Here is a 54494-nt window from a genome sequence, read left to right as displayed (position 1 = left end):
AGCCGATTGATGATGGGGTGTTGGAGCGGTTGTTGTTGAGTTTTGACCAAGCAAACGATTTGGTGTTGCTGCAAGAATTGTGCGCGGTGGTGGTTAAGGTATTGGCGCAGATGAATGCGATTAAAAACAGCCATGAACTGCGCTTGCCCCAGCTTTATTTTTATGAGCTGACGGATTATTTGATGCGGATTGATGTGTTGATTCGGGCGGCAAAAACGGCGGCGCGGCGTTTAGGGGTTGAGCCTGCGCAGCCTAGGGTGAATCGGGATTTTATTGAACGTGTTTTGCAATCGGAAAGGATTAGAGATGAGCTTGGGAAGCGAACCAAACGGCAGCCTGCAAAGGTATGCTAGTAAGCAGCGCGATAAGATTTTGAATCTTGTGAGCTATGGTGGTTTTGAAGTAGAGGCGACGGCGTTGTTTCATAAGTTGGAGGGTGTGCGAGCGGCGGCGTTTTTGTTGGGGGATGAGGAGACGGCTGAGTTTATTAAAGGGATTCTGGAAGAGTTGGAGCGGTTGGATGGTGTGCAGCGGCTAGGGGTGTGTTGATGGCTGATTGGAAATTGGATTTTTATCGTTTTATGGCGGATGAATGGCGGGAGACGGCGCGGGCGGCAAAGTTGGATGGCAATGATGACTTGCTGCGCCATGCTTTAAACGAGATGCGGAATTACACGCGAGCGTTGCCTGTTGAGGAGCAGGGAAATTATGAATTGGGTTAAGGGTGTGTTTTTTGTGTTGGGTGCATTGGGATTGGGGTGGTGGTTGCCATTGGACGATGCGAGTGGCGCGGGAAAGGTGGCGGATGCGGTGGCATATCGCATTGGGGATAAAGCGAAGTGGGATAAGGGAGCGTGGCGGCAATGGGCGGAAGATAGGCGGTCTAGGGAAGTGGAAGCGGCTTATCAGAAAGCGTGGGCGCAGGATGTGATGGCGGGGGTGGTGTTGGAAGATTAGGTTTTGATTTTTGGGTGTTGGTTATGAGTGATTTTGGTGCGCCTTTAACGGCGGTGGTGGGCAAGAGTGAGAGCATTATTGCGAGGTTGCCTGCGGATTTGCGGGAGTTGGCCACGAAAAAGTGGTTGGCTTTGGCGAATGTGAAGCCCAAGCGTTGGGATGATTCTCCACTTTGGCAACGCCAGTTTTATGATGTTGAGAAAGCCGATAATGCGTTGCGGTCGTGGGTTGCGCCTTTTTTTGCTTGTGCCGATGCTTTGCCTTTAGATGTGGAAGCGACGGATGAGGAGATTCGCGATTTTGCAAAACAAACTGGAGATTTGTTTCGTTCGGGGATTTATCAGTTTGGTTGGGATTGGGCTTATTTGCGCAAACGGGCGGTGGCGTTGGGTCTGGATTGGGATGTGGTGTTTGATGGGAAAAGTGAAGTGGGGATTTTGGGGCGGTTGCAGGATGGGGCTTTTTGGAATCGGCAGTTGGGGAAGTTGATTCGCCGTTCACGCGAGCATGTGCGCCGCGCGGGGTTTAATTTGGTAAACAAGCGGGGGCAGCTTTTTTGTTCTAACCGCGCGGTGCGGGATAGACGTGCGCAAAAGCTGCGCAATTCGGCTTTGTTGCAAGCGTTGAGCATGGTTAATGAGCTGGGGGAAGAGTTTTTGCTGGCGGAATTGGTGGAGAAATCTAATGCAAACCCTGCGGTGCGCCGTGCTGAGTTGATGACGCGGATTGCTGGATTTGAAGCGATTGCGCGGGATTTGAACCATGCGGGGGAGTTTTTGACGCTAACTTGCCCGAGCAGGTTTCATCGCGCGCATCATATTTCGGGGGATGTGAATGATAAATATGATGGGAGTTCGCCGCGTGATGCGGCGGCTTATTTGCAAAAGGTGTGGGCGAAAATTCAGGCTGCCTTAAAGCGGGCGGAGATTGGTATTTATGGTTTTCGCGTGGCTGAGCCGCATCATGATGGGTGTCCGCATTGGCATGGGCTGTTTTTTATGGAGCCTTGCCATGTGGATACTTTTCGGCGAATTGTGGCGCGTTATGCTTGCCGCGAAAACCGTGAAGAGTTGGGTTTGGTTTATTGTGAAACGCAAAAAGAAGCTAAGGAATTTGCGCGGACGTTGCAGGCTAAACAGCGGTTGAAAGGGGATAAAGTGCAATCATTGGCTACGATTTTGAATGGCTTGAAAGTGGAAGGGACGTTTTGGGAGCAGGCTGATTGGCGTGTGTTTGGGGACGCGAAAGTGCGGGCGCGGGTGCTGTTTAAGGCGATTGATTGGAATAAGGGGACAGCAGCGGGCTATATTGCAAAATATATCGCCAAAAATATTGATGGGAAAAACAACGCGGGCGATGGCGTGGGCGAAGACTGGGAATCAGCAGACGGGGGAAGCGTGGTGGTTACTGCGGAACGGGTAGATGCTTGGGCTGCGCTTTGGGGCATTCGCCAGTTTCAACAAATTGGCGGTGCGCCTGTGGGCATTTGGCGCGAGCTGCGCCGTGATGGCATGACAGATGGGGATGCGGATAATGTGATTGTTCGGGCGGCGTTGGCTGCGGATAAGGGGGATTGGGGCAAGTTTGTGCATTTGATGGGCGGGGCGTTTGTTTTCCGTGATGCGCTGCCGATTGCGTTGTACAAAGAAGAGGCGCAGATTGATTTGACTAACCGCTATGGCGAACCTGTGGGCAAATTCACGCGCGGGGTGGTGGATGTGGCATCGGGGGAAATTAGGATTTCTCGGATTCATGAATGGGTGGTTGGGTTTAAAAATGGCGGCACAGCCGCCCCTTGGACTTGTGTCAATAACTCTACGAATTTGCAGGTTGAGCCGATGGGGGTTGATTGTGTTAAGAAACGTAAAGATGCGGTGGATATTTCGGCTTTGGGCGGGGATTACCGCGATGAGCTGAAACGACAGTTGAGCGTGTTGGCTCGCGATATGGAGCTTGACCCATTTGTTAAAAATCAGGAGATGGCGTTAATCGAGCAGGCGTTGTGGCAAACGCGACAAGAGCCTGTGATTTCGCCTGAAACGCGAGAGATGTTGGTCGTTCGCGCGGTTGATGAAGCATGGGCGCAACGAGAGCATGAAGTTTATCGTGGGGTGGTGCATGATTATGTGGCGTTGCTGGATGATTTGGCTGATGCGATGCAGCCGCGTTTCAGGCAGCCTGAAAATAGGGTTAAGGCTTCTGAGCTTTGCCCTGGCAAATTGCGCCGTTTTCCTGAGCCTAAACACTACGATAGTGCGTATAGCGTGTTAGCGGAAGCTGCTGATTTGTTGGCAGAAATTGAACAGGATTATTGAATTTAGTGTGAGGTGTTGTGATGGAGCCTAATTTGAATACTGCTTTTGTTTTGACGATGCGCTATCAATCAACGTGCATCCCTTTGGAAGAGGTGCGCCGTCAATGGTTGCCGCATTTGAGCGAGAATGAGATGAGAAAGAAAGCGAGCTGCCAGTCGTTGCCGTTTCCTGTTTTTCGGGCGGACAAAAATTCGCGTAAGTCGCCTTATTTGGTTAATGTTTCAGACGTGGCAGCTTATTTGGATAGCCAAGCGGAGCAGGCGTTGTTTGAATGGAAGCGGGTAAATGAATAAAGGCTGCCTTGGATGGTGGCAGCCTGAATGTTATTTTTGCTGCACTGCCAACCATTCGGCGCAAATTTGTTTGAGAGCTTGGATGTTGGTGCCGCCTACTTGCTCAATGGCGGCGCGGATGATTGCCATGTCATCGGCTTTGCCTTTGACGGTCATTTGGGCATATTCGCCAGTTTTAATTTTTTCTTGATAGAATTTGTTGGCTGTTGCACGGCGCAGCTTTTTGCTGTGTTCGGTATTTGAATTTGCCATTGGGTTATCCTTTATGATAGATTTACGGTTATTGAAAGGGGCACGGTCTCCTTAGTCCGCGCCATGTTGGTTAATCAATCTGATTTTGCTACGTTACCATGCTGGGGAGCTGAGAAGTAACAAAATCGCTAGGATTAAGAACTTAATCATGGATACCTCCTTTCTCTAAACCTAACCTCGCACCATGCGGGGTTTTCTTTTGGGTAGTCCTTAATCTCAATGGTTGTATTATAGGTATTCTGTAATAATTTGTCAATAGTTTAGGCAGCCTGAAACCAAAGTTTTTTTGGGACCAGGCTGCCTTTGTTTGAGCGCGGGGGCGGCGAGAATAAGGAGGGACGTTGCTTAAATTTTAAGCAGATGCGGAGAAAGGAGACGCGGGGAGCGGGGGGGGGCGGTTTGGAATTTTATGGGATGGGACTACCCCCCTGCTGGTCGCGCTGCCCTCCGCGCCTGCGATACCAAAAAAATTTGCAAAATTTATGCAGCCTAAAAATATGCTCAACGCTTTTGAAATTAAGGCATTTGCCTGCATTTTTTACACGCTGGAAATTACTCAAATTTAGGCAAATATTGGCATAATCACGCAACAATTTGCATAAATTGAACGATTATTTTAATTGAACCATATTTGCACCACTATTCCTTACTTGAATATTAATTCATTGTTTTTATTTTAGAAATATCTACTATCTACACAATCTAGCATCGGCGCAATGGATAGCGTGCGCTTGGGGCGGGGGTTTTGCATTTTCAGGCTGCCTATTCACAATCAAAAGGGGGCGGATTTTAGCATTTTCGGCGGGGCGGGTTGGCTACTCTGCTGCAAATCTTTTGCCTGATGCAGCCTGAAAACCTATTTGGCGCAACGTAAACTTTGCCAGCCCAAGGCAGCCCCCATAAACCTTTCAGGCTGCCTAATCATTTTCTGTTAAAATGCCGCGCTTTGCTTACCCCTTTCAGGCAGCCTGAAACGCCGTTTACCACCATTCAAGCCGCCATTAACTCCTAATAATATTCCCCCACCCAAAATGAACATGAACAACATCCGCAACTTCTCCATCATCGCCCACATCGACCACGGCAAATCCACACTCGCCGACCGCTTCATCCAACACTGCGGCGGCTTGGAAAACCGCGAAATGAGTTCGCAGGTTTTGGACAGCATGGACATCGAAAAAGAGCGCGGCATCACGATTAAGGCGCAAACCGCCGCGCTGAACTACAAAGCCAAAAACGGCGAAACCTACCTGCTGAACCTGATTGACACCCCGGGACACGTCGATTTCTCTTACGAAGTGTCGCGCAGTCTGTCCGCCTGCGAAGGCGCGCTGTTGGTGGTGGACGCATCGCAGGGCGTGGAAGCGCAAACCGTGGCCAACTGCTACACCGCGATTGATTTGGGCGTGGAAGTCGTGCCCGTGCTGAACAAAATCGACCTGCCCGCCGCCGACCCCGACCGCGTGGCGCAGGAAATCGAAGACATCATCGGCATCGACGCGGTGGGCGCGGTTACCTGCTCCGCCAAATCGGGGCTGGGCGTGGAAGACGTGCTGGAAGAAATCGTCGCCAAAATCCCCGCGCCGCAAGGCGATGCCGCCGCGCCGCTGCAAGCCGTGATTATTGATTCGTGGTTTGACAACTACGTCGGCGTGGTGATGCTCATCCGCGTGAAAAACGGCAGCCTGAAACTGAAAGACAAAGTGCGCTTCATGTCCACCAAGGCCGAAAGCCAAGTGGAACAGCTCGGCGTGTTCACCCCGAAATCGGTAAACAAACAAGAGCTTAAAGCAGGCGAAGTGGGCTTCCTCATCACCGGCGTGAAAGAGCTGGGGCAGGCCAAAGTGGGCGACACGGTTACTTTGGCCGCCAATCCCGCTTCCGAGCCTCTGCCCGGCTTCAAAGAAGTGCAAAGCCAAGTATTCGCCGGCCTGTATCCCGTGGAAAGCCACGATTACGAAGCCCTGCGCGACGCGCTGGAAAAACTGCAACTCAACGATGCTTCGCTAAAATTCGAGCCGGAAGTGTCGCAGGCATTGGGCTTCGGCTTCCGCTGCGGCTTCTTGGGTTTGCTGCACTTGGAAATCGTGCAGGAACGCCTGGAGCGCGAGTTCGATATGGATTTGATTACCACCGCGCCGACCGTCGTTTATGAAGTGATTCTGAAAAATGGCGAAAAAATCGACGTGGAAAACCCGTCCAAACTGCCCGACATCGCCACCATCGACACGATTATGGAGCCGATTATCACCGCGACCATCCTCGTGCCGCAGGATTATGTCGGCAACGTGATGACGCTGTGCAACCAAAAACGCGGCGTGCAGCGCAATATGCAGTACATGGGGCGGCAGGTGATGCTGACCTACGACTTGCCGATGAACGAAGTGGTGATGGACTTTTTCGACAAACTCAAATCCACCTCGCGCGGCTACGCTTCTTTAGACTATGAATTTAAAGAATTTATGCCGTCCGACCTTGTGAAACTGGACATTATGGTGAACGGCGACAAAGTGGACGCGCTCAGCCTGATTGTACACCGCCAAACCGCCGTGCAGCGCGGGCGCGAACTCGCCAGCAAAATGCGCGAGCTTATCCCGCGCCAAATGTTTGACATTGCCGTGCAGGCTGCCATCGGCGGGCAGATTATCGCCCGCGAAAACGTTAAAGCCCTGCGCAAAAACGTGCTCGCCAAATGCTACGGCGGCGATATTACCCGCAAGAAAAAACTGCTGGAAAAACAAAAAGCAGGCAAGAAGCGCATGAAACAGGTGGGCAATGTGGAGATACCGCAAAGCGCGTTTTTGGCGATTTTGGAGATTGGGGAAAAATAGGGTTTCAGGCTGCCTGAAAATCATTCATTGCCCCCACCTACATCACAAGGAAACCACCATGAACAACAATCTCACCGCAACAGAAAAAACCCAAAATATCGGCATATTAATCGGCACATGGCTTGCCGTTGTCGGCTTGAATACTTTGGCACGGACGAGCAAACCCATGTCGCAAATCATGCAGATGGTCGGCATGGTTGTTATTTTTTGGACAATTCTTGCCGCTATTTTTTCACTGGTGTTTTTTGTAAAAACCCTAAGCGGAAAACGCGACAATTCTTGGAAGGTCATTCTGATTCCCACCGTTTTACTGTGGCTTTGGATGGCTGTTTACGGGAATGTGTAGAAACACAGTAACCGTAGGGTGGGCAACTCGTTGCCCACCATAATCACGCAGCGCGTTACCAAACACGGTGGGCAATAACACCCACCCTACGCTTCCCCTTTCAGGCAGCCTGAAAACCACACCAACCCTATTTTCAGGCTGCCTAAACCACCCCATCCAACCACCCACAACATAAGGAACCCCCATCCGTGAACACCAACTTTATCCTATACGGCGCAATCGCGCTGTTTATTATCGGCGCAGCCATGCTGGCATCGGGCAACAAAAAACGCCTAGCATCAGGCGAATGGAGCAACACTTTGCAGTGGGGCTATCTTTTGATGATGATAGGCGTGTTTGGCATTCTGTCCACAGGCTTGGCGTGGAGTTTTACCGCCGTGCTGCTGTTGTTTACCGCGTTTACAGGCGTGATTTGGCTGTGGCAAAAATTGAGCCATAAAGACAAAACTAAGCCTGATAACAACCATTTGCGTGATTATATGGCGGGTTTTTTCCCCATTATCGCTGTGGTGTTTGTGGTGCGCACGTTTATTGTTGAGCCGTTTCAAATTCCGTCTAGCTCCATGCGTTCGGGGCTGGTGAAAGGCGATTTTATTTTGGTGAACAAGTTTAGCTACGGCATTCGCGTGCCTGTGCTAAACACGGTGGCAATTCCCACGGGCAGCATCCAGCGCGGCGATGTGGTGGTGTTTAACTATCCTGTTGAGCCGCAAAATAATTACATCAAGCGCATTGTGGCGGTGGGCGGCGATACGGTTGAATATAAAGACAAAATTTTGACTGTAAACGGCAAAGCCAGCGTGGATGTTTTGCAGGGCAGCTACACCTATCCCGATGATAGCAACGGCAGCATCGCCCGCCAAGCCGAGCGGTTTCAATCCAGCTTTGAAAACAAGACGTTTGATGTGTTGAAAGTGGACGGTGCGCCATCGGTGGATGCGCCAACATGGAACCACTACCAATCGCTGTTTGCTCAAACGGGCTTTGACAGCGGCTTGCAGCAAAATTGCGAATACGCGGAAGACGGCAGCGGTTTTAAATGCACCGTGCCCGCAGGCAAATATTTTGCGATGGGCGACAACCGCGACAACAGCGCAGACAGCCGCTATTGGGGCTTTGTGGACGATAAGTTGATTGTGGGCAAGGCGTTTATGATTTGGTTGAACACGGGCGAGATGAGCCGCGTGGGGACGATGATTAAGTAAGCAGATTAGGTAGCCTGAAACTCGCTTTTTTCGTTTTCAGGTTGTCTTTGGCTTTGGATGGTTAGCCATGTAGGTCGGGCATTTATGCCCGACGTTTGTTGTGGCGATTAAGATATATAGGTGGTGTTTGTCGGGCATAAATGCCCAACCTACAATTTTGCCCATTTTCAGGCTGCCTATTCGCGCCAGAGTAGGCAGCCTGAAAACCGCTTCATCATGCTAAAATACACGCATCATAAGGACACCCATCATGCAACCCCAAAACATCATTGTCGGCTTATCAGGCGGCGTGGACAGCTCCGTAACCGCCGCGCTGTTGCACCAACAGGGACACAACGTGCGCGGCATCTTCATGCAAAACTGGGAAGACGACAACACCGACCAATATTGCAGCATCAAAGAAGACTCGCTTGACGCGATGGCGGTCGCCGACATCATCGGCATAGACATTGATATTGTGAACTTTGCCGCGCAGTATAAAGACAAAGTGTTCGCCTATTTTTTGCAAGAATACGAAACGGGCAGAACGCCCAATCCCGATGTGCTGTGCAACGCCGAAATCAAATTCAAATGCTTTTTAGACCACGCCATCGCGCAAGGCGCAGAAGCCATCGCCACAGGGCATTACGCCTGCAAAAACGTGCGCGATGGCGTGCATTATCTGCTCAAAGGAGCAGACGGCAGCAAAGACCAAAGCTATTTTCTCTACCGCTTGCAGCCCTTTCAGCTTGAACGCGCCCTATTCCCGCTAGGCGGCATGGAAAAAACCGAAGTGCGCCGCCTTGCCCGCGATTCCAGGCTGCCTACTGCCGCCAAAAAAGACAGCACAGGCATTTGCTTTATTGGCGAGCGACCTTTCCGCGAATTTCTACAAAAATACCTGCCCACCCACAACGGCAACATGGTAACGCCCGATGGCAAAACCGTGGGCGAACACATCGGCTTAACCTTTTACACCATCGGGCAGCGCAAAGGCTTGGGCATCGGCGGCGCGGGCGAGCCGTGGTTTGTGGCAGGCAAAAACATCGCCCGCAACGAGTTAATCGTTGTGCAAGGGCATGACGACCCCCTGCTCTATTCAGGCAGCCTGAAAATGAACCAGCTATCGTGGACGCTGCCCACCAAGCCTGCCGCAGGACGTTACACCTGCAAAACCCGCTACCGCATGGCAGATGCCCCGTGCGAACTGCGCTATTTGGATGACGACACCGCCGAGCTGATTTTTGACGCGCCGCAATGGGCGGTTACCCCTGGCCAATCCGCCGTGCTATACGATGGCGACATCTGCCTAGGCGGCGGCATCATCAGCGAAACCGATAAACCCATTATTGTGAAATAGTTATTGCGAAATAGGCAGCCTAAAAAGCCTGTTACTCATTTTCAGGCTGCCTTATCCAGCTTAACCCCATACAATTCATCCCCATCGCCCTATTAAAACAGCCGCATCTGCGCCAATACGCCCAGCAGCTTTATCAACAAGCCTTTCCCGCAGAAGACCGTTTTCCTTTTTGGGGGCTACGGCTTTTCTCGCTGCGCCCCGCCATCCGCTTTGATGCCATTGTGAACAGCCATCACCAGCCCATTGGCTTGGTTTACTTAATTCATGGCGAAGGATTGCTGTATGTGCTGTATTTCGCCATTGATGCGCAATGTCGTTCGCAAGGCTATGGCTCGCGCATCATCGCCGAACTGGAACGGCAATATCCCAGCGATACCATCGTGTTAGACATCCGCACGCCCGATACCAACGCTGCCGATGCCCTGCAACGCCAAAAGCGTTTGGATTTTTATCTGCGCAACGGCTTTCACATCGCGCCGTTTGAATGGGTAGAAGCAGCGGAACGCTATACTGTTTTGTATAGTCGTTCCACACAGCCTTATACTGCGTTGGCTCGCCTTGCTGTACTACTTGTACTATCTGCGGCTCGCCACCTTGTCTAAGACTGTGTGAAACGACTATATAAAGGCAGCGGCTTTAACCCGCAATCGTTTACCACCTTGCTCACCCAAGCCACCTTTAATCTGGTGCGCCCCAATTTGCAACCCGCCCCATAACCCCACCCCAAGGACACCCAACATGGAAAAAATCTGGCTCAAAAGCTACGAAGCAGGCGTACACGCCGAAATAGACCCCACGCACTACACATCAATGATAGACGTGGTGCAGCAAAGCATTGCCAAATTTGGCAGCCAAACCGCCTTTCACAGCATGGGCAAAGAGCTGACCTATCAACAAATCGGCGAGCTATCCGACCATTTCGCATCCTATTTGCAAAACGTGCTGAAACTGCCGCGCGGCGAGCGCGTGGTGGTGATGATGCCCAATTTGCTGCAATACCCCATCGCCGTGTTCGGCATCCTGAAAGCAGGCATGGTGGTGGTGAACACCAATCCGCTTTACACCCCGCGCGAGCTAGAACACCAGCTTAACGACAGCGGCGCAAGCACCATCATCGTGCTGGAAAACTTTGCCAACACGCTGGAACTGGTGCTGCCACGCACGCAAATCAAAAACATCATCATCGCCAGCGTGGGCGAAATGTTTGGTACGTTTAAAGGCGCGTTGATGAATTTTGTGCTGCGCCACATCAAAAAAGCCGTGCCCAGCTATCAATTAGCAGGCACAACCACGTTTCAGGCTGCCTTAAAGCAAGGCGCAGCACAGCCCTTTAAGCCCGTTGCGCTTACCCGCGACGACCTTGCTTTTTTGCAATACACAGGCGGCACAACAGGCGTTGCCAAAGGCGCGATGCTCACGCACGGCAACATTTGCGCCAACATGATGCAAGCCAGCGAATGGATAAAAGCCAAGCTGGTGGAAGGCAAAGAAGTGGCCATCGCTGCCCTGCCCCTTTATCACATCTTCGCGCTCACCGTGAACCTGCTGCTGTTTTTCAAAGCAGGCGCAAAAAGCATACTCATCGCCAACCCGCGCGATTTAGACGGCTTTATCAAAGAGTTGAAACAGCACCCCGTAACCGTATTCATCGGGCTTAACACGCTGTATCGCGGCTTAATGAACCAGCCCGAATTTAAAACCATCAACTTCACCACATGGAAACTCGCCCTCGGTGGCGGCATGGCAACACAACAATCCGTTGCCGAACAATGGTTTAACCTTGTGCACATCCCCATTGTGGATGCCTACGGCTTAACCGAAGCCAGCCCCGGTGTGTGCGTGAACCCACTCAACGTTACCGAATACACAGGCGGCATCGGCTTGCCGCTGCCCAGCACCGACATCCAACTGCGCGATGGACACGGCGGCGAAGTGCCCATCGGCGAAGCAGGCGAGCTTTGGATACGCGGCCCGCAAGTGATGCGTGGCTACTGGAATCGCCCCGAAGAAACCGACAAAGCCATAGACCCCAACGGCTGGCTGGAAACAGGCGACATCGCCGTGATGAACGACAACGGCTGGTTGAAAATCGTGGACAGAAAAAAAGACCTGATTGTGGTGTCAGGCTTTAACGTTTACCCCAACGAGATTGAAGACATTGTGGCCGCCCATCCCAAAGTGCTGGAAGCCGCTTGCGTGGGCGTGAAAAGCGACAAAACAGGCGAAGCGTTAAAGCTGTTTGTCGTAAAAAAAGACAGCAGCCTAACCGCCGATGAACTCATCGCCTACTGCCGCACCCAGCTCACAGGCTACAAAGTGCCGCGCGATATTGAGTTCCGCGACGAACTGCCCAAATCCAACGTGGGCAAAATCTTGCGCCGTGAACTGCGCGACAGCTAAACCCATAAGGCAGCCTGAAAATGCTATTTTGTTTTCAGGCTGCCTTATCAGTATCAGTAGGGTGTATGGCTTTGCCACGCACCATTTCATTGAACATAGCTAAACGATGCGTGGCAAAGCCACATATCCTACCCAAACGCTTGTTGCTATACTGTTTTCAGGCTGCCCATTTATATCCCCCAAAGGCAGCCTGAAAACGAAACATCAGCGGCTCGCCAACACTTTGGCAAACCACACGCACCCGCTTAACCAACCACTTGGCGACAAACCATCGCCGCTCCACTCGGTTTTCAGGCTGCCTATTCGCACCCCCCCAAAAAGGCAGCCTGAAAACACATCCCATCAGCAAAGACACCCACATGAAAACCATCATCATCGACTACGGCATGGGCAATCTCCACTCCGTGCAAAAATCCGTTCACGCCGCCGCAGAGCGCGCAGGCGTTGATACCCAAATCCAGCTCACATCCCGCGCCCAAGACATCTACGCCGCCGACCGCGTCATCTTCCCCGGGCAAGGCGCAATGCCCGACTGCATGGCGGCGTTAAACCAAAGCGGTCTAGCCGAAGCCATCCGCGACGCGCTGAAAAACAAACCCTTTTTCGGCATCTGCGTGGGCGCACAGCTTTTGTTTGAACACAGCGAAGAAGGCGACACCCAAGGATTAGGTTGGTTTTCAGGCTGCGTAAAACGCTTTGATGCCCACCAAACCGACCCCCAAGGCAACCGTCTCAAAGTCCCGCACATGGGCTGGAACAACGTCCACCAAACCCAAGCGCATCCCCTGTTTGCCCACATCCCGCAGGATGAACGCTTTTATTTTGTCCACAGCTATTACTTCGCCCCCGTGCAGTCCGAAATCACCCTAGCCACCAGCGCATACCCGCAACCCTTTTCCTGCATCGTTGGCAAAGACAACGTGTTCGCCACCCAGTTCCACAGCGAAAAAAGCCACGCCGCAGGCTTGCAACTGTTGCAAAATTTCCTACACTGGCAACCCTAAACCCATAAACACTTAACACTCAACTATGTAAATTTGCTAAAATGAACAAATAAATTACATAGCTTAACCCAAACCATGCAACTTATCCCTGCAATAGACCTAAAAGACGGGCAATGCGTCCGCCTAAAACAAGGCTTAATGGAACAAGCCACCATCTTTTCAGACAGCCCCGCCCAAATGGCGCAGCACTGGCTAGAACAAGGTGCGCGCCGTTTGCATTTGGTGGATTTAAACGGCGCATTTGCAGGCGAGCCCAAAAATTTCCCCGCCATCGCCGAAATTCTCGCCGCCGTGTCCGCGCATATTCCCGTGCAACTGGGCGGCGGCATCCGCGATTTAGCCACCATAGAAAAATACCTAAATCTCGGCTTAACCGATGTCATCATCGGCACAGCAGCCGTTAAAAATCCCCAGTTTGTGCGCGAAGCCTGCCGCGAATTTGCAGGACACATCATCGTGGGGCTGGATGCCAAAGACGGCATGGTTGCCATTGACGGCTGGGCAGTCGTAACCGAACACCATGTTGCCGATTTGAGCCAACAGTTTGAACACGACGGCGTAAACAGCATTATCTACACCGACATCGGCAGAGACGGCATGATGAACGGCGTAAACATTGAAGCCACCATCCATCTCGCCCGCGCGGTAAACATCCCCATCATCGCATCGGGCGGCTTAACCAATTTGGACGATGTGCGCGCCCTTTGCGCGGTGCAGCACGAAGGCATCGCAGGCGCGATTACAGGACGCGCCATCTATGAAGGTACGATTCAATTCAACGAAGCGCAGCAGCTTGCCGATGCTTTAACGACAGCCTGAAAACGCTGATTTAACGATTTCTGAATAAATATAAAAAAGGAAACAATTATGTACGGTTCATTTTTGCTGATTGCATTTATTTTAGGCTTTTGGTGCATTTGGTCGGCTAGCCGCGATGTCAACTCATTGGGCGAAGCGTTGGGCTTTACCGTGTTGGCGATGGTCATCAAAGCAACAATGGAATGGAGCGGGATGCCTGATTTTGACGCGCAGCTTTTAACCACTTGGGGCATTTTGTATTTGTTTACGGTAGCTGTACTGGAAGCGGTTAACCGCCTTTCCGAAAACATGGGGATAAACATGGGCATCGCGCTGGTGGGCTCGGCAGGCTGGTTTTTCTTGGCGAAATATTTATTTAGCGAAGCGGGCATCGCCAAAGTGGCAAGCTGGGTGGGCTAATCGGCAGCCTGAAAATTAAACGTGAGAACACCGTTATTCTGGTTGATGGGAATAACGGTGTTTTTGTTTTGTGGGATGGTTTCAGGCTGCCTTATGGTTCTTATGGTTCAGCAAGAAAGGCAGCCTGAAACGCAGTTCAACGCAGCTATATAGTAAAGGGGCGTAGGGTGTGTGGCTTTACCACGACCATTTAAAAATATCGCGGTGGTGTCCTAAAAAGTATGCTGCTTGTTTTTTAGTAATTTAAATTAGCCAAATTCCGCTGTTTTAACAGGAAATTTTGTACGATAGAAATATCGTTATTGGCTTGACGTTTTATGTCAGCATACTTTTTAGGACACCACCAATATCGCTAAACGGTGCGTGAACAAGCTCACACACCCTACACACATTGAATTAGATATTTCTTGATTGATTTCACTATAAACCGCTTACCCCTATTAACACAGGGCGCAAACCTATTTCAGGCTGCCTTTATCGCTTGGCATCGCTTAACACAGCAACGCGCTACGCCTTCGCCAACTCCGCGCGCATCGCCATAATCACTCCTGCATAATCATCCGCATCAAAAATCGCCGAACCCGCCACAAATGTGTCCGCGCCTGCGGCGGCGGCGGCGGCGATGTTGTCCACTTTAATGCCGCCGTCCACTTCTAGGCGAATGTGTCGCCCGCTGCGTTGCTCATAGGCATCCAGTAGGGCGCGGGTTTGTCGCAGTTTTTCCAGCGTGTGCGGGATAAATTTTTGCCCGCCAAAACCAGGGTTCACCGACATCAGCAGCACCATGTCCAGCTTGTCCAACACGTTTTCCAGCACCGAGACCGATGTGGCAGGGTTCAACACCAAGCCCGCTTGTTTGCCCGCGTCTTTAATCAGCGACAGGCTGCGGTCAATATGGCGGCTGGCTTCGGGGTGAAAGGTGATGATGTCTGCGCCTGCTTTAATAAACGCGCTAATCATGTCGTCCACAGGCTCAATCATCAAATGCACATCAATCGGCGCGCTGGTGTGCGGGCGCAGCGCGGCGCAAATCATCGGACCGAATGTGAGATTGGGCACATAGTGGTTGTCCATCACATCAAAATGAATCATGTCGGCACCTGCGGCGATGACGTTGCGCACTTCTTCGCCCAAGCGGGCAAAATCGGCGGAAAGAATGCTGGGGGCGATGCGGTATTTCATGGCGTGTCCTTTGTGTTTACAAACATGGGCAATTTTAACACCGCAAGCGGTTTTCAGGCTGCCTAAACCGCTGGGAAATATGGGTAAGGCAGTCTGAAAACGCTATAATTGCGCCTTTTCATTTTCTTGCGGAACAACCAACCATGTCTAAAAAACCCAAACACGAATTAGAAAACAACAAACTGCAAAAACGCCTGCGCCACGCTGTGGGCGATGCGATTAACGATTTCAACATGATTGAAAACGGCGACAAAATCATGGTTTGCCTATCGGGCGGCAAGGATAGCTACGCGCTGTTGGACATCCTGCGCCAACTGCAAGCATCCGCGCCGATTGAGTTTGAGCTGGTTGCCGTAAACCTAGACCAAAAGCAACCGGGGTTCCCCGAACACGTTTTGCCCGAATACCTGAGCAGCATTGGCGTGCCGTTTAAAATTGTGGAAGAAGACACCTATTCCACCGTGAAGCGCGTGTTGGACGAAGGCAAAACCACCTGCTCGCTGTGCAGCCGCTTGCGGCGCGGCATTTTGTATCGCACCGCCAAAGAGCTGGACTGCACCAAAATCGCGCTCGGGCATCACCGCGACGACATCATCGCCACGCTGTTTTTAAATATGTTTTACGGTGGCAAACTCAAAGCCATGCCGCCGAAGCTGGTTTCCGACAACGGCGAACACATCGTTATCCGCCCGCTGGCGTATGTGAAAGAAAAAGATTTGATTAAATATGCCGAGCTAAAACAGTTCCCCATCATCCCCTGCAACCTATGCGGCTCGCAGCCCAATTTGCAACGGCAAGTCATCGGCGATATGTTGAAAGACTGGGACAAACGCTTCCCCGGCCGCATTGAAAGTATGTTTTCCGCACTGCAAAACGTGGTGCCATCGCATTTGGCAGACACAGAATTGTTTGACTTCGCAGGCTTGGCGCGCGGGCAAAAGCTGAAACACGGCGGCGATTTGGCGTTTGACAGCGAAACCGTGTCGTTTACCGCGCCTCGCGATGAAGACGATGAGCAGCCTGAAAAACCTGCGCGCAAGGTGATTAACATTTTGGGTAATAAGCCGAAGGCTGGGTGTGGGATTCAGGTGGAGTAATCGCTATGCAAAAGGCAGCCTGAAAACGCTGTTTAACGCAGCGTAAACGTGTTCACAAACGCACGCCAATCCCAATTTTTTAATTCAAACTGAAAGCGCAACATGGAAATTGAAGCCCCTGTTATTTTCAATTTATCGCAAGTGCGCGAGTTGGAATCAACCGCCTATATTGAAATCGCCAAAGGTTACGGCACAAATTTTTGGAATGTTGACTCGCTGTATTTTTCTGAATGCGATTAGTTGGATTATTTTGATGGTTTAGTGCACGATTGCGTGCCCGATTATGATTTGTTTGATTTTATTGACGTTGCGCCACATTTGGTGCTGCGGCTTGCGGAACGCTTAGATGCCGCCGCAGCAAGCTCACCATTGGCTGCCGATATTTATCTCACCGTTGCAGCGTGGCTGCGGGAACATGGCAGCAACGGCGTAGCTCCTTTGGGCTTGTAATGTAAATGCAAACGGTGGTGTCCTAAAAAGTATGCTGCACCACCGTTCCCTCTCCCGCTGGCGGGGGAGGGTTAGGGTGGGGGTGGCTGTTTAATCTACCTACCACCCCATCCTAGCCTTCCCCCGCCAGCGGGGGAAGGAACAGATTGCAGAATTTTTGACCAATACGGCTTGTCATCAACCATAATCAAGCCAGCATACTTTTTAGGACACCACCATGCAAACAATAAGGCAGCCTGAAAACGTATTTCACCGTTTTCAGGCTGCCTTCATGTAAACATGATGACCCGCATCCCCTATCACCGCGTGTTCACGGAAAATCTGCCATTGCCCATTCTCTGTGCGGCACAACATCAGCGTGAACACAATTTTCTTCTCCCCTGCGCCCAAGTTCATTTGCCGCATGGCAACCACATAGCCCACGCCGTTTTGCTTGGTGGCGTAATTGAATTGTGCGAATGCTGCGCCATTTGGTAACAAACCCTTGCCGCTCCATTTTGAATTTCAGGCTGCATCAGGGCTTTTGCCAAGGTTTCAGGCTGCCTTTTATGCTAAAATCGCGCGTTTTCATTTCTCCCAAAAATCATTTATTTAAGGACAAACTCATGAGCTTAAAATGCGGCATCGTTGGCTTGCCCAATGTCGGCAAATCCACGCTATTTAACGCGCTCACGCAATCGGGCATTGAAGCGGCAAACTATCCATTCTGCACCATTGAGCCCAATGTGGGCATTGTGGAAGTGCCCGACCCGCGCATGGCGGAGCTGGCAAAAATCGTTAATCCGCAGCGTATGCAGCCTGCGATTGTGGAGTTTGTGGATATCGCGGGCTTGGTGGCAGGCGCGAGCAAAGGCGAAGGCTTGGGCAACCAGTTTCTTGCCAATATCCGCGAAACCGATGCCATTGTGAACGTGGTGCGCTGTTTTGATGACGACAACATTGTGCACGTGGCGGGCAAGGTAGACCCGATTGCCGACATTGAAACCATTGGCACAGAGCTTGCCTTGGCGGATTTGGCCAGCGTGGAAAAAGCGATGCTGCGCGAAGGCAAAAAAGCCAAATCGGGCGACAAAGACGCGCAAAAATTGGTTGCGCTGTGCGAAAAACTGCTGCCGCATCTGAACGAAGGCAAACCCGTGCGCTCGCTGGGTTTGGACGCGGAAAGCCTTGCCCTGCTCAAACCCTTGTTTTTATTGACCGCCAAGCCTGCGATGTATGTGGGCAACGTGGCGGAAGATGGCTTTGAAAACAACCCGCATTTGGACAGATTGCGCGAACTCGCCGCCAAAGAAAACGCGCCTGTGGTTGCCGTGTGCGCCGCGTTGGAAAGCGAAATCGCCGAGTTGGCAGACGATGAAAAAGCCGAATTTCTCGCCGAAATGGGCATGGAAGAAGCGGGCTTAAACCGCTTAATCCGCGCGGGCTACGATTTGCTCGGCTTGCAAACCTATTTCACCGCAGGCGTAAAAGAAGTACGCGCGTGGACGATTCACAAGGGCGGCACCGCGCCGCAAGCCGCTGGCGTGATTCACACCGATTTTGAACGCGGCTTTATCCGCGCCCAAGTGATTGCCTACAACGACTTTATCGCGCTGGGCGGCGAAGCCAAAGCCAAAGAAGCGGGCAAAATGCGCGCCGAAGGCAAGGAATACATCGTGCAAGATGGCGATGTGATTCATTTTTTGTTTAACGTGTAACCGTTAGGCAGCATGAAACCGTATTACCCGTTTTCAGGCTGCCTCAAATTATTATAAGAGTGGACACAATCCACACCCCTCAATCCCTTTTGAAAAGGACTTCCCATGAACGCTTCTCCCCAATCCGCCAGCCCATCCAGCGGTGGCAACAATCTTGCACTATCGGTTGTGGGCGCGCTGTTTTTTATGCTGGGCTTCATCACTTGCTTAAACGACATCTTAATCCCGCATCTGAAAGCCATCTTCAACCTAAACTACACCCAAGCCATGCTGGTGCAGTTTTGCTTTTTCACCGCCTATGCCGTGATGTCCATCCCCATGAGTAAACTGGTGGAAACGATGGGCTATAAAGCGGGCATCATCGGCGGTTTTTTGATTGCCGCGCTGGGCTGCATTTTGTTCTATCCCGCTGCGGCAAGCGCGTCTTATCCCGTTTTCTTGGGCGCGTTGTTTATTTTGGCTTCGGGCATTGTGCTGCTGCAAGTGGCGGGCAATCCGTATGTAACGCTGCTTGCGCCCAAGGGCAAAGAATCGGTGATGCTCACGCTGATTCAAGCGTTTAACTCGCTGGCCACCACCATCGCGCCGCCCATTGGCGCAGCATTGATTTTTGTGGATGCCACCGCCAGCCAAGCGCAGCGCATTGCATCGGTGCAAATGCCTTATTTGGGGCTGGCAGGCTTTATGATTTTGCTTTCGGTGTTGATTGGCTTGATTAAATTGCCCGATGCCCGCCAAATCGCCGCCGAGCAAAGCGAAGCCAGCCACGATGGCAAAAGCAGCGTGTGGCAATACAAACACATGGTGTTGGGCACGCTGGCGATTTTCTGCTATGTGGGCGCGGAAGTGGCGATTGGCTCACTGATGGTGAATGCGCTGGAACACACCGCAGGGCTGAAACACGAAACCGCCGCAGGCTATTTGTCTATTTATTGGGGCGGCGCGATGGTGGGACGCTTTGTTGGCGCGGGCTTGATGAACAAAATCGCCCCCAATAAATACCTTGCGTTCAACGCTTCTATGGCATTTGGCTTGCTGTGCATTGCGATTGCCGCAGGCGGCGGGGTCATCACGCAATGGTCGCTGCTGCTGATTGGCTTTTTCAACTCCATCATGTTCCCCACCATTTTCTCGTTGAGCACCAAAGGCTTGGGCAAATTTACAGGCGCGGCTTCGGGCATTATTTCCACCGCCATCGTGGGCGGCGCGATTGTACCCGTGTTGCAAGGCTGGGTGATTGACCATGCGGGCTTGATGATTTCGTATGTTATCCCCGCCATTTGCTATTACTACATCGGACACTTCGCCCTGAAAGGCTACAAAGTGGACGAGCAAGCGCAACCATCGGCGTAATGTACAAACTGCGTTTCTTGAACGAGAAGCGCAGTTTTGCGTTTGGGCGATGCTGAAATCGGTTTTCAGGCTGCCTGATGGCAATCAACATAGGCAGCCTGAAAAGCATAGGCAGCCTGAAACGCTATTTAGCATCGCTAAACCCAAAGCCACCCTGCCCTACCTTTTTCAGGCTGCCACAACAGCTATTGCCCAAAAAATAAGCAATTTAAAAATCCCCCCATTTTTCAACCCTCTGCCCCACTTATCCACAAGCTATAAACACATTTAGCCAAACAAAAAGTGGGTTACACCCAAGGAAACACCATGTTCAAAATCACCGCATTCGGCGAAGCCCTATGGGACAACCTACCCACAGGCAAAGTGCTGGGCGGCGCGCCCATCAACCTACTCGCCCACCTTGCCACGCTGGGCGCAGATTGCAGCGTCATCAGCCGCTGCGGCAGCGATGATGACGGCACCGCCCTGCGCCAAGCCATCCAGCGCAAACGCATCGCCACCGATTTGCTCCAAACCGACCCCCAACTCGCCACCAGCCAAGTGTTGGTGCAACTGGATGGCGAAGGCTGCGCCCATTACGACATCGTTTATCCCTGCGCGTGGGACAAAATCCAAGCCAGCGAATCCGCGCAAGCGCGCGTGGCGCAGTCAGACGCATTCATCTTCGGCAGCCTAGCCCTGCGCGATGCCGCTTCACGCCAAGCCCTTGCCCAACTGCTGCCGCACGCCGCGTTCAAAATTTTTGACGTAAACCTGCGCCCGCCGCACTACCAACTTGCCACCCTGCGCGACATGATGCAGCAAGCCGATTTCATCAAATTCAACGACGACGAGCTATACGAAATCGCCGCCGCGCTCGGCTCGCCCTACCGCAGCATAGAACAAAACATCCGCTTCATCGCCGAGCGCACGCACACGCGCCAAATCTGCGTAACGCTGGGCAAACACGGCGCGTTGTATTACCACGATGGCGAGCTGTTTGCCCACCACGGCTACCGCGTAACCGTTGCCGACACCGTGGGCGCGGGCGACAGCTTTTTGGCGGGCTTTATCCACCAATTTTTGCACGGCAAACCGCCGCAAGACATTCTAGCTTTCGCCTGCGCACTCGGCTCGCTGGTCGCCGCACAACACGGCGCAACGCCCGAGATTGCGTTGGCAGAGATTGAAGCGATGATGCAGCCGCGCTAATGGCAAAGGAAAAGGCAGCCTGAAAACCAATTTTGTGTTTTCAGGCTGCCTAATCATTCGCCCGCCGTTGCCGTAAAGGCAGCCTGAAACCTTTGCAAAACCTGTAACCGATGGAGCGTCGGCGGCTCGCCGACATTTTGGAAAATCAATAATGCAATGTTTAATAAGCCATTTGGCGACGAGCCGTCGCCACTCCATTTTAGGTTTCAGGCTGTTGTTGGGGGGTTGCAAAGGTTTCAGCCTGAAACGCCAATTCGGGCAATTCAGGCTGCTGATTTTCGTCTTGCAGATGGCTGATGCCGATGCCAATCAGGCGATATTCGTGTTCGCGGGGCATACGCTGGGCAAGCTGTTGGGCAGCCTGAATTAACGTAGCTGCGCTGGGCAGCGCGGACGAATAGGTTTGCGAACGGGTGAGCGTGCGAAAATCGCTGGTTTTGAGTTTGAGCGTGAGCGTTTGCCCGATGGTGTGGCGGCGTTGCATTTGTTGAGCCAAATCTTGGGCTAAATCGGGGATGTGGCGGACGATTTGATGCAGCGGCAAATCATCGGGCAGCGTGATTTCGGTGGAAATTTGCACGCGCTCGCGCTCGGGTTCAACGGGGCGATTATCCACACCACGCGCCAGCTCGTGCAGGCGATAGCCCCATCTGCCAAACAAGTTCAGCAGCATCCCCAGCGGCAGGCGCTGCAAATCGCCCACCGTTTGCCAGCCTTGTGCGTTGAGCTTGGCAAGCGTTTTTTTGCCCACGCCCGATATTTTGCCCAGCGGCAGGGTTTGCAAAAATGCGTCCACTTTTTGCGGCGCAATCACAAATTGCCCATCGGGCTTGCGCCAATCGGACGCGATTTTGGCGAGAAACTTGTTGGGCGCAATGCCTGCGGAAGCGGTTAGCCCCGTTTGGCGGCGGATTTCGGCGCGGATGGCAAGCGCGATGTCGCGGGCGTAGGCGATGTTTTGCTTGTTTTGGGTTACGTCCAAATAGGCTTCGTCCAGCGCGAGCGGCTCGATGATGTCGGTATGCAGCCTGAAAATCTGATGAATTTGCTGGGAGACTTGGCGATAAAGCGCGAACTGCGGCGGGATAAAAATGGCGTGCGGGCAAAGCCGTTTCGCTGTCGCCACCGCCATTGCCGAGCGCAAGCCGTATTTGCGGGCTTCGTAGGACGCGGCGCAAATCACCGAGCGCGCGCCATCCCAAGCCACCACCACGGGCTTGCCGCGCAGCTGGGGTTGTTCGCGCAGTTCTACCGATGCGTAGAATGCGTCCATGTCTATGTGGATGATTTTGCGTGGGGTCATGGTGGGCATGGCGTGCAAAAGGCAGCCTGAAAATGGGATTTAGGTTTTCAGGCTGCCTATCGTTAAATGTATTATCTTGGTGGTTCTGCGATAGAGCATTCTTCTTTTATCGTTAATTTCTGATTGCTGGATTGCCCAAAACCATTGGCTAATATTCTAATAAGCAATCAGTTACCCATCCTATATATGGGTTAAAGGCAGCCTGAAAAGCAAGAAATGTCGTCATCTCCGCCTACGCAAGAACAACGGGAAATGGACTATTTTTATTGCATTGCAAAGGTTTCAGGCTGCCTTTACCCGCCGCAATCAGCCGCGTTTAAACCATCTCCGCTTTCTCAATCACCACCGCTTCCACAGGCACATCGTCGTGATAGCCCTTGCGCGTGGTCGCCACTTTTTCAATCGCATCCACCACATCTTGCCCATCCACCACCTTGCCAAACACGGCGTAGCCCCATTCTTGCACCACGTTGCGCCCGTGCAGCTCTTTGGCGCGGTGGTTCAAGAAATGGTTGTCTTTGGTGTTGATGAAAAATTGCGCGCTGGCGGAATGCGGCTCGGAAGTGCGCGCCATAGCGATGGTGTATTTGTCGTTAGGCAAGCCGTTGTGCGCTTCGTTTTCAATGGCGGCGCGGGTGGCTTTTTCGTTCATGTCTGCCGTCATGCCGCCGCCTTGAATCATAAAGCCGTTAATCACGCGGTGGAAAATCACGCCGTTGTAAAAGCCGTCTTTCACATATTGCTCAAAGTTGGCGGCGGTGATGGGGGCTTTTTCGTGGTTCAGCTCAATGCTAATCACGCCAAGGTTGGTGTGCAGTTTAATCATGGTGTTTGTCCTTTATATTAGGGTGGAAGATAGGCAGCCTGAAAATGTGCTTTACCAAGTTTCAGGCTGCCTTGGGTTGGGGTTATTTAACAATACGAACCTTTTTGATTTCAATCGTTTGCACAGGCACATCGCCCTGCCCCATTTTAAAGCTGGTGCGCGTTTTGGCGATTTTGTTGACCACATCCATGCCCTTGCTCACCTTGCCAAACACGGCATAGCCGTAGCCTGCTGTGGTGGGTGCGGTGTAGTCCAATGGCGCGTTGTTGGCAACGTTGATAAAAAACTGGCTGGTGGCGGAATGCGGGTCGCTGGTGCGTGCCATGGCAATCGTGCCAACGGTGTTTTTTAAGCCGTTTGCTGCTTCGTTGGCGATGGGCGCATCGGTGGATTTTTTCAACAAATCGGGCGTGAAGCCGCCGCCCTGAATCATAAAGCCGTCTATCACGCGGTGGAAAATCGTGCCGTTGTAGAAGCCTTTGTTGGCGTAGTTCACAAAATTAGCCACGGTTTTCGGGGCTTTTTGCTCGTCTAGGCTCAATTCAATGTTGCCCAGATTGGTTTCAATCACGGCGCGGGTTTCGGCTTGGGCGGCGAAACTGGCTGCGCCCATCAGCGCGGATAACAAGATTTTGGAAGCGATGTTCACGGGATTTCCTTGTATGGATAAAAGAACGCGCATTTTATGTGAGATGCAAAGCGTGGACAATTTCTAATTTTACATTCCGCCAAAATCTTGAACAAAAATGGCGAGATTTAGCAAATATTTACAACTAGACGATTTTTGTAAACTCCGCTATATTCGCGCCTTCGGTTGGTAACAGCAAGGCGTGGTGCACTCCCAGCCAGCCTTAACCGAAGATACGCTTCTCAAAAGGAATCGCTGCTGCCTGAAAATTATTATCTAAGGATAAAAAAATGACTGCTACACATACGCAGGCGCAGTTGCGCAATAACCCCTATAAAGTTGCCATCGCTTCCATGATTGGCACGGCAATTGAATTTTACGATTACTACATCTACGCGGCGGCCGCCGTGCTGGTGTTCAACACCCAATTTTTTGACAAGTCCGACCACAACGTCGCCATTCTGCTGTCGCTTTCCACTTTGGCATTGGCGTTTTTCGCCCGCCCGATTGGTTCGGCGTTGTTTGGGCACTTCGGCGACAAAATCGGACGTAAAAAAACGCTGGTCGCTTCGCTGCTCACCATGGGTTTGTCTACCGTGTGCATCGGTTTGCTGCCCACTTATGACCAAATCGGCTTTTGGGCGCCGCTTTTATTGTGTGTCTGCCGCATCGGGCAAGGTTTGGGCTTGGGCGGCGAATGGGGCGGCGCGGCGTTGGTTGCCACCGAAAACGCGCCCGAAGGCAAACGCGCGTGGTTCGGCACGTTCCCGCAGCTGGGCGCGCCGATTGGCCTGTTTATGGCAAACGGCACGTTCTTCACCATCAGCGTGCTGGTGGGGCATGACGAATTGGTGCAATGGGGCTGGCGCATTCCGTTTGTGTTGTCGTTTATGCTGGTGATTGTGGGCTTGTGGATGCGGATGACCCTGCATGAAAGCCATGTTTACCGCGAAGCGGAAGCCAAAGGCAAAACGCAAAACGCGCCGGTGAAAGAAGTGATTACCAAACACTGGAAACCGATTTTGCAAGGCACGTTCATTATGACGGCGACTTATGTGTTGTTTTATGTGATGACGGCGTTTGTGCAGGTGTATTCCAAAACCAAAGTGGGCGTTTCCGAATGGGGGCATCCAACAGGTTTGGGCATTCCTGCCAACACGTTCACGGGCTTTTTGCTGATTGCGGCGGTGATATTTGGCATTTCCATCAGCCTATCGGGCATCCATGCCGATAAGATTGGGCGTCGCCGTTATTTGCTGCTGGTTACCGCTGCGATTTTGGTGTTTGGCTTGTGCATGCCTCTGTTTTTGACCAACGGCACGCCGATGTCGGTGCTGGCATTCTTGCTGATTGGCATGGTGTTGATGGGCATGACGTTTGGTCCGATGGCGGCGCTGCTGCCTGAGTTGTTCCCCACCGAAGTGCGCTATTCAGGCGCGTCGCTGGCGTATAACTTGGCGGCGATTGTGGGCGCATCCATTGCTACGATGGTGGCGATTGAGCTGAACCTGCGCTTCGGTATCTTTGGCGTGGGCGCGTATTTGGCGGTGAACTGCGTGATGACGCTGATTGCGCTGTGGACAACGCACGAAACGAAAGATGTGGATTTGACGCAAACGCAATAACCGCAGCCATAAAAGGCAGCCTGAAAACGATAATGCTCGTTTTCAGGCTGCCTTTTTATATTTGCAATGTTTGCGCGACTACGCCGTTTCGCCGCGCAACACGCGCTGCCGCCGCGTTTCCGCCATCACCATGCCGGCGGACACGGAAATATTCATGCTTTCCACCGTGCCGAACATTGGGATGGACACCAGCGCGTCGCAATGCTCGCGCGTGAGCCGCCGCATGCCGCCGCCTTCGTTGCCCATCACCCACGCCACGTTTTCGGGGATGGCGTAGTGGAACAAATCCGCTTCGCCACCCATATCCGTGCCCACCACCCAAATGCCGTATTCTTTTAGCTCGCGCAGGGTGCGCGCTAGGTTGGTTACGGTGATATAGGGCACGGTTTCCGCCGCGCCGCAAGCGACTTTGCTCACGGTGGCGTTCAGCCCCGCGCTTTTGTCTTTGGGCGCAATCACGGCGTGCACGCCCATGGCATCGGCGGTGCGCAGGCACGCGCCTAGGTTGTGCGGGTCGGTGATGCCGTCTAACACCAGCAGGAATGCGGGTTCGCGTAGGTTTTCCAGCACGTCTTCCAAGTGGACATGATTTTTGGATGCGTCAATAAAGCCGACCACGCCTTGATGGCGCGCGCCTTTGGCGATGATGTTCAGGCGGTTCATGTCGGCAAAATGCACGCGCACGCGCTCGGCGGATGCTTTTTCCAGCACTTCGCGCGTGCGCGTGTCGTTTTTGTTTTCTAAAACATAAAGCTCTACGATGGATTTGGGGTTTTGCCACAGGCGGGCGTTGATGGCGTGAAAGCCGTAAATCAGGCGTTGGTTGGACATGGGGGTTCCTTGTGGGATGGGGTTGCGGTTGGTTCGTTGGACTGGTTTTCAGGCTGCCTTGTCATAACTCCTATTAGGCCTGAAAAATTAAGAAAAGCCGTCATTCCCGCGCAGGCGGGAATCTTGTCAAACATTCATTCATAAATGTGTGCAAAAACAATCTATTGCGTGAATTTAACCAAGATTCCCGCCTGCGCGGGAATGACGGACGTTACTATTTCTTGTTGTGTTTTAGATTTTGCAAAGGTTTTCAGGCTGCCTTAGGATTAACCGATTAGGCAGCCTGAAACCTATTTCTGCTCCGTTTCCATCTTGCTCAACGTAACGCCCGTAAAGCCAAACAGCACGGTTAAAATCAAGCATAGGTAGCAGAAAAACGCATAGGGCAGATAGCTCAACACGCTCACACCCAGCACTTTGGCGATAAACACGCCGCACACGCTCCACGGCACCAGCGGGTTAATCACCGTGCCCGCGTCTTCCAGCGTGCGCGATAGGTTGCGCGGATGCAAGCCCAGCTTGGCGTACACAGGTTTAAACGTTTCGCCCGCCAGCAAAATAGACAAATACTGCTCGCCAATCAAAATATTCACGCCCACGCTGGTCATCGCCACGCAAAACGTTGCCCGTCCCGCGTTGGTGAGAAAGCGGCGCATCGCATCCAACAGCGCAGGCACAATGCCCAGCGCAAACAGCAAGCCGCCCAAGCTCAACGCCAGCATCACCACCGTTTGCGTGAAAAACATACTTTCCAAGCCGCCGCGCGACACCAGCTTGGCGATGCCTTCGCCCACATGTTCGGGCTTAAAGCCTGCAAACAGCCAGCCGCCCAGTTGCCCCGCCGATAGCGGCGTGTGAACAAACGTGATGGCGATGGAAACGGCGATGGTGGCGAGCATGGTTAAAATCGCGTCCACTTTAAACAACGCCAGCACCACCAATACGGCAAACGGCAACAGCGCGTAGCCATGCACCAAGCCGCTCGCTTGCAATTGACCGCTGAGCTTTTGCACCGAATTCAGGCTGCCTGAAACCACATCGGGCACCGCCCACACCAGCGCAGCGGCGGTGAGCAGCAAGGCGGGGATGGTGGTGTAGCTCATGTTTTTGATGTGTTCAAACAAATCCACGCCCACGGTGGACGCGGCGATGCCCGTGGTGTCCGACAGCGGCGACATTTTGTCGCCAAAAAATGCGCCCGAAACCACCGCGCCTGCGGTAATCGCAGGCACAGCGTGAAACGCTTCGCTCATGCCCATAAACGCCACGCCAATGGTGGCGCAAGTGGTCAAGCTGCTGCCGATGGAAATGCCGATGATGCCGCACAGCAAAAACGCGGAAAGATAAAAATATTCGGGCGAAATCAGCCCAAAGCCGTAATACATCAGCGTGGGAATCGCGCCGCTCATCATCATCGCGGCAACCAGCAGCCCGATGAAAAAAAACAGATAAATCGCGCCCATACCTTGTTCCACCGCCGCTGCCATGCGCTTAATCATGTCGCGCCATGTTGCGCCGCGCAGCAAGCCATACAGCATCAGCGCAACCAGAGCCAGCAAAATGGACAAATGCGGCACCCATTCAAACGAGATAATGGTGTAGCCCATGATGGCGATGGCGCACGCGGCAACGATAAAGGCTTCGGAAAGGGAAATATTGAGCAAAGATTGTTTGGATAGCATGATTTTTTACTTGAAAGGTTTGAAATATAAAACGTTTTTAGCTTGCCCCAACGCATCCACTTGGGCGATGCCAATGCCCACGGCTTGCGCGGTAAACGGCTGGAAGGTGTAGCTGGCTTCAAATTTGGCGACCCCATCGCTGAACTCGTTGGGCGTGAGCAGGGTAACGTGCGGATTAAATTGGGTAAACACATTGGGCGAGCCGTATCGCTCAAAGATTTTTACCTTTTCGGGATAGGCTTTCACCCAATCGGGCAGTTGCGCATTTTTGTCGCGCAGTTTCACCAGCTGCACGGTGATTTCATCGGCAAGCTGTTGCAACTCGGGCGATGGCTGGTTGTCCAGCATCAGCCATTTGCCTGCGGTGCTGTGTATCCCGTTGAACGAAATGTAAAATTTGCTTTGCTGGCGGGCAAATTGGCTGACGATTTTTTGGATTTCAGGCAGCCTTTTGCTGTCGTATTCGGTGAGATACAGCGTTAGGTGGACTTGATAGCCCTGCGCAAACAGCGACTTCACGCCTTGCTGGGCAAGGGCTTGCGAGATGTCGTTGACACGGCTTTCAGCGGCGTTATCCAGTTTCACAAACACGTTGTAGTTGGCGGTTTCGGCAAAGGTTGCGCTGGCGAAGAATAGCGCGGTTATGGCGATTAGGTGTTTTTTGTGGGGCATGATTGTTCCTTTATTGGGTTTAGGGTGGGATGGGGTTTTCTACCTTGCGCGTTGCGCTGCGGACTACCCTTTAAACACCGCCGCAAACGCATCCGCCACGGTGTTCACATTGCGGTCATTCAGGCCTGCGATGCACATCCGCCCGCTATCCAGCAGATAAATGGCAAATTCATCGCGCAGGCGGTGCACTTGCGCCATGCTCAAACCTGTGTAGCTAAACATCCCGCGCTGTTTCACAAAATAGCCAAAATCGCGCTCGGGCAGCCTGCTTTGCAGCACGTCATAAATGCGCTGGCGCATGGCGCGGATGCGGTCGCGCATTTCATAGACTTCGTTTTGCCATTGCGCGGCAAGTTGCGCGTCGCTTAAAACGTGATACGCGGTTAAGCCGCCTTGCGCGGGCGGGCTGGAATAAATGCGGCGCACGCCCAGTTGCAGCTGCCCCAGCACCAGCGCGGCTTCTTCGGCGTTGGGCGACACCACCATCAAGCCGCCCGCGCGTTGCCCATACAGCGACATATTTTTGGAAAACGAGCTGCTCACAAACACAGGCAGCCCCAAATCAGCAGCACGGCGGATGGCGTAGGCATCGCGGTCAAAATCGTCGCCAAAGCCTTGGTAGGCGATGTCCATAAACGGGATAAGCTGGCGCGCAGCGATGATGTGCAACACTTCATCCCATTGCGCGGGCGACAAATCCACGCCCGTGGGGTTGTGGCAGCAGGGATGCAGCAGCACGATGGTGTTTTCAGGCTGCCTATTTAGGCAGGCGCACATTTCGGCAAATTTCACGCCGATGGTGGCGGGGTCGTAATACGGATAGTGTTCTATGGCGATGCCTGCGGCGGTGAAAATGCCGCGATGGTTGTCCCAAGTGGGGTCGCTCATCAGCACTTTGCTGTCGCCAAACCAGTTGTGTAGCAAATCCGCGCCCAGCCGCAACGCGCCCGAGCCGCCCAGCGTTTGCACGGTGGTTACGCGGTTTTCGGCAATCACACGATGGTTCGCGCCAAACAATAATTTGGGCAACTCGGCGCGTAGCCCTGCGTGTCCTTCCATCGGCAAATAGGCTTTTGCGCCGATGCCTACGCGCTGTTCGGCGGTTTTCACGCTTTCAGGCTGCGTCATGTTGCCATCGTTGTCAAAATAGATGCCGATGGATAGGTTGATTTTGTGCGGACGCGGGTCGCGTTTAAAGGTTTCTACAAGGCTTAAAATGGGGTCGCCTGCGTAGGGCGTTAGGTGTTGGAACATGGGCGGGGCTTTCTGCGTGGTTTTTGTGGTTTGCTTGGTTTTAAGAAATGTAAGTATAAAAGATTTCAGGCTGCCTTTGAAACCGTTGTGCGGGCAAACAATCAGGCAGCCTGAAAATTTAGAACCTGTATTCACTATTTTCATAGGCAGATTTGATGGCATAAAAGCGCGGATACAAGGCAAAAAGCACAAGGTTGAACACCTTGCGAGCATTTTTAACGCAGTAGCCTCGTTTTTAGGGCATTAAAGATGTCTATGAAAATAGTGAATACAGGTTCTTAATAAGCGCGATGCTGTGGAATTTTATGCTTTAAGTGTTTGGATTGGCGCGATGGTGGGCAATTATTTTGTGTTTAACGGATGATGTTGGCAGAAAATGGCTTTGTATGGATGGTGGGGTTTATGGCTTGGGGATGGGGTTACATGACGTTTCAGGCTGCCTAATCTGTGCTACATAGGCAGCCTGAAAACGTTTGCAAAGCCGCAACCCGATGGAGCGGCGACGGCTCGTCGCTAAATAGCGGATTAAATAAACCGTGCTCGGTTGCCACCCTGTCGCCAAGCCGACAACGTGCCATTATCGTTTTCAGGCTGCCTAATACAACACAGATTAGGCAGCCTGAAAACACAAAACCCAACCCCATCACGCCGATAAAAACAGCCGATACGCCGCGTTATCCGTTTGCTCTTCGTAGGCATAGCCCAACTGCGCCAAAAATGCGTCAAACGCCGCGCTGTCGGTGGGTGGCACATCAATGCCCACCAAAATGCGCCCATAATCTGCGCCGTGGTTGCGGTAGTGAAACAGGCTGATGTTCCAATCGCTTTGCAGCGTGTTCAAAAATTTGGTCAGCGCACCCGGCCGCTCGGGAAACTCAAAGCTAAACAATCGCTCGTTTTGCACCTTGTACGTGCGCCCGCCCACCATGTAGCGCAGGTGGACTTTCGCCATTTCATCGTTGCTCAAATCCATATACGGCAGATGCGCGGCATCAAATTGGGCGCGGATTTGCGCGATGTCTTTCGCGCCCGCGGTTTGGATGCCCACAAAAATATGCGCCACTTCATCGTCGCCGTAGCGATAGTTGAACTCGGTGATGTTGCGCGCGCCGACCACGTTCACAAACTCGCGGAAGCTGCCCGCCCGTTCGGGGATGGACACGGCAAAAATCGCTTCGTTGCCTTCGCACAATTCGCTGCGTTCGGACACATGGCGCAAGCGGTGGAAATTCATGTTCGCGCCGCTGCACACGGCAATCAGCGTTTCATCGGCAAGATGATGCTGCGCGATGTAGGCTTTCAGCCCCGCCAAAGCCAACGCGCCCGATGGTTCGCAAATGCTGCGCGTGTCGTCAAAAATATCTTTTAACGCGCCGCAGATGGCATCGGTGTCCACCGTGATGATGTCGTCCAGCAAATCGCGGCACATTTTAAAGGTTTCTTCGCCCACCAATTTCACCGCCGTGCCATCGGCAAACAAGCCCACGTCTTTCAATTCCACGCGCTCGCCCGCTGCTACCGATGCTTTCATCGCGCAGCTATCGCTGGTTTGCACGCCGATGACTTTGATTTCAGGGCGCACTTGTTTGATAAACGCAGCAACGCCCGCCGCCAAGCTGCCGCCGCCAATCGGCAAAAACACGGCATGGATGGGCTTGGCGTGTTGGCGCACGATTTCCATGCCAATCGTGCCCTGCCCTGCGATGACTTCGGGGTCATCAAACGGCGGGATGTAGGTCAAGCCGCTTTGGGCAACCAGTTGCATGGCGTGGTCGTAGGCATCGTTGTACGACACGCCTGCCAGCACCACGTTGCCGCCGCGTGCTTTGACTGCGTCCACTTTAATCTTGGGCGTGGTTTCGGGCATCACAATCGTTGCCGTGCAGCCCAATCTTTGCGCGGCTAGGGCAACGCCTTGCGCGTGGTTGCCCGCGCTGGCAGTAATCACGCCGTTGCGCAACACGTTTTCAGGCAGCTTTGCCATTTTGTTGTACGCGCCGCGCAGTTTGAACGAAAACACGGACTGCAAATCTTCGCGTTTGAGCAGAATTTTGTTGCCCATGCGGTGCGATAGATTGCTGGCAAGGTCTAGCGGGGATTCAATGGCGACATCGTAAACAGCGGAAGTGAGAATGCGGGTGAGATAGTGGCGATAGGGCTGGAAGCGTTCTGTGTTCATATTGGCGTTGATGTGTTGTGATTGAGTAAGAAAACGTAACCATAACGCGCAGATTGTGTAAACGCAAGTTAATTATTGTTGCCAAAATGGGTTTAGGCAGCCTGAAAATAGGTAAAACGCGGTTTTGTGGGTATAATCGCAGCCTTTTGCGGCTGCCGATGCCATCGCGTAACGCGCTGATTAGGCAGCCTGAAAACGGCAAGCGGCGTTTGGTAAACAGCTTTGCAAACCATTTTGCAAACCATAGCACGCAGATTGATTTTCAGGCTGCCTTAACCATCCGCCCGCCCATAGTCAAAAACCCATCAAACGAGTAACACAACATGGTCAAAAAAATTCTCTCTATGCTCACCCTTTCCGCTCTCGTTATCACGCCCGCTGCTGCCGCGCCCAAAAAAGCCAAATCCGCCGCGCCTGCTGCCGCTGCTTCTGCGCCTGCTGCTTCTGCTGCCGCAACCGCATCCAGCCCCGCCGCGCCCAGACTCAACGCCGCCGAAGCCTTAAAGCAGCCTGAAATCGCCGCCACCGCCTATTTGGTGCGCGATTTGCAAAGCAATCAATCGCTGGTTGCCAAAAACACCGACCAGCAAATTGAACCCGCATCGCTCACCAAATTGATGACCGCTTATTTGGCGTTCAAAGCGTTGGAAGAAGGCAAATTGAAGCCCGACCAAAAGCTCACCGTGTCCGAAAAAGCATGGAAAGTGGAAGGCTCGCGGATGTTTCTCACCGCGCACAGCCAAGTGCCCGTGTGGGATTTGATGCGCGGCTTGATTGTGGTATCGGGCAACGACGCGGCAATTACCCTTGCCGAAGGCATCGCGGGCAGCGAAGAAGCCTTTGCCCAAATGATGAACGAAGAAGCCAAGCGGCTGGGCATGACGCAAACCTATTTTGAAAACGCCACAGGCTTGCCCGCGCCCAAGCATTTAACCAGCGTGAACGATTTGGCGATTTTGTCTGCCGCCATCATCCGCGATTTACCCGCCAAGTATTACGAAGTTTATTCATACAAATCTTATACTTATAACAACATCACCCAAGAAAACCGCAATTTGCTGCTGTTCCGCGACGACAGCGTGGACGGCTTGAAAACAGGGCATACATCCAGCGCGGGCTACAATCTCATCGCCACCAGCAAGCGCAACAACCGCCGCGTGTTGAGCATTGTGATTGGCGCAGCCAGCGCAGAAGCCCGCGCCACCGAAAGCAGCAAATTGTTGAACTACGCCTTGCAAGGCTTTGACACGCCCAAAATGTATCAAGCGGGGCAAGTGGTCAGCAAAGTGCGCGTGTATAAAGGCGCGAGCAGCGAAGCCGAAGTCGGCTTCCAACAAGATGCCTACGTTACCCTGCCGCAGGGGCAGCGCGACCGCGTGAAAACCGTGCTGGACACCATGCAGCCTGTGGTTGCTCCGGTGAAAGCGGGGCAAAAAATCGGCACGCTCAAATTGATGGACGGCGATAAAGTGCTGGCGGAGCAGCCTGTGGTGGCATTGAAAGACGTGGGCGAAGCGGGCTTTTTTGGGCGGCTGTGGGACAGCATTGTGTTGTGGTTTAAATCGGTGTTTGCGGGATGATTGCCGATTGCCGTGCTTAAAAGGCAGCCAAGCCAGTTAGACCAAAAGGCAGCCTGAAAACGATTAAACCCGTTTTCAGGCTGCCTTTTATACTGCCAAGCGGCTTTGCGCCATCAATCCACCGCTTCCACCACAATCATCTCGGGATTATCCACCTGCTCCACCAAGATGGCGTGCACCCGCGCTTGCCACAATTCGCCAAAGCGTTGCAATTCTTCGGGGCTTGCCATGCCTGCCACCGCTTGCGGCATGATGTCGCGCATTTCGGGCGCAAAGGGCACTACGCTGCCGTTAAACGACACGCGCACGGCTTTGCCTGTGTCGCGGCGGCGCAAGGTCATGTCGGCATCGCCGCCCGCGCCAAAGGCGAGCAGGTTGCGGCGGGAGAAACGCCCTGCCATGCCGATGCCGCCAAAGCCTGTTTCTGGGGCTGCGCCTGTGATGAGCTGGGCAACGGAAGCAATCACGCCGGTTACGCCTGCGTCGCGTTCGCCGTTCATGCTGATTTCAATGTTGCCGCGCTCGGGCAGTTCATCAGGCGAATACAGCGCGGCAAGGGCTTTGATGGTCATCAGCCACGCGCTGGCTACGGTGGGGCAGGAATGCCCGCACAGTTTCACGGCATCGGCATAGTGGTATTGCAGCACGCCATCGGGCGTTGCGCCGAGAAATTGGGCAAGCGGGTCGTAAAGCTGGATGCTGGGTGCTTGGTTGAAAAAGGGTTGCAGTTGCATGGGGTTTCCTTTCGTGGGGTGAATAGGCAGCCTGAAAATGCGTTTAGGCTCTGGGTTGAACTGGGTTTCAGGCTGCCTTGTTCTACAACCTAGGCAGCCTGAAAATAGGTTTGAGCTTGGCTAAACTTAGAACCTGTATTCATTATTTACATAGACAGATTTTATGTAATAAAAGCGCGGATACAAGGCAAAAAGCACAGCAAGGTTGTATACCTTGCGAGCATTTTTAACGCGGTAGCCGCGTTTTTAAGGCATATAAAGATGACCATGAAAATAGTGAATACAGGTTCTTAATTTCAGGCTGCCCTATCATTCCCAATAGGCAGCCTGAAAACTATCGGCGGGCGCGATTATAAATTCTGGGCATCATGCTTGCCAACACGGTCGCACTAATCACAATGGCAATCCCCAGCCATGACAACGCGCTAATCGGCTCGCGCAGCACCACCACCGCCATCAAAATGCCAAACACAGGTTCTAGCGTAATCAGCAGCCCTGTTAGATTGGCGGGCACAGTATTCATGCCCTTGTTCCACAGCCAATAAGCCAGCCAACTGCATCCGATGCCCAAATACGCCATGCCCCAAATGCCCGGCCAGCTCCATCGGATATGCCAGCTTTCGGTAAGCACAGCGGTAAACGGCAGGCACAGCGGCGCAGCGATGATAAACGACAGCGTGGTATAGGTGCTGGCGGGGATTTGGCGCATAAATTTTTGCGTGGGGCGCAGGATGGAGGAAAACACAATGCCGCCCGATAACACCATCGCGCAGCCCAATAGGCTGACTTCGCCGCCCTTGCCCGCGTTTTTTGCCCGCCCAAAATCAGCGTGAACACGCCAATAAACGCCAACACGCCGCAAATCCAGTGATACCTGCGCGCCTTGTCGTCAAAAAAGAAATGCCCGATAAACACCACCAGCAGCGGTTATAGCCCCAGCATGGTTAATGCGCTGGACGCGGATGTGTATTGCACGCCTTTGAATTGCAAGATGAGCACGGCGATGTAATTCCAAAAACTCAACCAAATCAGCGGTTTCCACGCGTTTTTAGGCAGCGTGCGAAACATCGGGATGCCGATGGGCAGCAAGATGATGGCAACGATAAGCAGCCGAAATTGCACCAGCAAAATCGGGTCTAGCATGGTTTCGGCAAATTTGGCAGCGATAAACGCGCTGCTCCATATCAGCATGGCAAGGATTTGGTAGAAACATGGCGGCGGTTGGGTGGTGGCGACAAGCAAAAATGGCGTGATGATACGCCTTGTTTCGCGGGTTTTGTAGTTTTCAGGCTGCCTTATGCCGTTGCCCTGCATCACTAAGGCAGCCTGAAAACCAGATAGCGCGTTGTGAAAACATCGCCCGCGTAGGCAGGTTTTGCCGTAAAATTGCATCTTTCATTCATGTTTAGCGTTAGGCAGCCTGAAACCTTGTTTACCCGCATCGCACAACGCTAAACGCTCACACACCACAAGGAACTCTACCCATGAAATCACAAATAGAACAAATCTTTATCCCCACCACCCAGCGCACGCTCGGCAGCGAAAAAGCCGTAAAAAGCGTTGCCGAAGAAAACGGCAGCCTGAAAGTGGCGTTGGAGTTCGGCTATCCCGTTGCCCACATCGCGCAGCAGTTGCACGAAGCCATCGCCGCCGCCACAGGCAAGCCCATCAAGCTGGAAATCACGCACAACGTGGTCGCGCACAAAGTGCAAAACGGCATCCCCACGATTAAAGGCGTGAAAAACATCATCGCCGTGGCATCGGGCAAGGGCGGTGTGGGCAAATCCACCACCACCGCCAACTTGGCTACCGCGCTGGCAAAAATGGGCGCGCGCGTGGGCGTGTTGGATGCCGATTTATACGGCCCCAGCCAACCCACCATGCTCGGCGTGGCAACGCAGCAGCCTGAAAAACAAGCGCAGCAGCTGATTCCCGTAACCAACGCAGACGGCATTCAAGTGATGTCCATCGGCTTTTTGGTGGACACCGACCAAGCCGTTGTATGGCGCGGCCCGATGGTGTCGCAAGCCCTGCAACAGCTTTTGATGCAAAGCCAATGGGACGATGTGGATTATCTGTTTGTGGATTTGCCCCCCGGTACAGGCGATATTCAGCTTACGCTGTCGCAAAAAATCCCCGTAACAGGCGCGTTGGTGGTTACCACGCCGCAAGACATCGCGCTGATTGACGCGCGCAAGGCAGTGGATATGTTTAACAAGGTGAACATTTCTATTTTGGGCGTACTGGAAAATATGTCGGTGCACGTTTGCAGCCAATGCGGGCATCACGAAGCCTTGTTTGGTGCGGATGGCGGCAAAAATCTGGCGGCAAAATTAAACGTGCCGCTGCTGGGGCAACTGCCGCTGTCGCTGCCCGTGCGCGAAGCCATGGACGCGGGCACAGCGGGCGCATTGCTGGATAACCAGCCCGCCGTTGCCGAAATCTACACCCAAGCCGCGTTCCAGATTGTGCTGGCGGTGGCGGACAAAGGGCGCGATTTCAGCAGCAAGTTTCCGAAGATTGTGATTGAGTCGTAAGCTGTTCAACACGGTTTAACGCAGTTCAACACGCAATAAGGCAGCCTGAAAATGGGTTTTATCATCCCTTTTCAGGCTGCCTTTGCAAAACCTAAAACGAAACAAGAAATGGTCAATTCTCCGTCATTCCCGCGTAGGCGGGAATCTTGGTTAATTTTATTCAATGAATTGTTTTTACGAAATTTTTTGAATATCAAACAAGATTCCCGCCTACGCGGGAATGACGGCATTTCTTGTGTTTCAGGCTGCTGTTAGGGTTTTGTAAAGGTTTCAGGCTGCTTGAACGCGGGCGCAAACAATAGGCAGCCTGAAAATGCTGCCCCGCGCCCCTACGGCTTGCTGGCAAGCCGTGCTCTGGCTTTTATATTGTTGCTAGGGGTTTTCAGGCTGCCTCATCCTGTAAACAAAATTCTGTACACGAAGGCAGCCTGAAAATGGATAAAACCCCTTTTCAGGTTGCCTTAATCATGTGTTCATGCTTACGCGATTGCCCCGCTCATCACGCAAACGGATGCTGAATCAAAATCGTCTCTTCCCTATCGGGCCCTGTGGACACAATCGCAATCGGTGCGCCGCACACTTCTTCAATCCGCCGCAAGTATTTTTTGGCGTTGTCGGGCAGCGCGTCATACGATTGCACGCCAAAGGTGGATTCCTGCCAGCCTGCCATCGTTTCGTAAACGGGGATGCAGCCTGAAACCGCGTCTGCGCCAAAGGGCAGGATGTCGGTGGTGCGGCCATCGGGCAAGGTGTAGCCCGTGCAGATTTTCACTTCGTCCATGCCGTCCATCACGTCTAATTTGGTGATGCACATCCCCGTGATGCCGTTGATTTGGATGGATCGTTTGAGCGCGGCGGCATCAAACCAGCCGCAGCGGCGCGGTCTGCCTGTTACCGAGCCAAACTCGTTGCCGCGCTCTGCCAAGCCTGGGCCTATGTCGTCAAACAGCTCGGTGGGAAACGGCCCGCCGCCCACGCGCGTGGTGTAGGCTTTCACGATGCCCAGCACATATTGCAGCATTTGCGGTGGTACGCCCGCGCCCGCCGATGCCGCGCCCGCCAAGCAGTTGGATGACGTTACAAACGGATAAGTGCCGTAGTCAATGTCCAACAGCGTGCCTTGCGCACCTTCAAACAGCAGGCGTTCGCCGCGCTGGTTTTTGTCGTACAACGTGCGCGACACATCGGCAATCATCGGCAAAACACGGGCGCGGAAGCTGTTGATTTGGTTCATCACATCGTCAAACGCAATCGCCGCCGCGCCATGCAAATGCACCAGTTGCGCGTTATACAACGCCAAATTGGCGCGCACTTTTTCGGCAACCGCATCCATGTTCAGCAAATCGCCCACGCGCACCGCCCGCCGCGCTACTTTGTCTTCGTAAGCAGGACCAATACCGCGCCCTGTGGTGCCGATTTTTTTGTCGCCTTTGGATTGCTCGCGGACTTGGTCCAGCGCGATGTGGTAGGGCAAAATCAGCGGTGCGGTGGCGGCGATTTTCAGCCGTTGCGCCACGTTGGGCACGCCTGCGGCGTTCAGTTCGTCAATTTCGCCCAGCAGGGCTTCGGGCGAAAGCACCACGCCCGAGCCAATAAAGCAGTCTAGTTTTTCGTGCAAAATGCCGCTGGGAATCAGGCGCAGCACGGTTTTCTTGCCGTTTACCACCAGCGTGTGCCCCGCGTTGTGCCCGCCTTGAAAGCGAACCACGCCTGTGGCTTGCTCCGCCAGCCAGTCCACGATTTTGCCTTTGCCTTCGTCGCCCCATTGTGCGCCGATAACGACTACGTTTTGAGCCATTTTTGATTACCTTTTAGGTTAGAGAAAGTGGGTTTTCAGGCTGCCTTTTGGGGGTTAGGCAGCCTGAAAAGGGGAAGGATGGGTTGGGGGGTGTTCTACTCGTTTTAGCTCCGCTGAAACTCATTTCATTCGTTTTCAGGCTGCCTTTGCCGTTTGTAATGCTTCACAATCCCTATCCCCGAAATCGCAATCCAAAAAATCTCAATCACAAACGAGCCCAAATTGAAATGCACGCACAGGCTCAAAATCAGCAGCACCGCGCCCAAGCCGTTGAGCAAGTTATACGACAACGAAGTCGGCTTCCATTTTTCGCTCACCACCAGCCAAAACGCCAGCACCACGCAGCCCATGCCCGCAAAACCGATGATGTGCGCGGCAAGGCTTAAAAAGCGCAACGTGGCTTCATCCAAATTAAACCATTGCAACACGCCCATTATTCCACCTCCCATTCGTTGCCGCGTTGCACCAGCCTTTTCAGGCTGCCTGAATTGTCGGGCAAGCCATAATCCACCACCACGCACACGCCCAATTCGCGCAATGCGTCCACCGCGCTTTTGGCGGCGGCGTAGTCTTTTTGCGCCACGCGCACCGCTTCGGGGCGTTGGCTGGCGGCAAGATACGCACCAAACAAGCGCAAATCAAAGCTAAACCCTGTGGCGGGGCGGCTGCGTCCAAAATACGCGCCCAAGCCATCGTATCGCCCGCCGCGCGCCACCGCATCGTGGTAATCGGGCGCGTATGTCGCGTAGAGCAAGCCTGTGTGGTAGTTGTCCATGCGCACTTCCGCCAAATCAATGTGCACCGCTTGCGCAGGGAACGCCGCACACACCTGCGCCAACACGTCCAACGCCTGCGAAACGGCGGTAAGCTGCGGCAACTGGGCGCGGGCTTTGTTCAACACTTCGCGCCCACCGTATAGCTCGGGCAGCGCAGCCAGCGCGGTTGTCCAAATGTTGTCCAACTGCCATTGCTGCGCCAACTGGCGAACCGCATTGCGGTCTTTGTCCTGCATCAGCGAAAGCAACTGGCGGCTTTGCGCCTCGCTCAACTGCGCCGCAGCGGCAATCGCGTGGAATACGCCCAAATGCCCCAGCGACAGGATGATGTTGTTCAGCCCGCCCACGCGCATGGTTTTCAGCATTAAATCAATAATTTCCACATCCGCCGCCGTGTCCGCGCAGCCGTATAGCTCCGCGCCCGTTTGGATGGGTTCGCGCGTGGACAGCAAACTATCGGGCTTGGCGTGCAACACGCTACCTGAATAGCACAAGCGGTTAATGCCTTGATTTTTCATCAACAAATGCGCATCAATCCGCGCCACTTGCGGCGTGATGTCGGCGCGAATGCCCAACTGCCAGCCTGTGATTTGGTCGGCAAGGCGGATGGTTTTCAGCGATAAGCCGTTGTCAATATGCGTTAAGAGCGAGCGGCTGTATTCCATTAGGGGCGGTTGCACCAGCTCAAAGCCGTGGGTGCGAAATTGGGCAAGGATTTGTTCTTTCACACTTTCCAGTTGGCGTGCGCGTTCGGGGAGAATGTCGGCAATGTGCTCGGGAAGCTGCCACGTTTGCATGGTTGTTTGTCCTGTTGATTTGGCAAGTTTGAAACCTTTACAAAACCCCTAACAGCAGTTTGAAACACAAGAAATGCCGTCATTCCCGCGTAGGCGGGAATCTTGTTTGACATTCATAAATTATTGTAGAAACAAACAGTTGTTTAAGTTTAATCAAGATTCCCGCCTACGCGGGAATGACGGAAATTGACTATTTCTTGTGGCGGTTTAGGTTTTGCAAAGGTTTTAGTTTAGGGGGGTAAAAAATGAAAAGAGAGACTTTAACATAAAATAACACTCAGGGCAGCCTGAAACGTGGTTTAGGCGTTTCAGGCTGCCTAAATGCAAAAAAGCCTAAACAACGTTTGCTGTTCAGGCTGAAATCTGGTGGCCAGAGGCAGGATCGAACTGCCGACACACGGATTTTCAATCCGTTGCTCTACCGACTGAGCTATCTGGCCAAGAAGTCGCGCATTGTATGCAGACTGGGCGCGGGGTGCAAGCAATTTGTTGGATTGTGTTAAGCGAGGTTTGTTTTGTAAAGCATTTATTTTGTGCGGACGCGGGGAAATGCGTAAACAAAAGCCGTGAGCGCGAAGCATGGGCAATACACAGGCAGCCTGAAAAGTGGTTGAGCCATGCCGCAGCGCATTTCGCAGCAATACGGATGAATACCGTTAAACCATTTTCAGGCTGCCTTATTCCGCAAACCGTGTAAACAAAGGCAGCCTGAAACGAAGTTCATCGTAGCTAAAACCCAAAGCATCACACAAAACTAATCCGCCCAATGCATTTCAGGCTGCCTTTCCTTGCTAACAAGGTTAAGGCAGCCTGAAACGTTCAATCTACGCTTATTGCAAGCCTAGTTGCGCCAGCACGCAAGAAGTCAAAAATTCCGCTTGCTCCGCCGAAGCGGCTGCCGAAACAGGCAAAATCACCGCGCCTTGCGCTGACAAGGTGTGCATATTGTGCAACTGCGCCGCAGAGAACACCGTTTCGCAAGGCGCAATCAACACGGGGCGTTTGGTCGCCAATGCCAACTCTGCCATGCGTGCAGCGGGGGCGAGCGTTGCGCCGTTGGCAATCAATGCCAAGCTGCTGCCACGCGCGGCGGGCACAATCACCGCATCCAAAGCAAAGGCGGGCAAATGCTCATCGGCAAAGCTCAGCTGCGCTTCGGTGGCATAGAAATGTTTGCGCACCGCAGCGGCATCGTTCAACGCGATGCCTGCTTGTTCAAACGCACGCGCTGCCGCATCGTTAAACGCCACGCAAACTTGCTTGCCCGCGCTCAACAGCGCGCGAATTACTGCTGCGCCGTAAACCATGCTTTCGGGCGAAGTCAAAGCCACGCCCACCACCTTGCCCACCGCTTTCAGGCTGCCTGAAACCGCAACGTTTGGCGCAGCAGGTTCGTTGCTGTGGTCAATATCCATCCAGCCAGATGGTTTGTTCATGCCTTGCTCCAACCGCGCAGCCACACGTCTGCCCAGCTGCAACGCTTTGCCATTGGGTTTTACTACTTGCGCGCGCAATTGATACAAATAAGCAGGCTTGTCATAGCCCGTTTTACGCGCCAATTCGGCAATCGTGCCTGCTTCTTTAATCAGCAATTCAAAGTTTTCAAAACGAATTTCTTGTACAGTTTTCATAGGTCTTCCCTGAGTTAAGATTAACAAACGAAGTGCGCAATATAATACTTTGCCTAGATAATTTCAACTATCTTTACTTAATTTATGAGACTACTTCGCCCTACTCTATTGTAGGCAGCCTGAAAACAGCCCCCCGCTTGCCTTGAAAAACCCCGCCTGCGCCCAATATAGCCCGTTAAACCATCCAGCCAATAACCACCATGAATTTAGCCAATCACTTTTTGCTTGCCATGCCCAATTTGGAAGATTCCCTGTTTTCAGGCAGCCTTATTTATCTGTGCGAACACAGCGACAGTGGCGCAATGGGCATCATCATCAACAAGCCATCGCCCGTAACCATGAATGTGGTGTTTGCCGCCATTGGCAAAGACACGCCCGCGCGGTTTAACAACCAATATGTGATGATGGGCGGCCCGATGCAAACCGAGCGCGGCTTTGTGTTGCACACGCCGATTGGCAACTGGGATAGCAGCCTGAGCATCACCGACCGCATCGCGCTGACCACTTCGCGCGACATCATCGACGGCTTGCAGCAAGACGACGAAATTCAAGGTGCGGTGCTGACCATCGGCTATTCCAGCTGGGGCGCAGGGCAGTTGGAACAAGAAATCGCGCAAAATTCATGGCTCACCGTGCCCGCCGATGAGCATATTTTGTTTGGCATTCCGCCCGAAGAACGTTACGCCGCCGCGTTTAACAAGCTGGGCATTCGCCGCGAAAACTTTGCAGGAGCAATGGGGCATGCCTAATTTTGTTGCGCCCGATGGCGGCGGTTGCTTGGCGTTTGATTTTGGCGAAACGCGCATCGGCGTGGCGCAAGGCGATTGCCGCATCCGCATCGCCCACCCCATCGTCACGATTACGGGCAACCGCAACGATGAAAAATTTGCCCGCATCGCCGCGCTGATTCAAGAATGGCAGCCTAAAAACCTGATTGTTGGCTTGCCCACGCATATTGACGGCAGCGAACACGCACTCACCCAGCTTGCCCGCAAATTTGGACAACGGCTCAACGGACGTTTCAGGCTGCCTGTTTACTGGGTGGACGAGCGATTGTCGTCTGTTTACGCCGAAGAACTGTTGTGCGAGAACGGCATTCGCGGGCGCAAACAAAAGCCCATGTTAGACCAAGTTGCCGCGCAAGCCATTTTGCAAAGTTTTTTTGACCACGGCGCGGTGGCGTTTTTTGACCGCCAAGGCGATGCGGATGCGGATAACAACGGTACCTCAAAGGCAGCCTGAAAAGCGGATTAGCACGTTTCAGGCTGCCTTGCTGTTCCCACAATGGCACAATCCACCGCGCATTGCGTGGCAAACCTTGTCTCACAGCCCAATCCGCTCTACCATCTAGGGACTATTGGTATTCAACTTTTGAAGTGGATTTTGTGCCATAAAATGGTAGATGCAAGGCGAAAATACCCGCCTATGCCCCCATAAGCGAGTATTATTTAACGCAGCAGCTGCTATTTTAGGGCACAAAAGCCGCCAAAACGTTGATTACCGATAGTCCCTAATCCCCAAACAAAAGAAGGAGTTATCATGAAAACATCTCTCGCCCTGATTTTCTGCGCGTTATCCATCAGCCTAACCGCAGGCGTGGCAACGGCGAAAACTCGTCCCGCCAAAGTAAGCCAAAAAGCCCGCAAAACTGCCCCCGCATCGGGCAACGCCTTGCCGCTCAAAGCCAACCATTGCGCCCACTTCACCGCAGGCAAAGGCAGCTATCGCTTTTCTGTGCTCAATGAAGACAAAGCCTTGCACAGCAGCGTGAACGGTGTGCTCACCAGCCCCAGCGGCGAAACTTTGCACATGGCGCATGGCATAGACACCAACAGTGGCGCGGAGTTCTATTTTGCCGATTTGCCCGAAGCGGGCAGCTACGCCATTCGTTTTTACAGCGGCGGCAAAGTTTCCGCGTGTATTGAATAATCGCCGCGCATAAAAAGGCAGCCTGAAAACGAGAAATAGCGTTTTCAGGCTGCCTTTGTGTTGTTAGGGCGTGTGGGTAATCAACAGCCCTAGGCTAAATTTATTCGTCGCCGTCGTTGAGTGCGTTGATGCTGTAACCGCCGTCCACATAAGTGATTTCGCCTGTGATGCCTGATGCAAGGTCGGACAACAAGAAAGCGGCGGCGTTGCCCACTTCTTCAATGGTTACATTGCGGCGCAAGGGGTTTTGCGCGGCAACGTGTGCCAACAGCTTGCCAAAATCGGCGATGCCTGATGCGGCTAGGGTTTTGATGGGACCGGCGGAAATGCCGTTGCAGCGGATGCCTTCTTTGCCCAAGCAAGATGCAGTGAAGCGGATGCCTGCTTCCAAGCTGGCTTTTGCCATGCCCATCACGTTGTAATTAGGGATGGCGCGCACCGCGCCAAGGTAGGTTAAAGCCAAAATGGATGCGTTGCGCCCTTGCATCATCGGGCGAGCGGCTTTGGCGAGCGCAGGCAAGCTGTATGCGGAAACTTCGTGCGCCACATTAAAGGCTTCGCGGTTGATGCTGTCCAAAAAATCGCCGTTTAGGGCTTCTTTGGGCGCAAAGGCAATGGCGTGCACCAAGCCATCCAAGCCATCCCAATGCTTGCCCAAGCTGGCAAACGTTTGCGCGATTTCTTCATCGCTTTGCACATCGCAACGGAACACCAGTTCTGAACCAAATTCGGCGGCGAGTTTGCGTACGCGCTCTTCCAGTTTATCAACAACATAAGTAAACGCGAGTTCTGCGCCTTGCTCGTGGCAGGCTTTGGCGATGCCATAGGCGATGGAGCGTTCGGAAATCATACCTGTGAGCAGGATTTTTTTGCCTTTTAACATGGTCATTTTGTATCCTTTGATTATGGGATGGGAAAATTGGGAAAACCGCGCATTATAGTGGTTTTTGGGGTTTTAGGCAGCCTGAAAACCATTTTGTGTTTTCAGGCTGTCTTTTCTATTTACCCCACTTGCGTTTGATGCTCATCGCCGTTGCGTTCGCGAATCGCGCCGATGCGGTACACCGTTTCGCCCTGCTCGCGCAGCAGTTGCACTGCCAAATCGGCGTGTTCGGGCGACACGATGACCACCATGCCGATGCCGCAGTTAAACGTGCGGTACATTTCATCGGTGGCGACATTGCCTGCCTGTTGCAGCCATTGGAACAGCTTGGGCAGTTGCCACGCGCTCGCGTTGATTTGCGCCACGCAGTTTGCGGGCAGCACGCGCGGTACGTTTTCGGTGATGCCGCCGCCTGTGATGTGCGCCATGCCTTTGATGGGCAATTGTTCCAGCACGGCTAATATGGGCTTCACATACAGCCGCGTGGGGGCGATGATGGCTTGGCGCAGCGTGGTGCTGCCGTCAAACGGTGCGTCTAGATTGGGCTGGTCGCGCTCGATGATTTTGCGTATTAGCGAGTAGCCGTTGGAGTGTGCGCCGTTGCTGGCTAGCCCGAGTACGATGTCGCCTGCGGTGATGTTGCGCCCGTTAATCACGCGCTCTTTTTCCACCACGCCCACGGCAAAGCCTGCTAAATCGTATTCGCCTTCGGGATACATACTGGGCATTTCTGCGGTTTCTCCGCCGATTAGGGCGCAGCCTGATTGTCCGCAGCCTGCCGCGATGCCTTGGATAACGGCGGTGGCGCGGGCAACGTCTAGCTTGCCGCAGGCGAAATAGTCTAGGAAAAACAGGGGTTCTGCGCCTTGCACTAGGATGTCGTTCACGCTCATGGCGACAAGGTCTATGCCAACGGTGTCGTGTTTGTCCCATTCAAAGGCGAGTTTGAGCTTGGTGCCTACGCCGTCTGTGCCGCTCACCAGCACGGGGTGTTGGTATTTTTTGCTGATTTCTACCAATGCGCCAAAGCCGCCTAAATCGCCCAATACTTCGGGGCGCATGGTGCGTTTGGCAAAGGGTTTGATGTTTTCAACCAGTTGGTCGCCTGCGTCTATATCTACGCCCGCATCGCGGTAGCTTAGGGGGGATTGGGTCATGGTGGGGCTTTCTGGGGTGGGTTGGAAAGGGGTTTCAGGCTGCCTGAAATGGCTGCTGGGGCGGAATTTTACGCAAGTTTACAGAGGTTGTATATGTGGGGCGGGGTGGATGTGGGGGGATGGGGCAGCCTGAAAATGGAAATGGGGGCGGTTGGTTGTCGTTATGTTGGCGAGTTGTTGATGTCCTATTGTGGTGCGGATGGGTTTGGGTGTTTTCAGGCTGCCTTGGGGGGCGATGGACAAACAAGCGGGATGGCATTGGCGCACTCGCCAAAGGCAGCCTGAAACTTTGTTGTGAACCAGCAGGCAGCCTGAAAATATGTTTACCAATCTGCCTTACGCTAACCCTTACGCCACCCCCGCCCCATCACACACGTTGCAAAAACATCGCCAACGCGCTGTTGCGGTGTTCATTGTTGGCGCAGGCAGCCTGAAAGCTGGCTTCGTCGCCCCAGTAGGCAAATTGTTGTTTGGCGCGGGTGATGGCGGTGTAGAGCAAGGCGCGGCTGTATGGGGCTTGCGCGGGGGCGGCGAACCACACTTGCGCGTATTCCGAGCCTTGGCTTTTGTGGGTGGTGATGGCGTAGGCGGTTTCGTGTTCGGGCAGGCGGCTTAGGGGGATGCTGCGGTAGCCGCGTGCGCTGGGCTGTTCGCTGGGGAAATAGGCGCGTAAGTCGCTGCTGCGTGTGTTTTCGTTTTCAGGCTGCATGATGATGCCGATGTCGCCGTTGTAGAGCTGCTGGCTGGGGGCGTTGCGGGTAACCATGATGATTTGCCCTGCGTACCACGGCGATTGTGGGCGGGTGTGCCCGTGCTGTTGCAAGAGCGTGCGGTAAAGGTGGTTGATGTGGTCGGCATCGTGGCGCAGCGCGGTGAGCACAATCAGGCGGCTTTGTTCGGCAAAGGCGGCGGCGATGTTGCCTGCGCGGATGGCTTGCCAATAGGCGGCGTGGTGTTGATAAAGCTGGGCAACGAGCGCGGCAAGGTTGCGCGGCTGGGCGGAGAGTTCGCTGGGGTGGGCGGCGATAGTTTGCCACGCGTTTGCGCTGCCTTGTTGCACGGCGCGGGCTAGGTTGCCGATGCCGCTTTGCGCGTGGAAACGGTGGCTGATGGTGAGCCGCGCGTGCTGTTCGGCGAGCGTGGGAAAGTGGGCGACATCGGGCAGCAATGGGCGCAGCGCGGCGGCGGTTTCAGGCTGCATGGGATGGCTGTGGCTCAACGCGGCAAGCACCGCGCCCGCGCCCACGGATGGCAGTTGGTCGGCATCGCCCAGCAAAATCACGCGGCAACGGCTGGGCAGCGCGGCAAGCAGTTGATACAGCAGGTGGTTGTCCATCATCGATGCTTCGTCAATCAGCACGCAATCCAGTGGCAGGGGGTGGTGCGCGTGGTATTCAGGCTGCATTTGCGGCGGTTTTAAGCCCAGCAGGCGATGCACGGTTTGCCCTGTTAGGCTGGCGAGATAGCGTTGCGCGTCATCGCTCAAATTGGGGATGGCTGCGCTGGCACGGTGCAACGATTCGGTTAGGCGGGCGGCGGCTTTGCCCGTGGGGGCGACAAGAGCGGTGCGCGGCGCAGGCTTGCGGTGCAACAGCGCGAGCAGCTTGGCAACGGTGGTGGTTTTGCCTGTGCCCGGTCCGCCGCTAATCAGCACAAAATTTTTCAGCAGGGCAAGCGCGGCGGCGGCGCGTTGGTCGCGGCTGTTGTCGTCAGCAAACCAATCGGCAAGCAAATTGGCTAACGGCTTTTCAGGCTGCCTTGGCGTGTGGGCGGATAGGCGTTGGATTTCGGCGGCGAGCTGTTGTTCCAGATGGAAATATTTGGCGATAAACAGCCGTCTGCCGTGCAACACGATGGGGCTGTTGGCATCGCTGCCCACCAACGGCGCGGCTTGGGCGAGCGCATCGGCTTCGGCTTGGCTGATGTAGATAAACGTGTTGCCATGCGAGAGCGCGGTAAACAGGTGTTCCACAAACGGCGCGACGGTTTCGGCGGCGGCAGGCGCGATTTGCGCGAACAGGCGGTTCACGGATTGGACGGCGGGGATAGAATCGGTGTCGGGGGTGTCGGTGATGTTCATAATCATGAGATAAGATAGGCAGCCTGAAAACGAAAGGGCGAAGTGCCGTTTTCAGGCTGCCTGATGCGCGGTGCTTGCCCTGCCAAGGCAGCCTGAAACGAAATTCAGCGTAGCGAAAACAAAAAACACCGCCATTTTAGCGGTGTTTTCGGAAAGGCTTATTTTTTCAACGAATCGCGGATTTCGCGCAGCAGCAACACTTCTTCGCTCGGCTCGACAGGCGCTTCTTCAACCGCCTCAGGCGCTTTTTTCAGCGTGTTGATGGCTTTCACCACCACAAAAATCGCCGTTGCCACAATCAAAAAGCTGATGATGGTGTTGATAAACGAACCCACATTCATGGTTACCGCGCCATCGGCTTTGGCGGCGGCAAGCGTGGCGTATTCCATGCCTGCGGTTTTGCCGTGTTTGAGCGTGAGGAACAGGTTGGAAAAATCGATGCCGCCCAGCACAATCCCAATCGGCGGCATAATCACGTCGTCCACCAGCGATTTCACAATCCCGGAAAACGCGGTGCCGACCACCATACCGACTGCCAAGTCGATAACATTGCCGCGCATGATAAAGTCTTTGAATTCTTGTTTAATTGACATTTGAGATTTCCTCTCAGCAAGGTTGTAAAGCGCGGCATGATACTGATTTTTTTGAAAATGGGAATTTTTAAAATACTATTGCCGCAAATTCTATTATTGCATTTGGCTATTTAAAGGCAGCCTGAAAACAGATTCCCCGTTTCAGGCTGCCTTTTAATCACCAATCGCTCATCACTTCATCAATTTGCTGATAACAAATCCCAGCGCAAAGCCCACTACCGCAGGCAGCAGCCAGCCCAAGCCCGAGCCGTACAGCGGCAAATTCGCGCTGAAAAAATTATCCAGATTGCTCACAAAGCCCGATTTCATTTCCATAAAGCTTTCAAACGTTTTCCAGCCGTCAAACAGGGCCATCACGCCGGTGGTCAGCAAAGTGGTAACGTATACCACCTGTTTGCCGCCAAACAGCGGGTGCAAAAACGCCAAAATAATAATCGCCATCGTCAGCGGATACAGCAGCATCAGCGCAGGCACGGAGAATTTGATGATTGAGCTCAAACCGAAATTGGCAAAGCCAAACGACACCAGCGTGAAAATCACCACCCATTTGTGATACGAAAGCTGCGGCATCAGGCGGTTAAAGTATTCGCCGCAAGCGGTAATCAGGCCCACCGATGTGGACAAACACGCCAGCAAAACAATCACCGCCAGCAAAACATTGCCGCCCAAGCCAAAGTAAAACTCTGCGCTTTTAGACAGCACGCTTGCGCCGTTTTCCTGCATGCCCAAGCCTGCCACGCTGGTTGCGCCCATATAGGCGATGAAAATGTACACCAGCGCCAAACAGCCCGCCGCCACCAAGCCTGCGCGCGTGGTCAGGCTTAAAACGTGCTTGGTATCGGTAACGCCCATGCTGCGAATCGCGTCAATCACAATGATAGCGAACACCAGCGAAGCCAGCGCATCCATCGTGCCGTAGCCCTCGATGATGCCTTTGGTGAACGCGCCCGACTGATAGGCTTCGGCAGGCGTTTGCAACGCGCCCATCGGTTTCACCGCGGCGGTCAGCACCAGCACCGCAATCGCCAGCAGCAAAGCGGGGGTTAGGATTTTGCCAATCCGGTCCACCAGTTTGCCGGGGGAAATCGACAGCCAATACGACAATCCAAAAAACACCGCCGCAAAAACCGCCAAGCTGATTTGTTTGGCGCTTTCAGACACTTCGCCCAAAAAAGGCACCACGCCGATTTCAAATGACACCGTTGCGGTGCGCGGGGTGGCAAAAAACGGCCCAATCGACAAATACAGCAATACCGAAAACGCCACGCCATACCACGGCGCAACGCGCGAAGCCAGCTCCTGCACATCGTGCGAGCCCGAATAGCCAATCGCAATCACGCCCAGCAAAGGCAAGCCCACGCCCGTAATCAAAAAACCGCTCACCGCAGAAAACACCGCGCTGCCCGATTGCTGCCCCATCAAAGCAGGGAAAATCAAATTGCCCGCGCCAAAAAACAGCGCGAACAGCATCAAACCTGTGGCAACAAATGCCGATTTTTGTGTGTTTTTCATTTTTATCGTCCTGATTTTTATCGTCCTGATTAAGGTGTGGAAAACAAAAACGGCTGCATTGCTGCACAGCCTTAACGCAATATAACAGAGTTTTAACGAAAGATAAACGGTTTCGCTGTGTAAAACCTGTTTTCGCTATTTTCAGGCTGCCTTGGGGCTTAAAACAGCATAAGGCAGCCTGAAACGAGAGTTGGCTTGTCATAATCAAAACAAAATGGCGCACTGTTTTGTATGCCATTTTCAGGCTGCCTTGGCGTGCCATGCAAACAATGGAGCGTCGGCGGCTCGCAGACAGCTTGCCAACCCATCAGGCCTTATTGAATACCAACATTTGGCGACAAGCCATCGTTGCGCCATCTTAGTTTTCAGGCTGCCTTGGGGCATAAAAAACCATAAGGCAGCCTGAAACAAGGTTTAGCGTAATCAAAACAACACCCCACAATATCTCGCTCGCAATTTTCAGGCTGCCTGCCTAACCGCAAAACAATATAAAAACAAATTATAGAAAACCGCACAAAAACCCCACAAAAGCAGCCTGAAACTTGCCCCCAAGCCGCGCACATCACTATAATCCACCCCCTAAAAATCCCCATATCCCAGCCATGTCCTACACCCAATTTCTCCCCGATGAAGCCGCCACCCTAGCCCTAAGCGAACGCACCGCCCGCCTATTTCGCGCCCCCGCCGTTATCCATCTGCAAGGCAACCTTGGCGCAGGCAAAACCACCTTCACACGCGGCTTACTGCGCGGCTTGGGGCACACAGGCGCAGTCAAAAGCCCCACCTACACCATCGTAGAAAGCTACGCCCTGCCGCAAACCACCGTCCACCATTTTGACCTATACCGCTTCACCAGCCCCGAAGAATGGCTAGACGCAGGGCTAGACGACCTAATCCCCAACAGCATCGTGCTCATAGAATGGGCAGAACAAGGCGGCGAATACGCCCCCGCCCCCGATTACACCATCCAACTAGAACCCCACCACAGCGGGCGGCAATGCACCATCCAAGCCTGCACCCCCACCGCCCAAAAGGAACTTGAACAATGGCAAAAATAAGCCGCCGCGCCCTTATCGCGCTCGCCGCCCTATCCTGCACCATCCGCAACGCATGGGCCGCCACTGCCAACAGCTTTTTATCAGGCAAAATCGCCCCCAGCGGCAAAAACACCCGCATCACGCTAGAAAGCGCGCAACGGCTCAAATACACCTATTTCATGCTAGACAAGCCCAACCGCCTAGTTATAGACATGATAGACATCGCCAACAACAACGCCCTAGCCGCCCTGCCCAAATCCATCAAAGCCAGCGACCCCTACATCAGCAGCGCGCGCATCGGGCAAAAAAACGCCACCACCACGCGCATCGTCTTTGACCTAAAACAACCCGCCAGCCCCCAATTCACCGCCCACACCCCATCAGGCAGCCTGAAACACCGTTTGCAAATTGATTTAGGCAACGCAGCCCCCGCCAACCACCCCGCCCCCAGCAAAGCCGCGCCCGCCAAAGCCCCCGCGCCCCAGCCCGCTGCCCACCCTGCTCCCGCCGCTGCCGCCCCAGCCGCCGCCAGCGACGACCCGCTGATGGATTTGCTCAACAGCAAACAGCAAGCCCAAACCGCGCCAAACCAAACCACCCCAGCGCAGCCCGCACCACAAGCCGCGCAGCCAGAACCCCAATCTCAAACCACCGCCGCCCCCAAAACCAACCGCAAACCCATCATCGTGCTAGACGCAGGACACGGCGGCAAAGACCCTGGCACAACAGGCACAACAGGGCTCCACGAAAAATCCGTGGTACTCGCCACCGCGCTAGAAACCAAACGCCAACTGCAAGCCAAAGGCTACACCGTGCACATGACCCGCAGCGGCGACAACTTTATCAAGCTCGCCCAACGCCGCGCCGTCGCCCAGCGCGTGAAAGCCGATTTATTCATCTCCATCCACGCCAACGCATCCGCCAACCCCGCCAGCCAAGGCGCAGACGTTTACGTTTGGGGCAAAGCCAACAGCGAGCAAGCCCGCCAAATCGCCCTTGCCGAAAACGCCGCCGACAAAATTGACGGGCTGCCCGATGTGGGCAACAAAGACGTCAATGCCATCATCAGCGACATGATGCAAGCCCAAACCAGCACCGACAGCGCAAAATTCGGCAAACTGCTGCTCGCCCAATTTGGCAAATTCACCAAACTGCGCAAAGGCAGCGTGGAAACCGCCGATTTTGTGGTGCTGCGCTCCATCAACGTGCCATCCGTGTTGATTGAAATGGGCTTTTTATCCAACCCCGATGAAGAAAAACAATTAAGCAACAACAACCAACGCCGCCGCTTCGCCATCGCCATCGCCGATGCCGTGCAGCAATATTGGAAAACCGCCGCGCGATAGATAAGGCAGCCTGAAAACGCAAGGGACACCGTTTCAGGCTGCCTTATCTATTCCCATTCAACTAAAAGGAATTTCCCATGAGCCCCATCAAAAAACTGTTTATCGCCCTTCTCGGCTTATTCTCCTTTACCAGCAACGCTGCACCACAACCCGAACCACCACAAAACACTCATTCCCAAGAACAAAATACGCAACCTAAATCTTGTAAAGACTATTTGCACAAAGTAACCGACTTGGACGATTTAATTCGGCAGATGTTCCAAACAGGATTATTTGATAATTGTTTATACGATATGACACCCGAGGAATTGCATCAAATTTGGGGCATACCTGTTTTGCCTAACAATGGCTACGACTATCGCGCTTCGCAATCTGATTTTGGCTCGCCATTTAATTTTTTTATGCAATTTGATGTTTCGTACAAGAAAAAATTGAATAGGCTTACTATTGCACTGAATAAAAAAGGATATGAACAAGATGGAACATTATTCCCGAATGGTAAATTTCCTGATTTTTTACCAGAACCGTCAATTATAGATGATTGGCATCCTTATATAGGAGGCACATACGAATTAACATCAAGCAATTATATTGCTAAACCTGATGCAGAAATTCAGCCTGAAAAAGTCTATTATTGGGGAAATAATACGCTTGGAGATGCTTACGGAGACAGATTGTTAGTTGAAACATATATTGGTAGAGATGGTATTATTTGGCAGTTAGCATTTACCAAAGGAATGAGTAACCTTTTAAATCAGCATATTACCAAATTTAGAAAATAATCAAATTTAGTAATTAAGGAATAAATTATGACAATCTATAAAAATTTAAATCCAGCAGCAGTGCAACAATTTCAAGATATAACAGCAAAAATTTGAGATAATTACTCAACACTTCAATAACCACTAAAACAAGGATTTATTATGAGCTTCATTAAAAATTTGTTTATTGCCTTTTTGGGCTTATTCTCCTTTACCGGCAACGCTGCACCACAACCCGAACCACCACAAAACACTCATTCCCAAGAACAAAATACGCAACCTAAATCTTGTAAAGACTATTTGCACAAAGTAACCGACTTGGACGATTTAATTCGGCAGATGTTCCAAACAGGATTATTTGATAATTGTTTATACGATATGACACCCGAGGAATTGCATCGAATTTGGGGCATACCTGTTTTGCCTGATACCAAGAGATTAGGTTTTCGTGCTTCGCAAGCCGATGTTAACTCGCCATTTAATTTTTTTGTGCAATATCGTACTTTTCCAAATGAAAAATTAAAGCAATTTGCTATTGCGCTGAATAAAAAAGGATACGAACAAGATGGGACACTTTTCCCTAGCGGTAAATTCCCTGATTTTTTACCTGAACCATCAATTATAAGGGATTGGGACACTTATTTAGGTGGAGCAATGGAATTGAGAGCAAGTACTTATGTTGGAAAGCCTGATGCAGAAATACAGCCTGAAAAAATCTATTACTGGGGAAATAATACGCTCGGAGATACTTATGCAGATAGATTACGAGTTGAAACATATATTGGTAGAGATGGGGTTATTTGGCAGTTGGTGTTTACGAAAGGGGTAAGTAATTTTTCAAATCAACATGTTACTGAATTCAGAAAATCAAATAATTCATCTGATAATTCTTCTAAGGAGTAAATCATGACAACTTATAACAACCTAAATCCAGCAGCAGTACAACAATTTGAAGATATGGCAGCAAGAAGTACTACTAATGTTCAAATGTTATTGATGCGTGTTAATCACAATCCGATATTAGCTAAACAATTCAATGATTTTTTTAATAAAAAAAGAGAGAGTGGCTATGATGCATTTGAACATGATGCAAATACCAAAGGAGCTCATTTTTCTCCAAAAGAAAACTCTATTATTTTCTCTGCTAGCTACCTAACCTACGAAACCCTAGTCCACGAACTCGGTCATGCAATGTATCCGCCTAGGGTTAAAG

63 protein-coding genes, 1 tRNA gene and 1 pseudogene (1 of these 65 running past the window's edge) are annotated in these 54494 nt (G+C 52.8%); 37 read left to right on the top strand and 28 right to left on the bottom strand.

All coding sequences use genetic code 11. The annotated features are described in order from the left end of the window. The 6 genes in view from Q4A85_RS04445 to Q4A85_RS04420 are tightly spaced (at most 32 nt apart) and all read left to right on the top strand, a layout consistent with a single transcriptional unit that may run on beyond the window. A protein-coding gene (locus Q4A85_RS04445) for a hypothetical protein (RefSeq protein WP_303107976.1) crosses the window boundary here: on the top strand, nucleotides 1-353 show its 3' portion. 151 nt of this gene lie to the left of the window's left edge; the window shows 353 of its 504 coding nt (coding positions 152-504); its start codon lies off the left edge, out of view; the stop codon is at nucleotides 351-353. Further along, on the top strand, nucleotides 307-549 hold the full coding sequence (locus Q4A85_RS04440; RefSeq protein WP_303107974.1) for a hypothetical protein: 243 nt from the start codon (nucleotides 307-309) through the stop codon (nucleotides 547-549). The genes Q4A85_RS04445 and Q4A85_RS04440 overlap by 47 nt, the downstream gene beginning before the upstream one ends. Beyond that, complete coding sequence (locus Q4A85_RS04435) at nucleotides 549-722, top strand: hypothetical protein (protein ID WP_303107972.1); 174 nt, start codon at nucleotides 549-551, stop codon at nucleotides 720-722. Before Q4A85_RS04440 ends, Q4A85_RS04435 begins: the two co-directional genes overlap by 1 nt. Continuing rightward, on the top strand, nucleotides 709-957 hold the full coding sequence (locus Q4A85_RS04430) for a hypothetical protein (protein WP_303107970.1): 249 nt from the start codon (nucleotides 709-711) through the stop codon (nucleotides 955-957). The genes Q4A85_RS04435 and Q4A85_RS04430 overlap by 14 nt, the downstream gene beginning before the upstream one ends. A 23-nt stretch (nucleotides 958-980) precedes the next feature. Further along, entirely contained in the window at nucleotides 981-3272 is a 2292-nt protein-coding gene (locus Q4A85_RS04425) for a replication endonuclease (RefSeq protein WP_303107968.1), read from the top strand. 32 nt (nucleotides 3273-3304) lie between these two features. Beyond that, nucleotides 3305-3565, top strand: a complete 261-nt coding sequence (locus Q4A85_RS04420) for a pyocin activator PrtN family protein (protein WP_303107967.1) — start codon at nucleotides 3305-3307, stop codon at nucleotides 3563-3565. Nucleotides 3566-3595: 30 nt separating this feature from the next. On the opposite strand, the gene Q4A85_RS04415 is transcribed toward Q4A85_RS04420, so the two are convergent. Further along, nucleotides 3596-3817, bottom strand: a complete 222-nt coding sequence (locus tag Q4A85_RS04415) for a hypothetical protein (RefSeq protein WP_303107965.1) — start codon at nucleotides 3815-3817, stop codon at nucleotides 3596-3598. Between the two features lie 877 nt (nucleotides 3818-4694). Between Q4A85_RS04415 and Q4A85_RS04410 the strand changes: the two genes are divergently transcribed. The 7 genes from Q4A85_RS04410 (at nucleotide 4695) to Q4A85_RS04380 (ending at nucleotide 11938) form a co-directional block, all read left to right on the top strand. Next, nucleotides 4695-4829, top strand: coding sequence for a hypothetical protein (locus Q4A85_RS04410; protein WP_303107964.1), 135 nt, complete (start codon nucleotides 4695-4697; stop codon nucleotides 4827-4829). Between the two features lie 25 nt (nucleotides 4830-4854). After that, nucleotides 4855-6648 (top strand): translation elongation factor 4, encoded by a 1794-nt coding sequence (lepA, locus tag Q4A85_RS04405; protein ID WP_303107963.1) that lies wholly within the window; start codon nucleotides 4855-4857, stop codon nucleotides 6646-6648. Between the two features lie 58 nt (nucleotides 6649-6706). Beyond that, the gene (locus Q4A85_RS04400; protein ID WP_303107962.1) at nucleotides 6707-6994 is read left to right on the top strand and encodes a hypothetical protein; all 288 of its coding nucleotides are present in this window, start codon (nucleotides 6707-6709) and stop codon (nucleotides 6992-6994) included. Between the two features lie 188 nt (nucleotides 6995-7182). Beyond that, on the top strand, nucleotides 7183-8199 hold the full coding sequence (gene lepB / locus Q4A85_RS04395; RefSeq protein ID WP_303107960.1) for a signal peptidase I: 1017 nt from the start codon (nucleotides 7183-7185) through the stop codon (nucleotides 8197-8199). Between the two features lie 250 nt (nucleotides 8200-8449). Continuing rightward, nucleotides 8450-9538 (top strand): tRNA 2-thiouridine(34) synthase MnmA, encoded by a 1089-nt coding sequence (mnmA, locus tag Q4A85_RS04390; RefSeq protein ID WP_303107959.1) that lies wholly within the window; start codon nucleotides 8450-8452, stop codon nucleotides 9536-9538. Nucleotides 9539-9591: 53 nt separating this feature from the next. Beyond that, a complete protein-coding gene (locus Q4A85_RS04385; protein ID WP_368500179.1) occupies nucleotides 9592-10140 on the top strand; it encodes a GNAT family N-acetyltransferase in 549 nt (182 codons plus the stop codon). Nucleotides 10141-10276: 136 nt separating this feature from the next. After that, nucleotides 10277-11938 carry an AMP-binding protein gene (locus Q4A85_RS04380; RefSeq protein WP_303107955.1) on the top strand — a complete coding sequence of 554 codons (1662 nt, stop codon included), beginning with the start codon at nucleotides 10277-10279 and terminating at the stop codon, nucleotides 11936-11938. Between the two features lie 157 nt (nucleotides 11939-12095). On the opposite strand, the gene Q4A85_RS04375 is transcribed toward Q4A85_RS04380, so the two are convergent. Continuing rightward, nucleotides 12096-12299 (bottom strand): hypothetical protein, encoded by a 204-nt coding sequence (locus Q4A85_RS04375; RefSeq protein ID WP_303107954.1) that lies wholly within the window; start codon nucleotides 12297-12299, stop codon nucleotides 12096-12098. Here Q4A85_RS04375 and hisH point away from each other — a divergent pair. From hisH to Q4A85_RS04360, 3 genes are all read left to right on the top strand, one after another. Next, nucleotides 12298-12942, top strand: coding sequence for an imidazole glycerol phosphate synthase subunit HisH (gene hisH, locus Q4A85_RS04370; RefSeq protein ID WP_303107952.1), 645 nt, complete (start codon nucleotides 12298-12300; stop codon nucleotides 12940-12942). The genes Q4A85_RS04375 and hisH overlap by 2 nt on opposite strands. Before the next feature lie 75 nt (nucleotides 12943-13017). Further along, on the top strand, nucleotides 13018-13761 hold the full coding sequence (gene hisA, locus Q4A85_RS04365; RefSeq protein ID WP_303107951.1) for a 1-(5-phosphoribosyl)-5-[(5-phosphoribosylamino)methylideneamino]imidazole-4-carboxamide isomerase: 744 nt from the start codon (nucleotides 13018-13020) through the stop codon (nucleotides 13759-13761). 48 nt (nucleotides 13762-13809) lie between these two features. Then, complete coding sequence (locus Q4A85_RS04360; protein WP_303107950.1) at nucleotides 13810-14160, top strand: phosphate transporter; 351 nt, start codon at nucleotides 13810-13812, stop codon at nucleotides 14158-14160. Nucleotides 14161-14667: 507 nt separating this feature from the next. Here the strand turns inward: Q4A85_RS04360 and rpe are convergent. Continuing rightward, nucleotides 14668-15342 (bottom strand): ribulose-phosphate 3-epimerase, encoded by a 675-nt coding sequence (gene rpe, locus Q4A85_RS04355; protein WP_303107949.1) that lies wholly within the window; start codon nucleotides 15340-15342, stop codon nucleotides 14668-14670. Between the two features lie 143 nt (nucleotides 15343-15485). Here rpe and ttcA point away from each other — a divergent pair, with 143 nt between their 5' ends. The 3 genes from ttcA (at nucleotide 15486) to Q4A85_RS04340 (ending at nucleotide 16889) form a co-directional block, all read left to right on the top strand. Continuing rightward, nucleotides 15486-16439 (top strand): tRNA 2-thiocytidine(32) synthetase TtcA, encoded by a 954-nt coding sequence (ttcA, locus tag Q4A85_RS04350; protein WP_303107948.1) that lies wholly within the window; start codon nucleotides 15486-15488, stop codon nucleotides 16437-16439. A gap of 102 nt (nucleotides 16440-16541) precedes the next feature. After that, on the top strand, nucleotides 16542-16679 hold the full coding sequence (locus Q4A85_RS04345) for a hypothetical protein (RefSeq protein ID WP_303107946.1): 138 nt from the start codon (nucleotides 16542-16544) through the stop codon (nucleotides 16677-16679). Next, the gene (locus Q4A85_RS04340; RefSeq protein WP_303107945.1) at nucleotides 16680-16889 is read left to right on the top strand and encodes a hypothetical protein; all 210 of its coding nucleotides are present in this window, start codon (nucleotides 16680-16682) and stop codon (nucleotides 16887-16889) included. 258 nt (nucleotides 16890-17147) lie between these two features. Here Q4A85_RS04340 and Q4A85_RS04335 read toward each other — a convergent pair whose 3' ends face one another. Then, on the bottom strand, nucleotides 17148-17369 hold the full coding sequence (locus Q4A85_RS04335) for a hypothetical protein (RefSeq protein WP_303107943.1): 222 nt from the start codon (nucleotides 17367-17369) through the stop codon (nucleotides 17148-17150). 125 nt (nucleotides 17370-17494) lie between these two features. On the opposite strand from Q4A85_RS04335, the gene ychF reads away from it, so the two are divergent. From ychF to Q4A85_RS04315, 4 genes are all read left to right on the top strand, one after another. After that, nucleotides 17495-18586 carry a redox-regulated ATPase YchF gene (gene ychF, locus Q4A85_RS04330; RefSeq protein WP_303107941.1) on the top strand — a complete coding sequence of 364 codons (1092 nt, stop codon included), beginning with the start codon at nucleotides 17495-17497 and terminating at the stop codon, nucleotides 18584-18586. A gap of 105 nt (nucleotides 18587-18691) precedes the next feature. After that, entirely contained in the window at nucleotides 18692-19939 is a 1248-nt protein-coding gene (locus tag Q4A85_RS04325; protein WP_303107940.1) for a sugar MFS transporter, read from the top strand. A gap of 49 nt (nucleotides 19940-19988) precedes the next feature. Further along, nucleotides 19989-20210: a hypothetical protein gene (locus Q4A85_RS04320; protein ID WP_303107938.1), complete on the top strand. Its 222-nt coding sequence runs from the start codon at nucleotides 19989-19991 to the stop codon at nucleotides 20208-20210. A 35-nt stretch (nucleotides 20211-20245) separates the two neighbouring features. Next, nucleotides 20246-21130: a carbohydrate kinase family protein gene (locus tag Q4A85_RS04315; protein ID WP_303107937.1), complete on the top strand. Its 885-nt coding sequence runs from the start codon at nucleotides 20246-20248 to the stop codon at nucleotides 21128-21130. Here Q4A85_RS04315 and Q4A85_RS04310 read toward each other — a convergent pair. From Q4A85_RS04310 to Q4A85_RS04295, 4 genes are all read right to left on the bottom strand, one after another. After that, nucleotides 21029-21328, bottom strand: a complete 300-nt coding sequence (locus tag Q4A85_RS04310; RefSeq protein WP_303107936.1) for a hypothetical protein — start codon at nucleotides 21326-21328, stop codon at nucleotides 21029-21031. The genes Q4A85_RS04315 and Q4A85_RS04310 overlap by 102 nt on opposite strands. Before the next feature lies 1 nt (nucleotide 21329). Next, nucleotides 21330-22433, bottom strand: coding sequence for a DNA polymerase IV (gene dinB / locus Q4A85_RS04305; RefSeq protein ID WP_303107935.1), 1104 nt, complete (start codon nucleotides 22431-22433; stop codon nucleotides 21330-21332). A 316-nt stretch (nucleotides 22434-22749) separates the two neighbouring features. Next, nucleotides 22750-23259 (bottom strand): peptidylprolyl isomerase, encoded by a 510-nt coding sequence (locus Q4A85_RS04300; RefSeq protein WP_303107933.1) that lies wholly within the window; start codon nucleotides 23257-23259, stop codon nucleotides 22750-22752. A gap of 82 nt (nucleotides 23260-23341) precedes the next feature. Further along, entirely contained in the window at nucleotides 23342-23908 is a 567-nt protein-coding gene (locus Q4A85_RS04295; RefSeq protein ID WP_303107932.1) for a peptidylprolyl isomerase, read from the bottom strand. A gap of 269 nt (nucleotides 23909-24177) precedes the next feature. On the opposite strand from Q4A85_RS04295, the gene Q4A85_RS04290 reads away from it, so the two are divergent. Beyond that, on the top strand, nucleotides 24178-25512 hold the full coding sequence (locus tag Q4A85_RS04290) for an MFS transporter (RefSeq protein ID WP_303107931.1): 1335 nt from the start codon (nucleotides 24178-24180) through the stop codon (nucleotides 25510-25512). Nucleotides 25513-25590: 78 nt separating this feature from the next. Here Q4A85_RS04290 and rlmB read toward each other — a convergent pair whose 3' ends face one another. The 6 genes from rlmB to ilvA all read right to left on the bottom strand — a co-directional run bounded on the left by rlmB (nucleotide 25591) and on the right by ilvA (nucleotide 32142). After that, a complete protein-coding gene (gene rlmB / locus Q4A85_RS04285) occupies nucleotides 25591-26343 on the bottom strand; it encodes a 23S rRNA (guanosine(2251)-2'-O)-methyltransferase RlmB (protein WP_303107929.1) in 753 nt (250 codons plus the stop codon). Between the two features lie 290 nt (nucleotides 26344-26633). Continuing rightward, nucleotides 26634-28025 (bottom strand): Na+/H+ antiporter NhaC, encoded by a 1392-nt coding sequence (gene nhaC / locus Q4A85_RS04280; RefSeq protein WP_303107927.1) that lies wholly within the window; start codon nucleotides 28023-28025, stop codon nucleotides 26634-26636. Between the two features lie 6 nt (nucleotides 28026-28031). Then, the gene (locus Q4A85_RS04275) at nucleotides 28032-28697 is read right to left on the bottom strand and encodes a 2'-5' RNA ligase family protein (protein WP_303107925.1); all 666 of its coding nucleotides are present in this window, start codon (nucleotides 28695-28697) and stop codon (nucleotides 28032-28034) included. A gap of 63 nt (nucleotides 28698-28760) precedes the next feature. Beyond that, entirely contained in the window at nucleotides 28761-29951 is a 1191-nt protein-coding gene (locus Q4A85_RS04270; RefSeq protein ID WP_303108007.1) for an amino acid aminotransferase, read from the bottom strand. 440 nt (nucleotides 29952-30391) lie between these two features. Next, nucleotides 30392-30595 (bottom strand): hypothetical protein, encoded by a 204-nt coding sequence (locus Q4A85_RS04265; RefSeq protein WP_303107923.1) that lies wholly within the window; start codon nucleotides 30593-30595, stop codon nucleotides 30392-30394. Further along, nucleotides 30595-32142 carry a threonine ammonia-lyase, biosynthetic gene (gene ilvA, locus Q4A85_RS04260; RefSeq protein ID WP_303108006.1) on the bottom strand — a complete coding sequence of 516 codons (1548 nt, stop codon included), beginning with the start codon at nucleotides 32140-32142 and terminating at the stop codon, nucleotides 30595-30597. The genes Q4A85_RS04265 and ilvA overlap by 1 nt, the downstream gene beginning before the upstream one ends. Before the next feature lie 41 nt (nucleotides 32143-32183). Between ilvA and Q4A85_RS04255 the strand changes: the two genes are divergently transcribed. Together Q4A85_RS04255 and Q4A85_RS04250 are read left to right on the top strand one after the other, a co-directional pair. Beyond that, entirely contained in the window at nucleotides 32184-32447 is a 264-nt protein-coding gene (locus tag Q4A85_RS04255; RefSeq protein ID WP_303107921.1) for a hypothetical protein, read from the top strand. Nucleotides 32448-32453: 6 nt separating this feature from the next. Next, on the top strand, nucleotides 32454-33710 hold the full coding sequence (locus Q4A85_RS04250; protein ID WP_303107919.1) for a D-alanyl-D-alanine carboxypeptidase family protein: 1257 nt from the start codon (nucleotides 32454-32456) through the stop codon (nucleotides 33708-33710). Nucleotides 33711-33823: 113 nt separating this feature from the next. On the opposite strand, the gene Q4A85_RS04245 is transcribed toward Q4A85_RS04250, so the two are convergent. Continuing rightward, nucleotides 33824-34444: an FmdE family protein gene (locus Q4A85_RS04245; protein WP_303107917.1), complete on the bottom strand. Its 621-nt coding sequence runs from the start codon at nucleotides 34442-34444 to the stop codon at nucleotides 33824-33826. A gap of 334 nt (nucleotides 34445-34778) precedes the next feature. Next, nucleotides 34779-35635 (bottom strand): annotated as a pseudogene (locus Q4A85_RS04240) (DMT family transporter). A 293-nt stretch (nucleotides 35636-35928) separates the two neighbouring features. Here Q4A85_RS04240 and apbC point away from each other — a divergent pair. Then, nucleotides 35929-36981 carry an iron-sulfur cluster carrier protein ApbC gene (apbC, locus tag Q4A85_RS04235; protein ID WP_303107916.1) on the top strand — a complete coding sequence of 351 codons (1053 nt, stop codon included), beginning with the start codon at nucleotides 35929-35931 and terminating at the stop codon, nucleotides 36979-36981. Between the two features lie 499 nt (nucleotides 36982-37480). Here the strand turns inward: apbC and Q4A85_RS04230 are convergent, their stop codons facing one another. The 4 genes from Q4A85_RS04230 to Q4A85_RS04215 all read right to left on the bottom strand — a co-directional run bounded on the left by Q4A85_RS04230 (nucleotide 37481) and on the right by Q4A85_RS04215 (nucleotide 40792). Then, nucleotides 37481-38779: an adenylosuccinate synthase gene (locus Q4A85_RS04230; RefSeq protein ID WP_303107915.1), complete on the bottom strand. Its 1299-nt coding sequence runs from the start codon at nucleotides 38777-38779 to the stop codon at nucleotides 37481-37483. A 125-nt stretch (nucleotides 38780-38904) separates the two neighbouring features. Beyond that, on the bottom strand, nucleotides 38905-39228 hold the full coding sequence (locus Q4A85_RS04225) for a permease (RefSeq protein WP_303107913.1): 324 nt from the start codon (nucleotides 39226-39228) through the stop codon (nucleotides 38905-38907). Then, nucleotides 39213-40352, bottom strand: a complete 1140-nt coding sequence (locus Q4A85_RS04220; protein WP_303107912.1) for an ATP phosphoribosyltransferase regulatory subunit — start codon at nucleotides 40350-40352, stop codon at nucleotides 39213-39215. The genes Q4A85_RS04225 and Q4A85_RS04220 overlap by 16 nt, the downstream gene beginning before the upstream one ends. A gap of 364 nt (nucleotides 40353-40716) precedes the next feature. Then, a tRNA-Phe gene (locus tag Q4A85_RS04215) sits at nucleotides 40717-40792 on the bottom strand. A gap of 17 nt (nucleotides 40793-40809) precedes the next feature. On the opposite strand from Q4A85_RS04215, the gene Q4A85_RS04210 reads away from it, so the two are divergent. Then, nucleotides 40810-41049, top strand: coding sequence for a hypothetical protein (locus tag Q4A85_RS04210; protein WP_303107910.1), 240 nt, complete (start codon nucleotides 40810-40812; stop codon nucleotides 41047-41049). Nucleotides 41050-41182: 133 nt separating this feature from the next. Here the strand turns inward: Q4A85_RS04210 and Q4A85_RS04205 are convergent, their stop codons facing one another. Further along, the gene (locus Q4A85_RS04205) at nucleotides 41183-41983 is read right to left on the bottom strand and encodes a flavoprotein (RefSeq protein WP_303107909.1); all 801 of its coding nucleotides are present in this window, start codon (nucleotides 41981-41983) and stop codon (nucleotides 41183-41185) included. 200 nt (nucleotides 41984-42183) lie between these two features. Here Q4A85_RS04205 and Q4A85_RS04200 point away from each other — a divergent pair, with 200 nt between their 5' ends. The 4 genes from Q4A85_RS04200 to Q4A85_RS04185 all read left to right on the top strand — a co-directional run bounded on the left by Q4A85_RS04200 (nucleotide 42184) and on the right by Q4A85_RS04185 (nucleotide 43912). Further along, nucleotides 42184-42732 carry a YqgE/AlgH family protein gene (locus Q4A85_RS04200; RefSeq protein WP_303107908.1) on the top strand — a complete coding sequence of 183 codons (549 nt, stop codon included), beginning with the start codon at nucleotides 42184-42186 and terminating at the stop codon, nucleotides 42730-42732. After that, nucleotides 42725-43225: a Holliday junction resolvase RuvX gene (gene ruvX / locus Q4A85_RS04195; protein ID WP_303107907.1), complete on the top strand. Its 501-nt coding sequence runs from the start codon at nucleotides 42725-42727 to the stop codon at nucleotides 43223-43225. Before Q4A85_RS04200 ends, ruvX begins: the two co-directional genes overlap by 8 nt. Further along, the gene (locus tag Q4A85_RS04190) at nucleotides 43191-43334 is read left to right on the top strand and encodes a hypothetical protein (RefSeq protein WP_303107906.1); all 144 of its coding nucleotides are present in this window, start codon (nucleotides 43191-43193) and stop codon (nucleotides 43332-43334) included. Before ruvX ends, Q4A85_RS04190 begins: the two co-directional genes overlap by 35 nt. 188 nt (nucleotides 43335-43522) lie before the next feature. Then, nucleotides 43523-43912, top strand: coding sequence for a hypothetical protein (locus tag Q4A85_RS04185; protein WP_303107905.1), 390 nt, complete (start codon nucleotides 43523-43525; stop codon nucleotides 43910-43912). Between the two features lie 100 nt (nucleotides 43913-44012). Here Q4A85_RS04185 and fabI read toward each other — a convergent pair whose 3' ends face one another. The 7 genes from fabI to Q4A85_RS04150 all read right to left on the bottom strand — a co-directional run bounded on the left by fabI (nucleotide 44013) and on the right by Q4A85_RS04150 (nucleotide 50445). Continuing rightward, the gene (gene fabI / locus Q4A85_RS04180) at nucleotides 44013-44801 is read right to left on the bottom strand and encodes an enoyl-ACP reductase FabI (RefSeq protein WP_303107904.1); all 789 of its coding nucleotides are present in this window, start codon (nucleotides 44799-44801) and stop codon (nucleotides 44013-44015) included. 113 nt (nucleotides 44802-44914) lie between these two features. Then, nucleotides 44915-45952 (bottom strand): phosphoribosylformylglycinamidine cyclo-ligase, encoded by a 1038-nt coding sequence (gene purM, locus Q4A85_RS04175; protein ID WP_303107903.1) that lies wholly within the window; start codon nucleotides 45950-45952, stop codon nucleotides 44915-44917. A gap of 78 nt (nucleotides 45953-46030) precedes the next feature. Next, entirely contained in the window at nucleotides 46031-46282 is a 252-nt protein-coding gene (locus Q4A85_RS04170) for a hypothetical protein (RefSeq protein WP_303107902.1), read from the bottom strand. A gap of 37 nt (nucleotides 46283-46319) precedes the next feature. After that, nucleotides 46320-48038: an exodeoxyribonuclease V subunit alpha gene (gene recD / locus Q4A85_RS04165; protein WP_368500176.1), complete on the bottom strand. Its 1719-nt coding sequence runs from the start codon at nucleotides 48036-48038 to the stop codon at nucleotides 46320-46322. A gap of 152 nt (nucleotides 48039-48190) precedes the next feature. Then, a complete protein-coding gene (gene mscL, locus Q4A85_RS04160; RefSeq protein WP_303107901.1) occupies nucleotides 48191-48625 on the bottom strand; it encodes a large conductance mechanosensitive channel protein MscL in 435 nt (144 codons plus the stop codon). Nucleotides 48626-48796: 171 nt separating this feature from the next. Beyond that, a complete protein-coding gene (gene brnQ / locus Q4A85_RS04155; RefSeq protein WP_303107900.1) occupies nucleotides 48797-50137 on the bottom strand; it encodes a branched-chain amino acid transport system II carrier protein in 1341 nt (446 codons plus the stop codon). A 158-nt stretch (nucleotides 50138-50295) separates the two neighbouring features. Next, a complete protein-coding gene (locus tag Q4A85_RS04150; protein ID WP_303107899.1) occupies nucleotides 50296-50445 on the bottom strand; it encodes a hypothetical protein in 150 nt (49 codons plus the stop codon). 294 nt (nucleotides 50446-50739) lie between these two features. Between Q4A85_RS04150 and tsaE the strand changes: the two genes are divergently transcribed. The 5 genes from tsaE to Q4A85_RS04125 all read left to right on the top strand — a co-directional run. Beyond that, a complete protein-coding gene (gene tsaE / locus Q4A85_RS04145) occupies nucleotides 50740-51195 on the top strand; it encodes a tRNA (adenosine(37)-N6)-threonylcarbamoyltransferase complex ATPase subunit type 1 TsaE (RefSeq protein WP_303107898.1) in 456 nt (151 codons plus the stop codon). Continuing rightward, complete coding sequence (locus Q4A85_RS04140; RefSeq protein WP_303107897.1) at nucleotides 51183-52520, top strand: N-acetylmuramoyl-L-alanine amidase; 1338 nt, start codon at nucleotides 51183-51185, stop codon at nucleotides 52518-52520. Before tsaE ends, Q4A85_RS04140 begins: the two co-directional genes overlap by 13 nt. Nucleotides 52521-52597: 77 nt before the next feature. Further along, nucleotides 52598-53302, top strand: a complete 705-nt coding sequence (locus Q4A85_RS04135) for a hypothetical protein (protein ID WP_303107896.1) — start codon at nucleotides 52598-52600, stop codon at nucleotides 53300-53302. A 141-nt stretch (nucleotides 53303-53443) separates the two neighbouring features. Continuing rightward, entirely contained in the window at nucleotides 53444-54184 is a 741-nt protein-coding gene (locus tag Q4A85_RS04130; RefSeq protein ID WP_303107895.1) for a hypothetical protein, read from the top strand. A gap of 3 nt (nucleotides 54185-54187) precedes the next feature. Continuing rightward, a partial coding sequence (locus Q4A85_RS04125) for a hypothetical protein (protein ID WP_303107894.1) occupies nucleotides 54188-54494 on the top strand: 307 nt, incomplete at its 3' end.

It is taken from the genome of Kingella sp. (in: b-proteobacteria), assembly GCF_030527935.1.
Taxonomy (GTDB): Bacteria; Pseudomonadota; Gammaproteobacteria; order Burkholderiales; family Neisseriaceae; genus Kingella_B.
The sequence above is the reverse complement of the archived record's forward strand: the minus strand, read 5'-3'. Positions and strand labels throughout refer to the sequence as shown.

Excerpts from the sequence above, each read along its gene's own strand:
- Q4A85_RS04440 (WP_303107974.1), top strand. The coding sequence starts at position 307 with ATGAGCTTGGGAAGCGAACCAAACGGCAGCCTGCAAAGGTATGCTAGT.
- Q4A85_RS04435 (WP_303107972.1), top strand. The coding sequence starts at position 549 with ATGGCTGATTGGAAATTGGATTTTTATCGTTTTATGGCGGATGAATGG.
- Q4A85_RS04430 (WP_303107970.1), top strand. The coding sequence starts at position 709 with ATGAATTGGGTTAAGGGTGTGTTTTTTGTGTTGGGTGCATTGGGATTG.
- Q4A85_RS04425 (WP_303107968.1), top strand. The coding sequence starts at position 981 with ATGAGTGATTTTGGTGCGCCTTTAACGGCGGTGGTGGGCAAGAGTGAG.
- Q4A85_RS04415 (WP_303107965.1), bottom strand. The coding sequence starts at position 3,817 with ATGGCAAATTCAAATACCGAACACAGCAAAAAGCTGCGCCGTGCAACA.
- lepA (WP_303107963.1), top strand. The coding sequence starts at position 4,855 with ATGAACAACATCCGCAACTTCTCCATCATCGCCCACATCGACCACGGC.
- Q4A85_RS04400 (WP_303107962.1), top strand. The coding sequence starts at position 6,707 with ATGAACAACAATCTCACCGCAACAGAAAAAACCCAAAATATCGGCATA.
- mnmA (WP_303107959.1), top strand. The coding sequence starts at position 8,450 with ATGCAACCCCAAAACATCATTGTCGGCTTATCAGGCGGCGTGGACAGC.
- Q4A85_RS04380 (WP_303107955.1), top strand. The coding sequence starts at position 10,277 with ATGGAAAAAATCTGGCTCAAAAGCTACGAAGCAGGCGTACACGCCGAA.
- hisH (WP_303107952.1), top strand. The coding sequence starts at position 12,298 with ATGAAAACCATCATCATCGACTACGGCATGGGCAATCTCCACTCCGTG.
- Q4A85_RS04375 (WP_303107954.1), bottom strand. The coding sequence starts at position 12,299 with ATGTGGGTGTCTTTGCTGATGGGATGTGTTTTCAGGCTGCCTTTTTGG.
- hisA (WP_303107951.1), top strand. The coding sequence starts at position 13,018 with ATGCAACTTATCCCTGCAATAGACCTAAAAGACGGGCAATGCGTCCGC.
- Q4A85_RS04360 (WP_303107950.1), top strand. The coding sequence starts at position 13,810 with ATGTACGGTTCATTTTTGCTGATTGCATTTATTTTAGGCTTTTGGTGC.
- rpe (WP_303107949.1), bottom strand. The coding sequence starts at position 15,342 with ATGAAATACCGCATCGCCCCCAGCATTCTTTCCGCCGATTTTGCCCGC.
- ttcA (WP_303107948.1), top strand. The coding sequence starts at position 15,486 with ATGTCTAAAAAACCCAAACACGAATTAGAAAACAACAAACTGCAAAAA.
- Q4A85_RS04345 (WP_303107946.1), top strand. The coding sequence starts at position 16,542 with ATGGAAATTGAAGCCCCTGTTATTTTCAATTTATCGCAAGTGCGCGAG.
- ychF (WP_303107941.1), top strand. The coding sequence starts at position 17,495 with ATGAGCTTAAAATGCGGCATCGTTGGCTTGCCCAATGTCGGCAAATCC.
- Q4A85_RS04325 (WP_303107940.1), top strand. The coding sequence starts at position 18,692 with ATGAACGCTTCTCCCCAATCCGCCAGCCCATCCAGCGGTGGCAACAAT.
- Q4A85_RS04320 (WP_303107938.1), top strand. The coding sequence starts at position 19,989 with ATGCTGAAATCGGTTTTCAGGCTGCCTGATGGCAATCAACATAGGCAG.
- Q4A85_RS04315 (WP_303107937.1), top strand. The coding sequence starts at position 20,246 with ATGTTCAAAATCACCGCATTCGGCGAAGCCCTATGGGACAACCTACCC.
- Q4A85_RS04310 (WP_303107936.1), bottom strand. The coding sequence starts at position 21,328 with ATGGAGTGGCGACGGCTCGTCGCCAAATGGCTTATTAAACATTGCATT.
- dinB (WP_303107935.1), bottom strand. The coding sequence starts at position 22,433 with ATGACCCCACGCAAAATCATCCACATAGACATGGACGCATTCTACGCA.
- Q4A85_RS04300 (WP_303107933.1), bottom strand. The coding sequence starts at position 23,259 with ATGATTAAACTGCACACCAACCTTGGCGTGATTAGCATTGAGCTGAAC.
- Q4A85_RS04290 (WP_303107931.1), top strand. The coding sequence starts at position 24,178 with ATGACTGCTACACATACGCAGGCGCAGTTGCGCAATAACCCCTATAAA.
- rlmB (WP_303107929.1), bottom strand. The coding sequence starts at position 26,343 with ATGTCCAACCAACGCCTGATTTACGGCTTTCACGCCATCAACGCCCGC.
- nhaC (WP_303107927.1), bottom strand. The coding sequence starts at position 28,025 with ATGCTATCCAAACAATCTTTGCTCAATATTTCCCTTTCCGAAGCCTTT.
- Q4A85_RS04275 (WP_303107925.1), bottom strand. The coding sequence starts at position 28,697 with ATGCCCCACAAAAAACACCTAATCGCCATAACCGCGCTATTCTTCGCC.
- Q4A85_RS04270 (WP_303108007.1), bottom strand. The coding sequence starts at position 29,951 with ATGTTCCAACACCTAACGCCCTACGCAGGCGACCCCATTTTAAGCCTT.
- Q4A85_RS04265 (WP_303107923.1), bottom strand. The coding sequence starts at position 30,595 with ATGGGGTTGGGTTTTGTGTTTTCAGGCTGCCTAATCTGTGTTGTATTA.
- Q4A85_RS04250 (WP_303107919.1), top strand. The coding sequence starts at position 32,454 with ATGGTCAAAAAAATTCTCTCTATGCTCACCCTTTCCGCTCTCGTTATC.
- Q4A85_RS04245 (WP_303107917.1), bottom strand. The coding sequence starts at position 34,444 with ATGCAACTGCAACCCTTTTTCAACCAAGCACCCAGCATCCAGCTTTAC.
- apbC (WP_303107916.1), top strand. The coding sequence starts at position 35,929 with ATGAAATCACAAATAGAACAAATCTTTATCCCCACCACCCAGCGCACG.
- Q4A85_RS04230 (WP_303107915.1), bottom strand. The coding sequence starts at position 38,779 with ATGGCTCAAAACGTAGTCGTTATCGGCGCACAATGGGGCGACGAAGGC.
- Q4A85_RS04225 (WP_303107913.1), bottom strand. The coding sequence starts at position 39,228 with ATGGGAGGTGGAATAATGGGCGTGTTGCAATGGTTTAATTTGGATGAA.
- Q4A85_RS04220 (WP_303107912.1), bottom strand. The coding sequence starts at position 40,352 with ATGCAAACGTGGCAGCTTCCCGAGCACATTGCCGACATTCTCCCCGAA.
- Q4A85_RS04210 (WP_303107910.1), top strand. The coding sequence starts at position 40,810 with ATGCAGACTGGGCGCGGGGTGCAAGCAATTTGTTGGATTGTGTTAAGC.
- Q4A85_RS04205 (WP_303107909.1), bottom strand. The coding sequence starts at position 41,983 with ATGAAAACTGTACAAGAAATTCGTTTTGAAAACTTTGAATTGCTGATT.
- Q4A85_RS04200 (WP_303107908.1), top strand. The coding sequence starts at position 42,184 with ATGAATTTAGCCAATCACTTTTTGCTTGCCATGCCCAATTTGGAAGAT.
- ruvX (WP_303107907.1), top strand. The coding sequence starts at position 42,725 with ATGCCTAATTTTGTTGCGCCCGATGGCGGCGGTTGCTTGGCGTTTGAT.
- Q4A85_RS04190 (WP_303107906.1), top strand. The coding sequence starts at position 43,191 with ATGCGGATAACAACGGTACCTCAAAGGCAGCCTGAAAAGCGGATTAGC.
- Q4A85_RS04185 (WP_303107905.1), top strand. The coding sequence starts at position 43,523 with ATGAAAACATCTCTCGCCCTGATTTTCTGCGCGTTATCCATCAGCCTA.
- fabI (WP_303107904.1), bottom strand. The coding sequence starts at position 44,801 with ATGACCATGTTAAAAGGCAAAAAAATCCTGCTCACAGGTATGATTTCC.
- purM (WP_303107903.1), bottom strand. The coding sequence starts at position 45,952 with ATGACCCAATCCCCCCTAAGCTACCGCGATGCGGGCGTAGATATAGAC.
- recD (WP_368500176.1), bottom strand. The coding sequence starts at position 48,038 with ATGATTATGAACATCACCGACACCCCCGACACCGATTCTATCCCCGCC.
- mscL (WP_303107901.1), bottom strand. The coding sequence starts at position 48,625 with ATGTCAATTAAACAAGAATTCAAAGACTTTATCATGCGCGGCAATGTT.
- brnQ (WP_303107900.1), bottom strand. The coding sequence starts at position 50,137 with ATGAAAAACACACAAAAATCGGCATTTGTTGCCACAGGTTTGATGCTG.
- Q4A85_RS04150 (WP_303107899.1), bottom strand. The coding sequence starts at position 50,445 with ATGGGTTGGCAAGCTGTCTGCGAGCCGCCGACGCTCCATTGTTTGCAT.
- tsaE (WP_303107898.1), top strand. The coding sequence starts at position 50,740 with ATGTCCTACACCCAATTTCTCCCCGATGAAGCCGCCACCCTAGCCCTA.
- Q4A85_RS04140 (WP_303107897.1), top strand. The coding sequence starts at position 51,183 with ATGGCAAAAATAAGCCGCCGCGCCCTTATCGCGCTCGCCGCCCTATCC.
- Q4A85_RS04135 (WP_303107896.1), top strand. The coding sequence starts at position 52,598 with ATGAGCCCCATCAAAAAACTGTTTATCGCCCTTCTCGGCTTATTCTCC.
- Q4A85_RS04130 (WP_303107895.1), top strand. The coding sequence starts at position 53,444 with ATGAGCTTCATTAAAAATTTGTTTATTGCCTTTTTGGGCTTATTCTCC.